Source organism: Mangrovicoccus sp. HB161399, assembly GCF_013184745.1.
GTDB lineage: Bacteria > Pseudomonadota > Alphaproteobacteria > Rhodobacterales > Rhodobacteraceae > Mangrovicoccus.
This window is the reverse complement of record NZ_JAATVU010000001.1, coordinates 166,891-222,587: the sequence shown is the minus strand read 5'-3', so window position 1 is coordinate 222,587 and position 55,697 is coordinate 166,891. Positions and strand designations below refer to the sequence as shown.

Sequence of the window (55,697 nt, the reverse complement as noted above, 5' to 3'; positions counted from 1 at the left end):
CGAAGGCCTCGACTGGGCGGAAGCGTCGCCTGACGGGATGCAGATCGTGCTGGGCGGCACCGCCCCGGACGAGGCGGCGCGGTTCCGCGCGCTGACCGTCGCCGGGCGCACCGCGAATCCGGCGCATGTGCGCGACCACATGGAGGTCGCCGAGCCCGAGGACATGCCCGAGCTGACCTACGAGGTGGAGATCCTCAGGAACGGCGACAGCGTGCTGCTGCACGGGCTGATCCCGGTGGGGCTCGACCGCAGCGACGATCTGGTCGGCAGCATCCGCGCGCTGATGCCCGGCGCCGAGATCTCGGACATCGTCACCGAGTCGCTGGCGGCCACGCCCGACGGTTGGACTGGCGCCGCCGCGGCCGGGCTGAAGGCGCTGACCGCGCTGCCCAACGTGCGGGTGGAGATCACGCCCGGCACCGTGACCGTGGACGGCGTCGCGCCCGAGGGCCCCGAGGGCGCGGGCTGGGCGGCGCGCTTCGTCTCCGGCCTGCCCGAGGGCATTGAGGCCAAGGTCAACCTGCGCCAGCCGCGCGAACGGCTGAGCCCGTTCCTGCTGCGGGTTTCCGATGACGGCTCTGGCGTGGTGCTGGAAAGCTGCGCCGCCGAATCCGGGCCCGATCTCGACCGCATCGTCGCGGCGGTGGCCGCGGTCGACGGACGGGACACCGGCAGCTGCCGGGTCGCGCTCGGCGCGCCGGACCGCAACTGGCCCGCGGCGGCAGAGGCGGCGATTTCCGCGCTCGACGGCCTGGGCGAGGGGGCGATCACGATTGCCGACCGCACCGTCACCGTGCTGCCCGGCGCCGCGATCTCGCCCGAGGCGCTCTCGGCAGCGGGCGATGCGCTGCGCCAGGCGCTGCCCGCGGGCTACCGTCTGTCGCTGATGCCGGTCCCGGTCGAGGGCGATGACGGCGAGCTGCCGCGGCTGAGCCTCAGCCGCAGCGCCGACGGCCCGGTCACCCTGCGCGGCCCGCTGTCCTCGGCCCGCGACGAGGCGGTTCTGGCCAGCCTCGCCGCCGCGCGCTTCGGCGCCGACAGCCTGACCCGCGTGATCAGCCTGGGCGACGACCTTCCGCAGGGCTGGGACCTGCGCGCGCTGGCCGCGACCGAGGCGCTGTCGGCGCTGAGCGAGGGCCGGGTGGAAATGACCCCCGAGGCGATCACGGTGACCGGCAGTTCCGCGCAGGAGGACGCCGTGCAGGCGATCACTGCCGAACTGCGCCGCACGCTGGGCCAGGAGGCGGTGTTCTCCGTCGACGTGGCCTATGCGCCGCCGCCGCCCGAGCAAGAGGCCGGGCCGTCGCCCAAGGCCTGCGTCGAGGCGGTGAACGGCATCCTGCTGGACGACCGCATCGATTTCGACCCGGGCTCGGTGGAGCTGGGCAAGGCAGGCCTGGAGACTGTCGACCGCATCGCCGAGGTGCTGCGCGGCTGCCCGGACGTGCCGATGGAAATCGGCGGCCATACCGACAGCCAGGGCCGCGAGGAAATGAACCAGCTGCTCAGCCAGGCGCGCGCCGAGGCGGTGCTGCAGGCGCTGGCCGGGCGCCGGGTGCTGACTTCGCAGCTGACCGCGAAGGGCTATGGCGAGAGCCAGCCGATCGCCGACAACGGCACCGAGGCGGGCCGCGAGGCGAACCGCCGCATCGCCTTCCGGCTGGTGGCGCCCGAGGAGCGGCAGGCAGAAGCAGAGGCATCCGAGGAGGCCGGGACCGATGGATCGAACTGAGACCCTTATCGCCATCATGGTGCTGCTGTTCGGCGCCTTCCTGCTGGGGTTCCTTACCCATTGGGTGGTGACGCGGCTGTCGCATGTCTCGGATGCCGAGCTGGGCCAGCTCGATTCGATGGCCGAAGAGCTGCACCGCGCCGAGGAACAGCGCGACGAGGCGCTGGCCCGGCAGCACCGGCTGGAGCACGAGCTGCGCTCGGGCACGGGCGAGCTGCGCTCGGACCTGGCGCGGATGGGCGAGGCGCTGCTGGAGGCGCGGGCCGAGGCGGACGAGCTGCGCGCCTATATCGAGGCGCAGAACATGCGCGGCGCCTGAGCGCCGGGGCTTCCTTCGCGGGGGGCGATTTCTTAACCTCTTTTCTGCCATGACTTGGCACGGCAGCCTCCCGCCGGGGCTGCGGTGAAGGGAGGACCGATGCCGAAGCTCGACCGATTCCTGCAGGCCCAGGAGCGCGACTATCCCGATGCGATGCAGGAGCTCCTGAGGGGGCACAAGGAAACCCACTGGATCTGGTACATCTTCCCGCAGCTGCGCGGGAACGGGCATTCCGAGAAGTCGATGTATTACGGGATCAAGGATCTGCAGGAGGCGCGGGACTACCTGCACAACCCCACGCTGGAGCTGCGCCTGCTGGCAGCGATGGACGCGATGATGTTCCACAAGGACCGCCCGGCGGCGGAGATCCTCGGCTCCACCGACGCGGCGAAGCTGCGCTCATGCGCGACGCTCTTCCATCTCGCCCGCCCCGAGGAGGCGATGTTCAAGGCGGTGCTGAAGACCTTCTTCAAGGGCGTGCCCTGTCCGCTGACGGTCAAGGCGGTCGACCAGTTCTCCTGAGCCGCGGCTATTTCTTCCCGATCTTCGGCTCGGTCCCCGCGATGATCCGCTCGATGTTGGGGCGGTGGCGGATGAAGACCAGAAGCGCCAGCACGATGCACAGCAGCGCCATGTCCGGCCGTCCCAGCGCCCAGGCCCAGACCGGCGAGAGCGCAGCGGCCGTCAGCGCCGAGAGCGACGAGATGCGCAGCAGCGCCGCGGTGGCCAGCCAGGTGGCGCAGGCGGCGAGGCCCACCGGCCAGGCCACGGCCAGCAGCGTGCCGAGGAAGGTCGCGACGCCCTTGCCGCCCTTGAATTTCAGGTAGACCGGGAAGCAATGGCCGAGAAAGGCCGCCGCGCCCGCGATCTGCGCGGCATCCTCGCCCCAGATCGCCCGCGCGATCAGCGCCGCCGCCGCCGCCTTGCCCGCGTCGAGCACCAGCGTCAGGAAGGCGGCGGGCTTGCTGCCTGTGCGCAGCACGTTGGTCGCGCCGATATTGCCCGAGCCGATCTTGCGCAGGTCGCCCAGTCCGAAGAGGCGCGCCATGACGATGCCGAAGGGCACCGAGCCCAGCAGGTAGCCGCAGAGCGCCGCCAGCTCCAGCCAAGGCAGCGGCGTGGTCAGCGGCGGCGTCATCGCGCGTAGACCCGCTTGCCGCCGACCCAGGTGCCCAGCACCCGGCCCTGCATCCGCTCTCCGTCGAAGGGCGTGTTCTTGGACTTCGAGTGCAGGGTCTCGCGGTCGAGCACGTAGGGCGCGTCCGGATCGAACAGCACCAGGTCGGCCGGTGCGCCGGCCGAGAGCCGCCCGCCGGGCAGGCCGAGCCGCCGCGCCGGGTTCAGCGACAGCGCCGCGAAGAGCTGCGGCAGGCCGAGATGGCCGCCGTGATAGAGCCGCAGCGAGGCAGGCAGCAGGGTTTCCAGCCCGACCGCGCCGGAGGCGGCAGCCTCGAAGGCCAGGCGCTTGCTTTCCTCGTCCTGCGGCGTGTGCATCGAGCAGATCACGTCGATCTGCCCGGCGGCGACAGCCTCGACCATCGCCATCCGGTCCTCTTCCGCCCGGAGCGGCGGCTTGACCTTGAAGAAGGTGCGGTAGCCCGAGACGTCGAACTCGTTCAGCGTCAGGTGGTGGATCGAGATGCCCGCGGTGATGTCGAGCCCGGCCTCGCGGCCGCGGGCCAGCGCCGGCAGCGCCGCGCGGGTGGTGATCTGGTCGATGTGATAGGCGGCGCGGGTCATCTCGACCAGCGCCAGGTCGCGTTCCAGCCCCATCCGCTCGGCCATCGGCGAGACAGCCGGGATGCCGTAGAGCGAGGCGAACTTGCCCGAGGTCGCCGCGGCGCCCTTGCTGAGGACCGGTTCCTGCACATGGCCCATGACCAGCGCGCCGAGGCTTTTCGCGTAGGTCAGCGCGCGGGAGAAGACCTTGGTGTCGGCGACGACGTGGTCGCCGTCGGAGAAGGCCACCGCGCCGGCATCGGCGAGGAAGCCGATCTCGGTCATCTCGCGGCCCTCGCGGCCCTTGGTCAGCGCCGCCATCGGCGCGATCCTGACCGGCGAGACCATGCGTGCCCGGCTCAGCGCGAAGCTCAGCACCTCGGGCGTGTCGATCGCGGGGGTGGTGTCGGCGCGGGTGACCATGGTGGTGACGCCGCCCGCCGCCGCGGCGAGGCCGGCGGAGCGGAAGCTTTCCTTGTGGCGCTCGCCCGGCTCGCCGACCTTGACGCCGAAATCGACGATGCCGGGGGCGAGGCAGGCGCCGCCGCAATCGAGGCGCCCGGCCTCGGGGAAGGCGCCGTCGTGCAGCGCGCCGGGAACGAGCTCGGCAATGGCGCCGTCCCGGATCAGCAGCGCGCCGGGCCCGTCATGGCCGGTCGCCGGATCGATCAGGCGGGCATTGTGCAGAAGCGTCGGGCGGGGGGTGTCTGTCTGGGTCACGGGGCTCGGTCGCTCGGGTCTCGGGGATGGCGGGTGCCGCGCCCCCTGATCGGGCACCGGGCGGCCCGCGTCAAGGTCCGGCGTCCATCTCGGCGCCATCGCGCAGCTGCGCGCGCTGCACCTGCCGGGCGAGATCGTAGACCTTGCGCGCCTCGGCGATGCGGCGGAACCCGGCGGTGCGCCGCCCCGAGACCAGCACCGAGCCGGGCGGTCCCTCTTCGTAGATCAGCCCGGTCTCGGGCAGGATCGGCCAGTCGCGCAGCCGCTTGCGCCCGAAGGCGTCTGTCGCCACCAGCATCCGCTGGCTGGTCAGCGTGTACCAGCTGCGCGACCGTTCGTAGGCGTCGAGCAGCATGTCGCCCACTGCCGCCCGCGCGCCCACCGCGACGAAGGCCAGCCCGAAGACCGCCGGGACCAGCCCCATCAGGTCGCCTTCGGAGAGCTGCACCAGCCCCAGGCCGCAGACCGACATGCCGACCGTGGCGAAGACCGCGCCGACCAGCAGCTTGGCAGGCTTCACCCCGCGCAGCTCGATCCGCCCGTCGGGCTGGCCCTGCCAGAGGATGCGCTCGCCGGGATTGAGCAGTCCCGACCAGGGATCGTGTTCCATTGCCGTCTCCATCTCCGCACCCTGACGGGATAGGCAAGCATCGGCCCGGCGCAAAGCGGGGAATTGACGCGATTGCCGCGCAACGCGGCGCGGCGGCGGAAAAAAGTGAGGCGACCGGCGACGGAATGTATGGAATCATCCGTTAGCTTTGGTACGGCGCACACCGCGGCGCCGCGGGCAAAATTTGGCGGGCCGGCATGCGGCCCGGTGCAGCACAGGGTGACGGATGGGTTTTCTGCGCAGGATCATGGTCGGGCTGGTGCTGATGGCGCTGTCGCTCGGGGCGCTGTCGCTGGCGGTCTACAAGGTCGTGGGCGCGGTCCGGGCCGCGATGACCGACGAGGCGCCGGTGCGCCCGCCGCGCGAGGTGGTGCGCAGCGTCAATGTCGTGCCCTATGCCACCGGCGAGCATCGGCCGGTGCTGACCACCTACGGCCAGATCCAGTCGCGCCGCACGCTGGAGATCCGCGCGACCGCGGGCGGCACGGCGGTGGAACTGGCGCCGGAATTCGAGGAAGGCGGCCGCGTCTCGGAAGGCCAGCTGCTGGTGAAGATCGACCCGGCTCCCGCGCAGGCGGAGCTGGATGTCGCGCGGGCGGATCTGGCCGAGGCGGAGGCCGACCTGCGCGATGCGGAGCGCAGCCTCGACCTGGCGAAGGAGGATCTCGCCGCCGCCGAGGAGCAGTACCAGCTGCGCCAGAAGGCGCAGGTGCGCCAGCAGGATCTGGTGGGCCGCGGCGTCGGCTCCGCCGCGCTGGTCGAGGAGGCGGCGCTGAGCGCGTCCTCGGCGCGCCAGGCCGAGGTTTCCGCGCGCCAGGCGCTGGCCACGGCCGAGGCGCGGATCGACACCGCGCGCAGCGTGCGCACGCGGGCGGAGATCGCCGTGTCCGAAGCGGCGCGGACCCTGTCCGAGACCGAGATCCGGGCGCGTTTCGCCGGCACGCTGAGCGGCGTGACGCTGGTCGAGGGCGGGCTGGTCAGCAGCAACGAGATGCTGGCCGAGCTGGTCGATCCCGACACGCTGGAGGTGGCCTTCCGGCTGTCGACGGCGCAGCATGCGCGGCTGCTCGATGCCGACGGGCGGCTGATCGGCCTGCCGGTCAGCGCGGTGCTCGACGTGGCAGGGCTGGAACTGTCGGTGCCGGGCGTGATCGACCGCGAGGCGGCGGTGGTGGGCGACGGCCAGACCGGGCGGCTGGTCTATGCCCGGCTCGAGCGCGCCTCCGGGCTGCGCCCCGGCGATTTCGTCACCGTCAAGGTCGAGGAGCCGCTGCTGCAGGACGTGGCCGAGCTGCCCTCGACGGCGCTGGGTCCCAACGGCACGGTGCTGGCGCTGGGGGCGGAGGACCGGCTCGAGGAGGTGCCGGTGGAACTGCTGCGGCGGCAGGAGGACACCGTTCTGGTGCGCGCGGCGCTGGAGGGCCGCATGGTCGTTTCCGAGCGCACGCCGCTGCTCGGCGCCGGGCTGAAGGTCCGCGCCGCCGCGCCGGAGCCGGAGGCCGGTGCCGCGGCGGTGCCGGAGGCCGGTGCCGCGGCGGTGCCCGAGATGCTGGTGCTCGACCCCGAGCGCCGCGCGCGGCTGGTGGCCTTCGTCGAGGGCAGCACCACCATGCCGGGCGAGATGAAGTCCCGCATCCTCACCCAGCTGGAGGCCGACACGGTCCCCGCCCAGGTCGTGGAGCGGCTGGAAAGCCGCATGGGCAGCTGAGGTCGCGCTGATGGGGGGGATCCTGGGCTATTTCACCCGCCACGCCACTGCCGCCAACCTGGTGCTGGTGCTGATGGTGGTCTTCGGGCTGGCGGCGCTGCCGCAGATGCGGGCGCAGTACTTCCCCGATGTCGTGGTCGACGAGATCGATGTGGACATCGCCTGGGACGGAGCCGGGCCCGAGGATGTCGACCGCGCGGTGATCGAGCCGGTGCTGCCGGCGCTGATGGCGGTGGAGGGGCTGGCCACGGCGTCGAGCCGCGCCTCCGAGGGCAAGGCGAAGATCGAGCTGGAATTCGAGCCCGGCTGGGACATGGAGCGCGCGGTCGCCGACGTGAAGGCGGCGGTGGACGGTGTGACGACCCTGCCCGAGGATTCCGATCCGCCGGAGGTGACGCGCAGCGTCTGGCGCGACCGGGTAACCGACGTGGTGATCTCGGGGCCGGTCGGGGTCGACCAGCTGGCGCGCTTCGCCGACGAATTCACCCAGCGGCTGTTTTCCGAGGGAGTCACCCGCACCACGATCCGCGGCGTGGCCGCGCCGCAGACGGTGGTGGAGGTGCGCACGCTGGACCTGATGCGCCACGACATCACCATGGCGGAGCTGGCCCGCGTCATCGAGGTCGCCGCGGACACCACGCCCGCGGGCGACGTCACCGGTGCGAATGCCCGCGTCCGCACCGGCACGGAACGGCGTGCCGCCGACCAGGTGGCGGGCGTTCCGATCAAGATCCTCGACGACGGCTCGGCCCTGACCGTGGGCGACGTCGCCACCGTGCGGCAGGAGGGACCCGACCGCGCCCGCAGCTATTTCGTGGACGGCAATCCGGCGATCTCGATCCGCGTCGACCGCTCGCCCCAGGGCGATGCGATCGCCATCCAGCGCCAGGTCGAGGCGGCGGCGGAGGCGATGAAGACCGGGCTGCCGCCGGAGATGAGGATCGACCTGATCCGCACCCGCGCCGAGCAGATCACCCAGCGGCTGGAGATCCTGGTCTCGAACGGTCTGCAGGGCCTGGCGCTGGTGCTGATCCTGCTCTTCCTCTTCCTCAACGCGCGCACTGCGCTCTGGGTGGCGGCGGGCATTCCGGTGTCCATGCTGACCGCGCTGGGGCTGATGTGGGCGGGCGGGCTGACGCTCAACATGATGTCGCTCTTCGGGCTGATCATCACGCTGGGCATCGTCGTCGATGACGCGATCGTCGTGGGGGAGCATGCCGACTACCGCTACCGCCATCTGGGCGAGGGGCCCTACGGATCGGCCGAGCGCGCGGCCCGGCGAATGTTCCTGCCGGTGCTCTCGGCCACGCTGACCACCGTCATCGCGTTCTTCGGCCTGACGGCCATCGGCGGCCGCTTCGGCGAGATGATCAGCGACATTCCCTTCACCGTGATCGCCGTGCTGCTGGCCTCCCTGGCCGAATGCTTCCTGATCCTGCCGAGCCACATGGCGCATGCGCTTGCCGCCGGGGACGGCGGGCTCATTCCCTGGTACGACCGGCCGTCGCATTGGGTGAACAAGGGCTTCGGCCGGCTGCGCGACGGCGCCTTCCGCCGCTTCGTCGCGCTGGTGCTGCGCGGGCGCTACGTCGTGGTCTCGGCGGCGCTGCTGCTCCTGGCGACGCAGATCGTGCCGCTGATCTCCGGCGAGCTGCGCTGGCGGTTCTTCTCGCCGCCCGAGCAGGCCTCGGTCGACGGCAATTTCGCGATGATGCCGCTGGCCACGCGCGGCGACAGCTTCGCCCAGATGCGCGAGCTCGAACGCGCCGTCGCCAAGGTCGGCGCCGATCTGCAGGCGGAATACGGCGTGAACCCGGTGACCTATGTCGTGACCGAGGTGGGCGGGAATACCGGCCGCGGGCTGGAGGGCACCGAGAACACCGATGCCGACCTGCTGGGCTCGATCGCCATCGAGCTCGTGGACCGCGACGCGCGGCCCTTCGATGCCTCGCTGTTCGTGTCGCGGCTGCAGGCGGAGGCGCGGCAGCTGCCGCTCGCCGAGACGCTCAGCTTCCGCTCCTGGCGCTACGGCTCGGGCTCCGACAACCTGGACGTCCAGCTCTACGGCGCCGACCTGCGGCAGCTGAAGATCGCCGCGGAGGCGCTGAAGGCGCGGCTGGCGCAATATCCCGAGATCAGCTCGATCCAGGACAACCTGCCTTTCGACAAGGACCAGTACGTGCTGGATCTGACCTCCAAGGGCCGGGCGCTGGGCTTCACCACCGAGGAGCTGGGCCAGGTGCTGCGCAACCGCCTGAACGGGATCGAGGCCGCGACCTATCCGGCGGGGCTGCGCACCGGCACCATCCGGGTCGAGCTTCCCGAAGGCGAGCGGGCCGCGGATTTCCTCGATTCGATGATGCTGAAGGCAGGTTCCGGGCAGTACGTGCCGCTGACGGATCTGGTGACGGTGACGCGCGAGGGCGGCTTCGGCACGATCCGGCGCGAGGACGGGCTGGCGGTGCTGTCGGTGACCGGCAACCTCTCGGATGACGACCCGGCGCGCGCCTCGGTGATCGAGGCGGAGCTGCGCGACGAGCTGCTCCCGGCCTTTGCCGAGACCGCCCAGGTGAACTACCGCTTCGCCGGGATGGCGGCGGACGAGGCGCGCTTCCTCGCCGATGCCGAGACCGGTTTCATCCTGTGCCTGCTGGGCATCTACCTGGTGCTGGCCTGGATCTTCGCAAGCTGGACGCGGCCGCTGGTGATCATGGCGATCATCCCCTTCGGGCTGGTCGGCGCCTTCTGGGGCCACCGGATCTGGGACATGTCGGTGTCGATGTTCTCGGTGATCGGGCTGATCGGCATGACCGGGATCATCATCAACGATTCCATCGTGCTGATCTCCTCGATCGACGAGCGCGCGCGCTCGCGCGGGCTGGTTCCGGCGATCCTCGACGGCACGGCGGAGCGGCTGCGCCCGGTGCTGCTGACCACGCTGACCACGGTGCTGGGTCTGGCGCCGCTGATGTACGAAAGCTCGCGCGCCGCCGAGTTCCTGAAGCCCACGGTGATCACGCTGGTCTACGGGCTCGGCTTCGGCATGGTGCTGGTGCTGCTGCTGGTGCCCGCGCTGCTGGCGATCGGGCTCGACCTGCGCCAGGCGCTGGCCAGCCAGCGCCGTGCGCTCGACCGCCGCTCCGGACCCGGCCGTGCGGTGGCCGCGCTCTATGCCGTTCTGGCGGCGGGCTGGTTCTGGGCGACGCTGGGCAGCCGGATGATCTCCGGCGCCTCGCCGGCGATGGCGCATCTGGGGCTCGGCCAGGGGCTCGGCGCGACCTACCTGGTCTTCGCCGCGGGCGCCGCGGCGGTCGGGCTGGCGGTGCTCGCGGGGGCGGCGGCGGTGCTTGCCCTGGCCCGGCGCCGCCCGGCCTGAGCCTGCAGGCTGGGCAGGCACGGCCGGGCGCGGCGCGCGCTTGGGCAGCGGGCACCGGCCTTAATCACTTCTTCGTGTGGCCGTGCAAGCCTGTTGGTGGGGTAAGCTCGGCGTCGGATCATCGATCTGCCGTAGGAAGGAAGGAGCCATGCCGATGCGTCTGACCTCGATGTTGCGGAGCCTCGGCCTGCTGGCCGCGCTGGGGCTCGCCGCCCCGGCAAGCGCGCAGGACGTGGAACTGGAGCTGGTGCTGCTCGCCGATGCTTCCGGGTCCATCGACCGTTCCGAAACCCAGTTCCAGCGCGAGGGCTATGCCGCCGCGATGACCTCCGACGCGGTGCTCGACGCGATCTCCAAGACCGCCTACGGGGTGATCGCGGTGACCTACGTCGAATGGGCCAGCGCCGGGGAGGAGGACGTGGTCGTGCCCTGGATGCTGGTCGACGGCCCGGAAAGCGCGGCGAGCTTCGCCGAGGCGCTTCTGGCGCCGCCGCGCCGCGCCTTCGGGCGCAACGCCATCGGCTCGGCGCTGCTGACCGGGATGGCCCTGATCCAGAACAACGAATACGAGGGCTGGCGCAAGGTGATCGACTTCTCGGGCGACAGCGCCAACAGCTGGAACGGCCCGCCGGTCGATGCCGCCCGCGCCGAGGTGCTGGCCGCGGGCATCACCATCAACGGGCTGGCGATCCTCTGCCGCAGCTGCAACGGCCGTCCGGCCAGCAGCGACCTGGAGCGCCAGTACCGCGAGCGGATCATCGGTGGCCCGGGCGCCTTCGTCGTGACTGCCGAAAGCCGCGACACCTTCGCCATGGCGGTGCGCCGAAAGCTGATCCTGGAGATCGGCGGGATCCATGGCGGGACGACCTTTGCCGGGGACATTCCCCGCTAGCGGGCGGAGGCTCCCGGCCGCGCGCGCGCCGCCAGCCGCCGCCTGCGGCGGCCGGGCCCTGCGCAGGCGGATGTGCGTCCATGGCGCTGACAATCTGCCGGTTGCCATCGGCGCGGAGGCAGGGAGAGGCACTGACAGTTGCGGCGCCCGATGTCCGCGGAGACGGGTTGCGCGCGGGCAGTTAGTCTCCGGCCCTTCCTGCCCGGTTGCCGGGACCGCGTTTCTCCGCGCGGGGCGGAAACTCCGGATGGCGGTCCTGCGGATTGCGGTGTCCCCGGTTGCCCGGGCGGAGGAGCGGCAGCTGCCCGACACCGACTTTCCGTCGTCCGAGGCGTTCCGGAGGTCTTGCACACGACCTTCCCGGTCGGCCCGGAGCGGGCTGCGGTCCTTCTGCCAGTCCTTCGTTCGGCATGCAGCCCGTCCTCCGCTGCCAAGGTCCCATTCCGGGCACCTGGCGGGCTGCCAGCTGTCTCGTTTCGCGGGATCGCGGGGACACGCCCCGGTGCCGCTCCGCTTGCCATGGCCGTCATCTGCCGCCCCGTGCTGCTGCGCGAGGCGCCGGAGATGCGGGACCCGCTGCCATATGCTGCCAGGGTGACTGCAACGGTCTTTCGGAAGCCGGAGCATCGGGGAGGGCCGGAGGAGCTGCCCGGGCCCGGGAGCGAATTGGGGTGACTGACGCGGGGCGGCCCGCTCGGAGCCGGTCATGGCAAAGGCGCGCGAGGTCTTCTGGGCGTGGAGCGGCGTCTGGTGCGATGCTCCGGCGCGCCGCGGACCGGGCCGGTTGGGGCAGGTTCCGTCCGGTGGAGCGCGGCGTCCGGCCAGCGGTCTGCTCTCCCGGAAAGGGACTCGATCGCGGCAGCCCCTGTGTCCCGGCGGCCGGGCGGGGGCGGCGATCCATGCTCCGGGAAGGCGCCGCTCCGTCCGCCCTGCCGGGGCGGCCGGGATGGCATGGCCGGGACCTTTGCCGGCCATGCCCGAGGTTCAGCCAGCAGCGGCCGGTTCCGATCCGCCGGGCAATCGCCTGCCGCAATGGGGCCAGGTGCCGCCGCAGTCCGGCGCGGCGGTGAGTCGGCCGGCGGTGCCCCGGAGGGGGCGGCTTGCATGCCGCGCTGCGGCAGGCGAGAAGGGCGGCAGGCCGGGGGATGTTCCGGTCCCAGCCGAAGGACCGCCCATGCCCAATCTCCAATATGTCCTCGTCATGCTCGCCGCGGGGATCGGCGTGCCGGTGCTGGCGGCGCTGAATGCCCAGCTGGGGCAGCGGCTGGGGTCGCCGGCCGCCGCCTGCGCCGTGCTGTTCGTGGTGGGCTTCGCCGTTGCCGCCGCCGTGACGCTGGCAACTGGGCCGGGCGCGCTGCGCCGCCTCGCCGCGCAGCCGCCCTACCTGTTTCTCGGCGGCACGCTGGTCGCCTTCTACATCCTGTCGGTGACCTATATTGCCCCGGCCTTCGGGCTGGGCAACGCGATCCTCTGCGTGCTGTTCGGCCAGATCCTCTCGGCGGCGCTGATCGACCATTTCGGCCTGTTCGGTGCGGTGCCGAAGCCGCTGGGGCTGCAGCGCGCGGGCGGGCTGGCGGTGATGGCCGCCGGGCTGGTTCTGGCGCTCAGGGCCTGAGGTCAGACCAGCCGCGGCGCCTCGGTGACGCGGCCCTGGTCGAGCCGGATCACCCGGTCCATCCGCGCCGCCAGCTCCGGGTTGTGGGTGGCGATCAGTGCCGCGCTGTCGCTGTCGCGCACCACGCGCATCATCACCTCGAAGACCTGGTCGGCGGTCTCGGGATCGAGATTGCCGGTCGGCTCGTCGGCCAGGAGCAGGCTCGGCCGGTTGGCCAGCGCGCGCGCCAGCGCGACGCGCTGCTGCTCGCCGCCCGAAAGCTGCGAGGGGCGGTGGTCCTTGCGGTGGGACAGCCCGACCTCGGCCAGCAGCGCCCCGGCGCGGATCAGCGCGTCGCCGCGCGAGCGGCTCTCGGCCATCTGCGGCAGGGCGACGTTCTCGGCCGCGGTGAATTCAGGCAGCAGGTGGTGGAACTGGTAGACGAAGCCGATCTCTGAGCGCCGCGCGGCGGTGCGCTGCCGTTCGCTGCGGCCGTTCATGGCGACCCAGCCGAGCCAGACCTCGCCCGCATCGGGCCGGTCGAGCAGCCCGGCAATGTGCAGCAGCGTCGATTTTCCTGCCCCGGACGGCGCCATCAGGGCCACCATCTCGCCCGCATTCACGGTCAGCGAGGCCTCGTTCAGAACCTGCACCTCGCGCGGCGTGCCGGGGGCGTAGATGCGGGAGACGTTCTCGAGCTTGAGGACCTGGTCATTCATAGCGCAGCGCATCCACCGGGTTCATCCGCGCCGCGCGGCGGGCGGGAAAGATCGTGACGACGAAGGACATGCCCAGCGACAGCGCCACGGCCGAGAGCACGTCCCCGGCCTGCAGCTTGGCGGGCAGGTAGTAGATGCCGCGGATCGACGGGTCCCAGACGCCGCCGCCGGACAGCGCGTTCACCGCGGCGAAGATCGGGTCGATGTAGATCGCGAAGAGGCAGCCGAGCGCCACCCCCGCCAGCGTGCCGGCGATGCCGGTGAAGGCGCCGCAGAGGAAGAAGATCCGCAGGATGGCGCCCTCGGTCAGCCCGAGCGTGCGCAGGATGCCGATGTCGCGGCCCTTGTTCTTCACCAGCATGATCAGCCCCGAGACGATGTTCATCGTGGCGATCAGCACCAGCACCGAGAGGATCACGAACATCACGTTGTCCTCGACGGTCAGGGCGCGCAGGAAGGCGCCGGAGGCCTCGCGCCAGGTGTAGAGCACCTCGTTCTCGCCGAGCTGGTCCCAGAGGTCCGGCAGGATGCGGTCGATGTTCTCGGGATCGGCGACCATGACCTCGATCCGGTCGGCCACGCCCTCGCGGTTGAAATAGCCCTGCGCCTCGGCGAAGGGCATGTAGACCCGCACCTGGTCGATGTCGTAGCGCCCGGCCGAGAAGATGTAGGCGACGTCGAAGGTGCCGACGCGCGGCGAGGTGCCGAAGGGGGTCCTGGCGCCCTCGGGCGAGATCAGCTTGATCCGGTCGCCCACCGTCGCGCCGAGGCTGCGCGCGACGCCCGAGCCGATGGCGATGCCCTGGTCGAACTTGTCCAGGTCGCCATAGCCGGTCCCGGGGTCGATGATGCGCGGCAGGCTGTCGAGATCGTGGCGGGCGATGCCGGTGACCTGGACGCCGGCGTTGCGGCCCTCGAAGCTGGCGATCACCTGTCCGGTCACCACCGGCGCGGCCGAGACCACGCCGGGCACGCCGCGCAGCTTCTCCGAGATCGCGCCGTAATCCTTCAGCGTGTCGTCGCCCTTGCCGTTCTCGTCGTACTCGGTGACGCCGTAGACGGTGACATGCGGGTTGGCGCCCAGGATCGTGTCGACGAATTCGGCGCGGAAGCCCGCGCGCACGGCCAGGGTGGCGATCAGGGCGAAGACCGCCAGGGTGATGCCGACCAGGCTGATCCAGGTCATCACGCTGACCCCGCCCTCGGCACGTTTGGCGCGCAGGTAGCGCCATGCGATCATCCGCTCATGGGCGGAAAACGGGACTGTCATGCTGTGTCGGGGCTCCGGCGGTTCACGGGCGGAACCTGTGTCATGGACTGCGGGAGGTCAAGCCGCGGGGGCGAGGTGCCGCGGGGCACCGGCGGCGCTCAGCCGGCCGGGCAGCCCATGGTCTCGGCGGCGCCGTTGCGGCCCAGCACGGTGATCCGCAGCTTGGAGCGGTCGAGCGCGAAGGGCGCGGCCTCCGGCGGCACGAGGTCGGCGGTGGCGGTCAGGCTGTTGCCCCGGCGGGAGACTTCCGGCTCGGAAACCCAGATCTCGCCGCTGTCGCCCAGTTCCATCACCGCGATCTCCGCGCCGCCCTGCGGCGGCAGCGCCAGCGAGGCGGTGACCCGCAGCCCGTCCTTGATCGGCGCGACCTTGCAGCTGGCCGAGGAAATGCGGCTGCGGTCCGGCTGTTCGGCCATCGCGCGGCGGATCGCATCGGGGGCGGCGAGGTTGCTGTCGAAATAGGCCTGGTTCACGGCGACGCAGATGTCGCGGCAGAGCCCCAGCTCGGCCGTGCCCGCGACGGTCACGGGCTTGGACGCATCGGCCGGGAACAGCTCCACCGGCAGCACGATCTCGCCGGAATAGCCCAGCGTGCGCTGGCCGAAGGTCTCGAAGATCTCGGGTCGGGGCCAGTGCAGCCGCACCGCCTTGAGGTTCTTCGACGCGCTCCAGTCGAAGCGCGGCGGCACGCCGACATCGCCGGGGCTGCGCCAGTAGGTCTTCCAGCCGTCGGCCACCTGGATGCGCAGCCCTGCCATCACCGTGCCGTCGGGCGTGACCCAGCCGTCGACCACGTCGACATGGACGAGGTCGTTGTGGTCCGCCGCGGCGGGAAGGGCAGCAGCGAGCGAGGCGCAGAACGCAAGGCAGAATCGGGCAAGGGCAGCTTTCATGGGAGGCCTGATTAACAGAATCCGCACCATAGCGAACTCACATTCCGGTTAGGGTTGTGTCACCTGTGGCGCCGTCGCACTTGATGAAACGGCCAAGCGCTGCCACTTTGGATGCATGGATGATCCCGAAGACTTCGATCTCAGCGGCAAGGTGCTTATCGCCATGCCCGGCATGGGCGATCCCCGTTTCGAGAAAACGGTGATCTTCCTCTGCGCCCATTCCCCGGACGGGGCGATGGGACTGATCTTCAACAAGCCCGCGTCCGACGTGAGCTTCTCCGAGCTGCTGGAGCGGCTGGAGATCACGCCGGTGGCGGGAGCGGCGTCCCCGGCGATCTTCGTCGGCGGACCGGTGGAACATGCGCGCGGCTTCGTGCTGCATACCGCCGATTATTCGGCGGAGAACACGACGCTGAAGGTGGACGACCATTTCGGCATGACCGCGACGGTCGACGTGCTGGAGGACATCGCCCGCGGTTTCGGTCCGAACTCGGCGCTGCTGGCGCTCGGCTATTCGGGCTGGGGGCCGGGGCAGCTGGAGGACGAGATCGCCGAGAACGGCTGGCTGGTCTGCGACGCGGATGACGCGCTGGTCTTCGGCACCGATCCCGAAAGCAAGTGGCAGGCGGCCCTGTCGCGCCTGGGCGTCGATCCCTTCACGCTGTCTGCGGATGCGGGCCACGCGTGACGCCGATCGACATGACCTTGACGGCCGCGCGGGTGCTGACCCCCGCCGGGCCGGAAGAGACGCCGCTCGCCATCGCGGGCGGCGTTGTCGTCGACGCGCCGGCGGGGCGCGAGGTGGCGCTGTCGGGCTGCACGGTGCTTCCGGGGATCGTCGACCTGCATGGCGACGGGTTCGAGCGGCATCTGGCGCCGCGGCGCGGCCTGGTGTCCGACCTGGCCCGCGGTCTCTCGGCGCTGGATGCCGAGCTGGCGGCGAGCGGGATCACGACGGCAGTGCTGGCGCAGTTCTGGTCCTGGGAAGGCGGCATGCGCAGCCCGGATTTCGCGCGGAAGCTGGCGGCGTCGCTGGCAGAGGCACGGCCGCATCTCCTGACCGACATGGTGATCCAGCTGCGGCTGGAAACGCATCTCGTCGGCCAGTTCGCCGAGGTGGCGGAGTTCGTCGAGCGCCACGGCATCGGCTATGTCGTCTACAACGACCACCTGCCGCACGAGGCGCTGAGGAAGGGTCGCAACCCGCCGAGGCTGACCGGCCAGGCGCTGAAGAGCGGGCGCAGCCCCGAGGCGCATCTTGCGCTCATCCGCGAGCTGGCGGCGCGCGGCCCGGAGGTGCCGGGCGCGCTGGCCGAGCTGTCGCAGCGCTTCGCCGCGATGGGCGTGCAGCTTGGCAGCCATGACGATCCGGACCCGGAGCGGCGCGCCATGATGCGGGGCCTGGGCGTGCGGATTTCCGAATTCCCCGAGACGATGGAGGCGGCCCGCGCTGCGCGGGACGCAGGCGATGCGGTGATCCTCGGCGCGCCGAACGTCGTGCGCGGCGGCTCCCATGCCGGCAAGATGGATGCCCGCGCGGCGGTGGCCGAGGGTTTCTGCGACGCGCTGGTCTCGGACTACCACTACCCGGCGCCTGCCGCCGCTGCGGCGGCGCTCGATCCGGCGGGCGGCGGGGCAGGGGCATGGGACCTGCTGTCGGCGGGACCGGCGCGGATCATGGGCTGGACCGACCGCGGCATCCTCGCGCCGGGGCAGCGGGCCGACCTGGCGATTCTGGGCCCCTCCGGCCAGATCGAGGCCGCCATCGCGGCCGGGCGCATCGCCTTTGCCCGCGGCGCCGTGGCCCAGGCGCTTTTCGGCTGAGATCCCCGGGCCGGTTCCGGCTTTTACTTGCCGATTGCGCCGCATTGCCCGCCTGAAATTCGGGCGGGGGCGGAATTCCGTGGCGTTGCCTTGCCGAAAAGCGCTTGCATCGCATTTTCAACGTATATCGGATGCAGGGATGCTTCGGCGGGCCGGAAGAGCCCGCCAGGCTGACAGGGATTATCAGGGAGATACCCATGACGCTCAACACGGTGCTGCGCCTGACCGCCGCCACGCTTGTCCTCGGTGCGGGCCTGCCGGCCTTTGCCGCCGATCCGCAGGAGGGCGAGACGCTGGCCGAAAGCCAGACCTTCACCTACCGCCTGCTCGACGAGGTGCCGACGCTCGACCCCCAGCTGAACGAGGACGTCTCGGGCTCGAACGTGCAGCGCGACCTGTTCGAGGGGCTGATGAACCAGGATGCCCAGGGCAACCTGGTGCCCGGGGTGGCCACGGGCTACACCGCGACCGACGGGAACAAGACCTATGTCTTCACCCTGCGCGAGGAGGCGAAATGGTCGAACGGCGATCCGGTGACGGCACAGGACTTCGTCTATGCCTGGCGCCGCGCGATCGACCCGGCGACCGCCTCGCCCTATGCCTGGTTCGTCGAGATGACGACGATGACCAACGCCTCGAAGATCCTGGCGGGCGAGCTGCCGCCCGAGGAGCTGGGCGTCGAAGCGGTGGACGACCACACGCTGAAGGTCACGCTGGAGGAGTCGATCCCGTATTTCGCGGCGATGACCACGACCTCGACGCTGTTCCCTGCGCCGCAGGCGACCATCGAGAAATTCGGCAGCGAATGGACCCGTCCGGGCAACATGGTCTCGAATGGCGCCTATGTGCTCAGCGAGCACGTTCCGAACGAGTACCACAAGCGGATCAAGAACGATCAGTACTGGGATGCCGGCAACGTCCACATCACCGAAGTGACCGGCCTGGTGATCAATGACGTGAACCAGGCGCTGACCCGCTACCTCGCGGGCGAGCTGGACATGATCGAGCCGCTTCCCGCAGGCCAGTTCCCGGAGCTGAAGGAGAAGTATCCGGACCAGGCGACCTCCGTGCCGCGGCTCTGCAACTACTACTACACCTTCAACATGACCGACAGCGCCAACCCCGCGCTGAAGGACGTGCGGGTGCGCGAGGCGATGAGCTATGCCATCGACCGCGACGTGATCGTCAATGCCGTGCTCAAGGGCGGGCAGTCCCCGGCCTACATCTTCACGCCGCCCTTCACCGCCGGCTTCGAGGCGGAGGAACCCGCCTACCAGGCGATGACCCAGAAGGAGCGCGACGCCGAGGCGGTCCGGCTGATCGAGGAGGCGGGCTACGGCAAGGACCACCCGCTGACGCTGCGGCTGATCTACAACACGGACGAGAACCACAAGAAGATCGCCACGGTCATGGCGCAGATGTGGAAGCAGAAGCTCGGCATCGACGTGACCATGCAGAATTTCGAGTGGAAGACCTTCCTCGAGATCCGCAAGCAGCAGGATTTCGACGTCGCCCGCGGCGCCTGGTGCGGCGACTACAACGAGGCCTCGACCTTCCTTCAGCTGATGGTGTCGGACAACTCGCAGAATGACGGCCGCTTCGCCAATGACGAGGTGGACGCGCTGATGATGGAGTCGAAGACCATGGCGGATCCGAACCCGAACTACGCCAAGGTCGAGGAAATCCTCGAGCAAGAGGTGCCGGTGATCCCGGTCTACCACTATGCCAACGTGTTCATGCTGAACGCGGCCATCAAGGGCTGGCCCTACGAGAACGTGGAGAACAACTGGTACTCCAAGGACTTCTACAAGGTCGCCGAATAAACGCCACGGGCCCCGCCCTGCGGGGCCCCAGCTCCGGAAAGCTCCATGATTTCCTACATTCTCAGGCGGCTGCTCGTCGCCGTTCCGACGATTCTTGTCCTGATCGTCCTGTCCTTCCTGATGATGCACTATGCGCCCGGCGGTCCCTGGACCTCGGAACGCGCCTTCCCGCAGGCGGTGATCGACGCGCTGAATGCCAAGTACGGGCTCGACAAGCCGCTGGTCAGCCAGATCGCCAGCTACACCTGGAACATCGTCGCGCATTTCGATTTCGGCCCCTCGCTCTACTACAAGGACCGCTCGGTTGCCGACCTGATCGCCCAGGGCTTTCCCGTGACGCTGACCTACGGGTTCTGGTCCTTCGTGGTCGCCGTGGCGGTCGGCGGCTCGCTCGGGGTCGCGGCGGCGGTCTGGCACAACAGCTGGCTCGACTACCTCGCCGTGGGCATCTCCATCGGCGCGCAGGTGCTGCCGAACTTCGTGATGGCGCCGATCCTGGTGCTGGTCTTCACGCTCTGGCTCGGCTGGCTGCCGGGCGGCGGCTGGCAGGGCGGGGCGTTTCCCTATGTCGTCATGCCGGTGATCGCGCTGTCGACCAGCTTCATGGCCTCGATCGCGCGGATCACCCGCAGTTCCATGCTGGAGGTGCTGAACGCGGGCTTCATCCGCACCGCGCGGGCCAAGGGCCTGCCGATGCGGCGGATCGTGCTGCGCCATGCGCTGAAGCCCGCGCTGCTGCCGGTGATCTCCTATCTCGGCCCGGCCTTCGTCGGCATGATCACCGGCTCCGTGGTGATCGACATCTATTTCTCCACCGGCGGGATCGGCCAGTATTTCGTCAATTCGGCGCTGAACCGCGACTACTTCGTCATCATGGGCGTGACGATCCTGACCGGTGCGCTGACCGTCCTGTTCAACCTCGTGGTCGACATCCTCTACGCGTGGATCGACCCGAAGATCCGCTATTGAGGAGGCAGCCATGGCAGTCCTGATCGGACGCGCGCGGGCGCGCTCCATGCCGGCGGGGCGGTCGCTCTGGAGCGACGCGCGCCACCGCTTCTTCAAGAACCGCGCCGCGGTGGCGAGCCTCGTCATCCTCGCGCTCGTGGCCGGTTTCGCCGCTTTTGGCGGGCTGGTCGCGCAATGGTCGAACGAGGATATCGACTGGGCGGTGCTGGGCGACGTGGCGACGATGGGCCGGCCCTCGCTGTCATCGGGCCACTGGTTCGGCACCGACGAGCTCGGCCGCGACCTCTTTGCCCGGGTGGTGCAGGGGACGCAGGTCAGCCTGATGGTCGGCATCGTCGGCGCGCTCATCTCGGTGATCGTCGGCACCGTCTACGGCGCCATCGCGGGATATTTCGGCGGGCGGCTCGACAGCGCCATGATGCGCATCGTCGATATCCTGATGTCGATCCCCTACATGTTCGTGCTGATCCTGCTGCTGGTCATCTTCGGCCGCTCGGTCTTCATGCTGTTCGTCGGCATCGGGCTGATCAGCTGGCTCGACATGGCGCGGATCGCCCGCGGCCAGACCCTGACGATCAAGCACCGCGAATATGTCGAGGCGGCGCTGGCCATCGGCGTCGGTCCCTTCACGATCATCCGCCGCCACATCATCCCGAACCTGCTGGGCGTCGTCATCGTCTATGCGACGCTGCTGGTGCCGAACATGATCATCTACGAAAGCTTCATCAGCTTCCTCGGCTTGGGCGTGCAGGAGCCGCTGACCAGCTGGGGCGCGCTGATCTCGGACGGGGCCTCCACCATGCAATACGGCACGCTCTGGCAGCTTGCCTTCCCGCTCTTCTTCTTCGTCGTGACGCTCTTCGCCTTCTTCTTCATCGGCGACGGGCTGCGCGACGCCCTCGATCCCAAGGACCGCTGAATGCTGCTTTCCGTGAAAGACCTGCGGGTGCGCTTCGACACCCAGGACGGCGCGGTCTCGGCCGTCAACGGCGTCAGCTTCGGCCTTGCCGAGGGCGAGACGCTGGCCATCGTCGGCGAGAGCGGTTCGGGGAAGAGCCAGACCGCCTTCGCCTGTCTCGGCCTCCTGGCGCGGAACGGCCGCGCGGGCGGGTCGGTGACATGGGACGGGCGCGAGATCCTGAACATCCCCGAGCGCGAGCTGAACCGCATCCGCGCGCGCGAGATCGCGGTGATCTTCCAGGACCCGATGACCTCGCTCAACCCCTACATGACCGTGGGCGCGCAGATGGCCGAGGTGCTGCAGCTGCATCAGGGCGCCTCGAAGCGCGCGGCGCTGGCAGAGGCGGCGCGGATGCTCGACGCGGTGCGCATCCCCGAGGCCAGGGCGCGGCTGTCGCAGTACCCGCACGAAATGTCGGGCGGCATGCGGCAGCGGGTGATGATCGCCATGGCGCTGCTCTGCCGTCCGCGGCTGCTGATCGCCGACGAACCGACCACGGCGCTGGACGTCACCGTGCAGGCGCAGATCATGGCGCTGCTGGCCGATATCCGCGCCGAATTCGGCACCGCGCTGATCCTGATCACCCATGACCTCGGCATCGTCGCGGGCGCGGCCGAGCGGATGCTGGTCATGTATGGCGGCCAGGTGATGGAGCAGGGCACCACCGAAGCCGTCTTCGCCCGGCCGCTGCATCCCTATACCGAAGGACTTCTGGCCGCCGTGCCGCGGCTCGACCGGGTGGAGGCGGAGCTGCGCGCCATTCCGGGCGATCCGCCCAACATGGCCGATCTCGGTCCGGGCTGTCCCTTCGCGCCGCGCTGCGCCCGGGCCATGGACATCTGCCGCAGCACGATGCCGCCGCTGGAAGGGCGGGACCGGCTGCGCGCCTGCCACCTGTCCGAGGAGGTCTTCGCATGACCGGGTCTCTGCTGCGCGTCCGCGACCTCTCGGTCGCCTTTCCCGTCAAGGGCGGCGGGCTCTTCCCGTGGCGCGGCAAGCGGATGCTGCGCGCGGTGCAGGGGGCGGGGTTCGACCTTGCCGCCGGAAAGACGCTGGGCATCGTCGGCGAAAGCGGCTCGGGCAAGTCGACGCTGGCCCGCGCGATCCTCGGGCTGGTGCCGCGCGCCGGGGGCGAGGTGCTGTGGGACGGCAAGCCCCTGGGCGAGGAGCAGCGCCCCGAGGTCCAGATGATCTTCCAGGATCCGCTGGCAGCGCTGAATCCGCGCATGACGGTGGGCGAGATCATTGCCGAGCCGCTGCTGACCCACCGGCCGGAGATGCGCAAGGCCGAGCGCACCGAGAAGGTGGTCGCGCTGATGGAGCGCGTCGGGCTGCGGGCCGAGCTGCGCAACCGCTATCCGCACGAGTTCTCCGGCGGGCAATGCCAGAGGATCGGCATCGCCCGGGCGCTGATCTCGGGGCCGCGGCTGGTGCTCTGCGACGAGCCGGTCTCGGCTCTGGATGTCTCGGTGCAGGCTCAGGTGGTGAACCTGCTCAAGGAGCTGCAGGCCGAGATGGGGCTGTCGCTGATCTTCATCGCCCATGACCTGTCGGTCGTGCGGCACATCTCGGACGAGATCATGGTGATGTATCTGGGCCGGGTGATGGAGCGCGCGCCCGCCGCCGCGCTGGTGGAACGCCCGATGCATCCCTACACGCGGGCGCTGATCGCTTCGGCGCCGATCCCCGATCCGGTGGTGGAGAAGGCGCGGCCCCGCGCGGTGCTGGAGGGCGAGCTGCCCTCGCCGATGTCGCCGCCCTCGGGCTGCGTGTTCCGGACCCGCTGTCCGCTGGCGCAGCCGTCCTGTGCCGGGGACGTGCCGGCGCTGGAGCGGATCGGGCCGGACCGGCGGCTGGCCTGTCCGGTGGTGGAGCGGCAGGCGGAGGCTCCGCCTGCCTTCGGCGTCACGGGCGGTTGAACGCCGCCCGCATCGCGGTCACGTCGCCCTGCAGCACGCCGTGATGGCTGCCGGGCTCGGTTTCGACGGTGACGTCGGCGCCGAGCCCGGCCAGCACTCCGGCCGAGCGGCGGACCCGCGCCATCGGTATATGCGGGTCCGCCTCGTGGTTCGAGATCCGGACGGGCAGGCCGGTCAGGTCGCTTCCGTAGTCGAACAGCTTGTCCGCATTGCCGTAGAGCTCCGGCAGGGGCGGGCCGCCGGCATCGGCCGTGCCGACCAGCCCGCCCGAGCAGGCGAAGACCCCGGCGAAGCCGCCGCCGCGGCGGGCGGCGTATTCCAGCGCGAGGCAGGCCCCCTGGCTGAACCCGGCGATGCCGATCCGCTCCTTCGGCAGTCCGCCCTCCGTCAGCGCGGCAACCGCGGCATCGACCGCGTCCAGCGCCGCGGGAAGGCAGGGCCCGATATTCGCCTGCGGCGCCAGGAAAGACGTGGGCCACCAGGAATTGCCTTCGGCTTCGGGCGCGGCGAGGGCGAGGCCAGGCAGGCCCAGCCCTTCGCCGAGGGGCAGGATCGAGGCGGCCGAGGCCCAGCGGCCATGGATCAGCACCAGCCCGTGCGACGCACGGGCCGGGCTTGCGCCGCCGAAGGTGAGCGGCTTCATGCGCCCACCCGGATCTCGGGCAGGATGCGCTCGATCTGCGCGCGGCGGCCTTCGTATTGCGGCGGCAGCTTCAGGCCCTTGCCGAGATCGGCCAGCGTCTCGTCGCGGGTGAAGCCGGGCGGGTCGGTGGCGATCTCGAACAGCACGCCGCCCGGGGACCGGAAGTAGATCGCGTTGAAATACTGCCGGTCGATCACGGGCGTCACCTGCATGCCCGCCGCCAGCAGGCGGTCGCGCCATTCCAGCTGGTCGGCATCGTCATGGGCGCGGAAGGCGACATGGTGGATCGTGCCCTTGCCCTGCCGGGCGATGTGGTCGGGCGTCTTGCGCAGCAGGTCGACATGGGGCGCGTCGCCCTCCGTCGCCAGCCGCAGCCGTTCCGTGCCGTCCGCAGATTCATGCCCGGCTTCCCCGTAGCCCATCACGTCGACCAGCAGGTCGCGCGTCGGGCCGATGTCGTCGAGCCAGAGCGTGACGCCGTGGAACAGCCCCGGATGGTCCGGCGCCGCGGCATCCTCGGCCACTTCCACCGGCGCCCCGTCGGGGTCGCGCAGGGTGATGACGCGGGAACCGAAGCGTTCCACCGGCCCGTCGAAATCGATGGCGTGCTCGGCCCAATGGACCATCCAGTCGTCGAAGGCCTTCGGGTTCAGCTTGTAGGCATAGGCCGAGGCCATCCCCGGCCCGGCATGGCCCGGACCCGCATCCGCGAAGGGGAAGAAGGTCAGGATCGAGCCGGGATCGGCAGTCTCCGTCCCGTAATAGAGGTGGTAGGTATCGGGCGCGTCGAAATTCACCGTCTTCTTCACCAGCCGCTGGTCCATGACCTTGGTGAAGAAGTCGACATTCTCCTGCGGTGCGCCGGAGATCGCGGTGACATGGTGCAGGCCCTTGATCCGGTCTTCCATCGGGTCCTCCTGTGCTTGGGTTGACGCTCACATAAGGGCGGGGAGGGCTCAAGTCCTCCCGCAGGGGCGCACAGGCGCCCTGCCGGAACCCGCGGAATGCCGCGGTTCCCCGCATCCGCGGGCCATGCCGCGCCGGACCGGCGGTCTGACGCAAGGTTGCGATGGACAGGAAATGGAAACGATCTTACCCAGCGGCATCGACTCAATTCCCTTAACAAGTTCCCCATTGTGCACGGCTTCGCGACGTGCCGGGGCAAGAGAACCTCCCGTGACCCTGCTTTCCCACCGCCTCGCTCTCGCCGCCGCGCTTGCCGCCGGCATTCCTGCCATCGCATCGGCCGCCTCGCTGGATGCGCTGGGCCTCCTGCAATCCTTCAACGTCATCGCGCTGGACGATGCCGACATGTCCGCCGTGAACCACGTCGAGGGCACCGTCTATGTCGGCGGCGACCTGACCTCCGGCACCTTCATCGCCAACCAGGACAACCTGCCCGAAGCCGCCGCGGGCAGCGTCACCGGCGGGCTGATCGTCGGCGGCGATCTCAATGCGCATGTCAATTCCGGCGGCAACGGCGCCATCCAGGTCGGCGGCAGCCTCAACGGCAGCTCCGACGTCCCGGTCAACACCGGCGTGACCGGCATCCCGGTCTCCGAGATGGCGGACACCTTCACGTCGCTCGCCGCCGGCCTGTCGCAGCTCTCCGGCACGGACGGCGCGGCGTTCGACACGACGATGAACTTCAAGTCCTTCTCCTCGGGGGCGGGAACGGACGGGATCGCGGTGCTGAATCTCGGCTATGACGACGCGCTGGCGATGTTCACCGGCGCGGGCCAGATCAGCTTCGACATCGACGCCTCGGTGACCGCCTTCATCATCAACGTGGCCGGCGCGGATTTCGGCTCGGACTGGTCGACCACCGTCTGGGCGCAGGTCAACAGCAACGTCTCCAACGTGCTGTTCAACTTCTACGAGGCCGACACCCTGACCTTCGGCTCGACCTGGAACGCCTCGGTGCTGGCGCCCGGCGCGCTGCTTGCCTCGGCGCCGGGCGGGATGAACGGAACGGTCGTGGCCGAGGATCTGGTCCTCAAGGGCGAGATCCGGACCTATGGCGACAGCTACGTCTATGCCGGCACTCTGCCGGAGCCGGCCGCTGCAGCCGTGCCGCTGCCGGCAGCGCTGCCGCTGTCGCTGGCGGGACTCTGCGCCCTCGGCCTGGTCGCCCGGCGCCGCCGCTCCGCCTGAGGCGGGACCGATCCGTCCGGCATTGCGACGGCCGGGCCGCGGGGCCCGGCCGTTTTCCGTCCAAACCTCTCCGAGCGGCACTTGCGCCCTGAGCAGCCTTGACTATAACGCAGGCGATTTGCCCACTCCTGAGTCAGAGGCCGAAAACCCATGCCCAAACGCACCGACATCTCCTCCATCCTGATCATCGGTGCCGGACCCATCGTCATCGGGCAGGCCTGCGAGTTCGACTATTCCGGTGCACAGGCCTGCAAGGCGCTGCGCGAGGAAGGTTACCGGGTCATCCTGGTCAACTCGAACCCGGCCACCATCATGACCGATCCGGGCCTGGCCGACGCCACCTATATCGAGCCGATCACCCCCGAAGTCGTCGCCAAGATCATCGAGAAGGAACGTCCCGACGCGCTCCTGCCGACCATGGGCGGGCAGACCGGGCTCAACACCTCGCTCAAGCTCGAGGAAATGGGCGTCCTGGAAAAGTTCGGCGTCGAGATGATCGGCGCCAAGCGCGACGCCATCGAGATGGCAGAGGACCGCGCGCTGTTCCGCGAGGCGATGGACCGGATCGGGCTGGAAAATCCCAAGGCGGACATCGTCACCGCGCCGAAGCGCGAGGACGGAACCCGCGACATCGCGGCCGGCCTGAAGATCGCGATGGACTCGCTGGAGCATATCGGCCTGCCGGCGATCATCCGCCCCGCCTTCACGCTGGGCGGCACCGGCGGCGGCGTCGCCTATAACCGCGACGACTACGAATACTACTGCCGCACCGGCATGGAGGCCTCGCCGGTCGGCCAGATCCTCGTCGACGAAAGCCTGCTGGGCTGGAAGGAATACGAGATGGAGGTCGTCCGCGACAAGGCGGACAACGCGATCATCGTGTGCTCGATCGAGAACGTCGACCCGATGGGCGTCCATACCGGCGACTCGATCACCGTCGCCCCGGCGCTGACCCTGACCGACAAGGAATACCAGGTCATGCGCGCCGCCTCGATTGCGGTGCTGCGCGAGATCGGCGTGGAAACCGGCGGCTCCAACGTGCAATGGGCGGTGAACCCCGAGGACGGCCGCATGGTCGTCATCGAGATGAACCCGCGGGTGTCGCGCTCCTCGGCGCTGGCCTCGAAGGCCACCGGCTTCCCGATCGCGAAGATCGCGGCGAAGCTGGCCGTCGGCTACACGCTCGACGAGCTCGACAACGACATCACCAAGGTCACGCCCGCCTCCTTCGAGCCGACCATCGACTATGTCGTCACCAAGATCCCGCGCTTTGCCTTCGAGAAGTTCCCCGGCTCGAAGCCCGAGCTGACCACCGCGATGAAGTCCGTGGGCGAGGCGATGGCCATCGGCCGGACCTTCCACGAATCCGTGCAGAAGGCGCTGGCGTCGCTCGAAACCGGCCTGACCGGCTTCGACGAGATCGAGATCCCCGGCGCGCCCGACAAGGTCGCCGTGACCAAGGCGCTGACCGCCAAGACCCCCGACCGGATGCGCGTCATCGCCCAGGCGATGCGCCACGGCCTTTCGGATGACGAGATCCAGGCGGTCACCGCTTTCGATCCGTGGTTCCTGGCCCGCATCCGCGAGATCGTCGACACCGAGGACCAGGTCCGCCGCGACGGCCTGCCGGTCACCGAGGAAGGCCTGCGCCACCTCAAGATGATGGGCTTCACCGATGCCCGCCTCGCCAAGCTGACGGGCCGCGACGAGGACAACATCCGCCGCGCGCGCCTCAACCTCGGCGTCACCGCCGTGTTCAAGCGCATCGACACCTGCGCCGCCGAATTCGAGGCGCAGACGCCCTACATGTACTCCACCTACGAATACCCGGTGATGGGCGAGGTGGAATGCGAGGCGCGGCCCTCCGAGCGCAAGAAGGTCGTCATCCTCGGCGGCGGTCCGAACCGGATCGGCCAGGGGATCGAGTTCGACTACTGCTGCTGCCATGCCTGCTTCTCGCTGTCCGGACAGGGCTACGAGACGATCATGATCAACTGCAACCCCGAGACCGTCTCGACCGACTACGACACCTCGGACCGTCTGTATTTCGAGCCGCTGACCTTCGAGCACGTCATGGAGATCCTGGCGACCGAGCAGAAGGCCGGCACGCTGCACGGCGTTATCGTCCAGTTCGGCGGGCAGACGCCGCTGAAGCTGGCCAACGCGCTGGAGGCCGCGGGCATCCCGATCCTCGGCACCACGCCGGATGCGATCGACCTTGCCGAGGACCGCGAGCGGTTCCAGGCGCTGGTCAACCGTCTCGGCCTGAAGCAGCCGAACAACGCCATCGCCTCCACGGACGCGCAGGCGATTGCCGCGGCGCTGAAGATCGGCTTCCCGCTGGTGATCCGCCCGTCCTACGTGCTGGGCGGCCGCGCCATGGAAATCGTCCGCGACCAGGCGCAGCTGGAGCGCTACATCGCCGAGGCGGTGGTCGTCTCCGGCGACAGCCCGGTGCTGCTCGACAGCTACCTCTCGGGCGCGCAGGAGGTCGATGTCGACGCGATTTCCGACGGCACCGACGTGCATATCGCCGGGATCATGCAGCATATCGAGGAAGCCGGCGTCCATTCGGGCGACAGCGCCTGCTCGCTGCCGCCGCATTCGCTGAGCCCCGAGATCATCGCCGTGATGGAGGAGCAGGCCCGCGCGCTGGCGCTGGCGCTGAACGTCCGCGGCCTGATGAACATCCAGTTCGCGATCAAGGACAACGAGGTCTACCTGATCGAGGTGAACCCGCGCGCCTCGCGCACCGTGCCCTTCGTCGCCAAGGCCGTGACCTCGCCGATCGCTGCGATCGCCGCACGCGTGATGGCGGGCGAGGACCTGAAGAGCTTCGAGGGCGTCGAGGGCGGTCTGGCCAGCTACCAGACCGGCCGCTTCGCGGTGAAGGAGGCGGTGATGCCCTTCGCGCGCTTCCCTGGCGTCGACACGCTGCTCGGCCCGGAAATGCGCTCCACCGGCGAGGTGATGGGCTCGGACGAGGACTTCCCGATGGCGTATCTGAAGGCGCTGCTGGGGGCGGGCACGACGCTGCCGTCTTCGGGGACGGTGTTCCTGTCGATCAAGAACGACGACAAGACCCCGGTCCTGGCGGAGACCGCGCAGGTCCTGACCGAGATCGGCTTCAAGATCGTCGCCACCCGCGGCACGGCTGCCTTCCTGTCGGAGCATGGCGTGGAGTCCGAGGTGGTGAACAAGGTCTACGAAGGCCGCCCGAACATCGTGGACGTGCTGAAGGACGGCGGCATCGCGATCCTGATGAACACGACCGAGGGCAACCAGTCGATCGAGGACAGCCGCGAGATGCGCAACGTCGCCCTGATGAACCGCATTCCGTATTTCACCACGCTTGCGGCATCCCACGCCGCGGCATTGGCGATGAAGTCGCGGCTGAGCCACGATGTCGGGGTGAAAGCACTGCAGGAAGCCTGATTCGAAGGGGAATTGGCGCCCATGCATTAAGCTGGGCGCCAATTCTCCGTGCAGCTTCGGCGATTCAAAATTGGCGGCGGCCCATTTCGGGTTTGCTGCCATTTTCATGTATTGGGAACTAATTATTCAGCGCAAACTTTGTTTTGAGAATCTGCTTGAAATCAATTGAAAAAACAATTGCGGCATGTTTCCGAAGAAACCTTTCAAGAGAGCTTACACGATTGTAAATATCCCGGCATTTGACAGGGATTGGGCAGCTACCTACCCTATTCATATTACGAGTGGAGTGCCGGGAAATGAAATGTCCCCATTGCGAAACGCGAACCAACATTCTTAAATCCCGTCAGGGTATATTTAAGAATTTGTATCTTTGTTTGGATTGCAATCGCCAGTTTAACCGGAAGACTTTCATCGGCTCTTTTTTTTCGATCGTCATCGCCATTCTTTCCCTGGGCCAGGCCGGAAAGCTGGCGAGGAAGGCAAGAGCGCGCTGACTGGACATCCGTCCCGCGCCGCGGCAGCTGTCCTGCGGCGGCACGGGACATGTGCTATCCGGCCTGGCGCAAGTCCGCCGACCGCTCTTCCTCGGGCGCATGCAGATAGTCCCGTGTCAGCGGCACGGCTCTCTGGTCCTTTGCCAGCTGGAACTGGAACACCGCCTGGCGCCCGTGGCGGAAGGTCATCTCGCATGCGACGAGATAGAAGCGCCACATCCGGAAGAAGGTCTCGCCGAACATCTCTTCGATCTCCGCCCGGTGCGCCTGCACCCGAAGGTCCCAGTGGCGCAGGGTTTCGGCATAGTGCAGCCGCAGGATCTCGATATCGCATGCATAGAGGCCGGAATGCTCGATATGCGGCACCGTTTCCGACAGCGACGGCACGTGCCCGCCGGGGAAGATCCGCTTGCTGATCCAGGGCGAAACCGGCACCGGCTCGCCGGTGCGGCCGATCGTGTGGATCAGCGCCACGCCGTCCGGGGCCAGCTTGTCGAACACCTGCGCGAAATACTCGCCGTATTGCGGGATGCCGACATGCTCGAACATGCCGACGGAGACGATGCGGTCGAACGTCTCGTCCACCTGGCGGTAGTCGCGCAGCACGATCTTCACCCGGTCCTCGAGGCCTGCCGCCCTGACGCGTTCGCAGGCCAGCCGGTGCTGGTCCTCCGACAGCGTCACGCCTGTCACGCGGGCGCCGAATTCCTGCGCCAGCGTGATCGCCATGCCGCCCCAGCCGCAGCCGATGTCCAGAACCGACATGCCCGGCTCCAGCCGCAGTTTCCGCGCGATGTGGCGCTTCTTCTGCAGCTGCGCCTGTTCCAGCGTGTCGGCGGCATGCTCGAAGTAAGCGCAGGAATACTGCATGTCCTTGTCGAGGAAGAGCCGGTAGAAATCGTTCGACAGGTCGTAATGGTGCGCGACATTCGATTTCGCGCGGGTGATCGAGGTGATCTGGCCGAGGCGGCTCATCAGCTTCTCGGGGCGCAGCGCATGGGGCCGGCGGCCGTTGCCGTTCATGTTCTTCAGCGCCAGCGCCAGGAGACCGCCGATATCGTCGTTCTCCACCGTCAGGCTGCCTTCGGTATAGCTGTCGCCGAGGGCCATCTCGGGGTCGGTCACGAATTGCCGGAGCCGCCTGGGATCGCTGAGCGTCGCGCGGACGGGTGCCACGTCCTTCTGTCCGTAATGGATGGTGCTGCCGCAGGGGAGGGTCACTTCGAGAGCGCCTTCGACAACAAGGCTGCGCAATAGCCGGTCAAAGAGTTTCTGCCACATCGTCACATTCACTTTTACCTGGTGGTCTCAAAGCGAGACAGGGCCTCAGGGACAATGAATGCTGGGTCGGTGCGGCCTGTCTCGAAATGGTTAACGGCAAAAGGTTAACGCGGGTTCCGGCCGATGGGAGTCACAACGGCGTGAAATAAGGCATGTGCCGGATTTCTACCACATCGTGGCGGCGGCACGCTCCGGCCAGGAGCGGTCGTAGCCGTCGCCGCCGGTTTCGCCCGCGCTCATTGCCGCGAGGATCTGCCCCGGCGTGGGCAATGCGGGGCGGTCCTGCGGGACCTCCCAGAGGCGCGAGCGGATCAGCGCCCGGGCGCATTGGAAATAGACCTCTTCCACCCGGATCACCGCGACGGTGCGGGGCTGCTTCCCGGCGGTCTCGAAATCCGCGCGCAGCCCGGCATCGGCGGTCAGCCGCGCCCGGCCGTTGATGCGGATGACGTTTGTCTCGCCCGGGACCATCAGCATCAGGGACACCCGGCCGTCGCGCAGGATGTTGCGCAGGCTGTCGATCCGGTCGTTGCCGCGCCAGTCGGGCAGGGCGAGCGTCCGGTCGTCCAGGATCCGCACCACCGGTCCTTGGTCGCCGCGCGGCGAGCCGTCGGTGCCCTCCGGTCCGACCGTGGTCAGGACGCAGAAGCGCGACGCCTCCAGCCAGGGAAGGTATTCCGGCGTGATCCGGTCGGCGACCTTCACCGTCGACGGCGCCTGCGGCGTTCCGTAATGGGCGTGCAGCTCGTCCTCGGTCTCGATCCAGTCCATCAGCTGTCCCTCCTGAAGCCGGCCTCGGCCATCAGCGCGTCGCTGGCCGTCTCGATCTCGCCGCGCAGGCGGTCCATGAAGGCATGCAGGTCCATTCCCGGCGCGATCGGATCGAGGAACTCGACGACGGCGAGGCCCGGCTTGCGGTAGATGCCGGTGCGCGGCCAGAAGACGCCGACATTGGTCGCGGCGGGCACGCAGGTCTGGCCGAGCTGCTTGTAGAGCGCGGCGGAGCCCACCTTGTAGGGCAGGTCCGTCCCCGGCGCGACCCGGGTGCCCTGCGGATAGATGATCAGCTGCCCCGGTCCGGCGCCGTGGGACGACACGTCCTTCAGCATCTTCGCCACGGCGGCGCCGCGCTTGCCGCGGTCGACCGGGACGCAGCCGATCCGGACGGCGAACCAGCCCAGCACGGGCGCGCGGAGGAGTTCGCGCTTCATGATGAAGCGCGGCTTCGGCAGGACCGAGCACAGCAGGATGATGTCGAAGAAGCTCTGGTGCTTGGAAGCGATCAGAACTTCGCCCTGCGGCACCGGCCCGCGTATTTCCGAGCGCAGTCCGACCATCCAGCGGGCGCTCCAGCGCACCCAGTTGCAATAGGTGTGGATGCCCTTGGAGGCGCCGCGACGGTCGATGGCGGCCCAGGGTGCGAAGAAGAGGCCCAGAAGGGCCATGACGAGGTACATCTGGCCGACGAAGAGAAGCGAGCGCAGCCAGCGCCAGGCATGGGCCATCAGGGGCGTCCTTTCAGCATCCGGAGCGCGCTCCGGCGGGTGGTGATCCAGGCCACGAGCGCGGCAAAGAGCGGGACCGGCACGAGGAGTGCCCAAGCCAGGCCTCCGGGGCGCAGCGCGGGCAGTCCGGCGGTGCCGGCTGCCGGGAAAGTGGCAAGGATCGCGGCGGCAAGCAAGCTGCCGCCGGCCGCGCCGAGGAAGGCGCGCAGGGTGATGCGCCGCACGAAAGCGCGGGCGATCCAGGTGTCGCGGGCGCCGACCAGCCGCAGCACGTCGATCACCTGCGCATTGGCCGACAGCGCGGCACGGGCGGCCAGCGCGGTGACGGCGGCCAGCGTGGCAGCGATCAGCGCCAGCGCCGCCAGCGTGACGCCGGTCATCCTTCCCTGCGCCCTTGCCAGCGGCGCGCGCCAGCGGTCGTGGTCGTCGAGCCGCGCGGCGGGGACTTCGCCTGCCAGCCGCAGATCCAGCGCGCGGGCGTCGAAGCCGCCGCCTTCGGTCGCGACCTCGATCAGCCGCGGCAGCGGCAGGCTGTCGAGCGGCAGGTCCTTGCCGAACCACGGTTCCAGCAGCGCCTGCTGCTCCAGATCCGGGATCACCCGGGCCGAGGCGATGCCGGGAGTGGTGCGCAGAACCTCCAGCGCGGTTTCGGTATCGGCGTCGCGCGCCTCGCCCAAGGAGGTTATGCGCACCGTGGCAGTGTCTGCCAGGTCGGTGCGCCAGCTGTCGCCCAGCCGGAACAGCATCGCGGCCAGCGCGATTGCGAAGACCGCGAGGAAGGCCATGGCGGCGGTGCCGAGGCCGACGAGCCGTCCGGTGCTGCCTGCGGGCGGAACCACCCGGCCTGCGCCGGGATCGCCGCGGAGAAAGTCGAGGATGGTCACAATGCGGCTCCCGCCTGGGTCAGCTGCCCGTCCTTCAGCCGCAGCACGCGGGCATTGACCAGCGGCTTGGCCGCGCGGATCAGCGCGAGGTCATGGGTGGCCATCAGCACCGGAGTGCCCAGACGGTTGAGCTCGATCAGCAGCGTCAGCAGCTTCAGCGACATCTCCCAGTCCAGATTGCCGGTCGGCTCGTCGGCCAGCACCAGCTCGGGCGCGGTCAGCAGCGCGCGGGCAAGCGCCGCCCGCTGGCGTTCCCCGCCCGAAAGGGTCGGCGGCAGCGCGGCCCTGTGCCCCGCCAGCCCCACCCAGGTCATCAGGTCGTCGGCCTGGGCGCGCAGCTCGGCATCGAGCCGGCCGCGCACCGTGAAGGGCAGCAGCACGTTCTCCTCGAGCGGCAGATGGTCCAGGAACTGCGTGTCCTGGTAGACGATGCCCATGCGCCGCCGCGCGCTGGCGCGGGCGTCGCTGGTCATTTCCGAGAGCGGACGGCCAAACAGCCGCACCTCCCCCTTCGCCGGGGCCATCGCCCCCGCGCATAGCCTGAGTAGCGTTGTCTTGCCTGCGCCGGAAGGTCCTGTAAGGAAAAAGAAATCTCCGGGCTGCAAGGAGAGGGTGACATCGCTGAGCACCACGCGCCCGCCGAAAGCCACCGTCACCTGTGAGAGGTCGATCACTCGTACTGCCCCTTTGGTTGCGGCCCCCTTCTTGCCTCAGAGGCCGGGGCATGGCAACGGGCAACGCTTGGCGCTCCGGCGCGAAATTGCTAGAGGTGAGGGGATGTCGGAAGGAGTGCACGCAAAGGTGATCCGGATCGTCTGCCCATCCTGCCAGGCGGCCTACGAGGTGCCGCAGGCAGCGATCTCGGCCGGAGGGCGGGATGTCCAGTGTTCGGCCTGCGGGCACAACTGGTTCCAGCTCTGGCTGCCCGGTCCGGCTGCGCCCGAGTCTCCTGCCGCGGCATCCGGGACGGCGGACAAGTCGGCTGCCCCGCGGGCCTCTGAGCGCCCCCCCGAGGCAGCCGGCGCCGAGACCGGATGGGGATTCGCCGAAGGCCCGCAGGCGCCGCTGGAAGGCGGCCCGCCGCTGCCCTCGGTGCTGGCTGGGCGCGCCCGCCGCGCCGTGCCGCCGCGCCCGCCCGCTGCCGGAATGCAGCCGCCTGCCGCGCCGCCGCTGGAAGAGGAGCCGGAGCTCGATCTGCCGTTTCCGCCGCGCCGGAAACTCGATCCCGGCGTGCTGGCGGTGCTGAAGGAAGAGGCCGAGACCGAGGCGCGGGCACGCCGCCGCGATGCGGGCATGCCGCTGGAAAGCCAGGACGAGCTGCCGCTGGCGCCGCGTCCGCGGCGCAGCCCCGGCGAGGTGCGCGACCGTCTGGCGCGGCTGCAGCAGGCCGAGCGCAGCAGCGGCGAGTCCGCGATGCGCTGGCGTCCGAGCGGCGAAAATCCCGGCAACGAGCCCGATCCCGAGGCGGAGGCGCCGCTGGATCCGCCGCAGGGCGGATTCCGGCCGATGCCGCCGCTGTCGGACAACGAACCCGCGCCGGATCTGAGCAGCCTGCTGTCGGACCGGGCGGGCATGGCGCCGTCCCCGCCGCCGGAGCGGCCGGCCCAGGTGCCGGTGCCGCGGGAAATCCGCAGCGGCCTGCCGGTGGCGGCGCGGTCGCGCGCGCTCGCCCAGGTCGAGGCGGCGGAGGTCCGGCGCGGCTTCCGCATCGGTTTCCTCACGCCGGTGGCGGCGGCGCTGATCCTGCTGGCCGCCTATCTGGCGGCGCCCGCGCTGTCGCGGCACCTGCCGGTCGCGGCGCCCGCGCTGGAGCGGGTCATTGCCGGCGGCGATGCGGTGCAGGAACGGCTGGCCCGCGGCATTCTGGGGATGTTCGGCCAGGACGGGCGCGCGGATGGCTCCTGACCGGGCCTCACCAGGCGATGTCGATCAGCCGGCCGTCGCTGTGTCGGCAGAGTCCGGTTCCGCCCGAGGGGGTGTAGCGCGTGCCGTCGGCGTAGTGCAGAAGGCAGTCCAGGCTGGAGCCGCGGTCGCCCCGCATGATCGCCCCGGCCTCGCCCGCAGCGCCGGAATCCATGCCGAGGAAAAAGCTGGAGAGCAGCCCGTCCAATGCGGCAGGGTCCGCGGCGGCGCCGGCCGGTTCGGTCCGCCCGCCGAAGCGCTCGCCATCGATCACGGCGGCCAGCCGGTCGGACTCGGGGCCCTGCACGTAGGAGAACTGCACCGGCGCCTCGGTGCCGCGCGTCACGCCCTGCATCGTGCCGCTGCATCCGGCCAGCAGCAGTGCCGCGGCCGCGATCCGCCGTCCCATGCCCGATCTCCTCTCTTCCGGGGCAAACCGGCGGCAGGATAGGGCGATCCGGCGGAATTCCCGCCGGAATAGTGCCTAAAATGCGAGCTAACGCCGGGCGTCAGCCGCGGTCGCGCCCCGGGGCGAAGTGGCTGGGGATGAAGGAGCTGGGCTCGGGCAGGGCGATGCGGCCCATGTCGAGGAACTTCTTGCGCCGCTCGGCGACCAGCGCCTTGCGGTCGAGGCCCGACAGCTCGCCCAGCATCGCCTCGATGGCCTTGCCGACATTGTCCATCGCCACGCCGGGATCGCGCTGCGCGCCGCCCAGCGGTTCCGGGATCACCTTGTCGACCACGCCGAGCTGCAGCAGATCCTGCGCGGTCAGGCGCAGCGCCTCGGCGGCTTCGCGCATCTTGCCGGCGTCCTTCCACAGGATGGAGGCGCAGCCCTCGGGAGAGATCACCGAATAGACGGAGTGTTCCAGCATCGCGACGCGGTTGCCCGCGGCAATGCCCACCGCGCCGCCCGAGCCGCCTTCGCCGATCACGACCGAGACCAGCGGCACGCCGATGCCGAGGCATTTCTCCGTCGCCCGCGCGATTGCCTCGGACTGGCCGCGTTCCTCGGCGCCCTTGCCGGGATAGGCGCCGGGCGTGTCGACGAGCGTGATCACCGGCAGGCCGAAGCGGTCGGCCATGTCCATCAGGCGCACCGCCTTGCGGTAGCCCTCGGGGCGGGCCATGCCGAAATTGCGGTCGAGGCGGCTGGCGGTGTCATGGCCCTTCTCGTGGCCCAGCACCACGACGGGGCGGTCGTTGAACCGCGCCAGGCCGCCCATCACGGCGGCGTCGTCGGAAAAGCCGCGGTCGCCTGCCAGCGGCGTGAACTCGGTGAAGAGCGCGGAGATGTAGTCCTTGCAATGCGGCCGGTTCGGATGGCGCGCGACCTGGCATTTCCGCCAGGGCGACAGGTCCTTGTAGAGCGACACCAGAAGCGCGCGGGCCTTCTGGTCGAGCGCCTCGGCCTCGCGCTCCACCTCGATCTCCTCGGAGCCCCGCGCCAGCGCGCGCAGCTCCTCCGCCTTGCCTTCGATCTCGGCCAGGGGTTTTTCGAAATCGAGATAGCTCTGCATCCGTGGGCTCCGTCTGTTCCGGTGGGCTATATGGAGCCGGATGCAGGGAAACGCAACTGCGCCGGCGTCCGCTGGGCGGAGCGGGAATTGTGCAGTTGCAGCATTTCCGGGCAGGCGGCCGCTGCGGCGCGCGCAGCTAGCGTGCCATGCCGGGCGGGCGTCTGGCACATGGCGCAGCGAAAACCTAGCGTTTCTGTCGGGAGCGCGCCCAACCGACCGGAGACCCAGCATGTACGACGTGACGATCCAAGATCTTCCGCCCAAGCGCCTTGCCGCGCTCCGCCACCGCGGGGACTACGCCCTCATCGGCAGCACCTTCGATCGGGTGCGCCGGATCTTCGATGCGCGCGGTCTCTGGGCGCCGGGCCAGGCACTGGTGGCAGTCTATCATGACGACCCCGGCCAGGTGCCGGTCTCCGAGCTGTCGGGCCATGCCGGCGTGTCGGTCGGGGAGAAGGCGCTGATCCACGAGCTGTTCGACACGGTCGTGCTGAAGCCGGGCCGCCATGCCGTACTGCGCCTGGAGGGATCCTACGAGGCGCTGCCGGGCGCCGTCGACTGGCTGCGCGCTGACTGGCCGGGCTTGGCGGGCGAGGCGCCCGATCCGGATGCGCCGCTGCACGAGGTCTATGTCCGGCCGTCCGACGATCCGGAGGGCGCTCTGACAGAAATCCACATGAAGCTGTCGGGATAGGCTGCCGCGTCAGCGGCGGCGGCGCCCCGCGCGCAGCAGCGGGAGCGCCCCGGCCGCGCCGATCAGCAGCGGCAGGGCGGCCGGCAGCGGGGCCGTCCGGAAGCGGAAATCTCCGAAGGCGATTCCGCTTTCGGCGCTCTCGTCGTCGAAATGCAGCCGGTCGATCGCGCCGAGATCCGACAGGTCGATGGTCTTCTGCCGCTCCACCACCGCCTGGCCCAGCAACCGCCCGTCCAGGAAGGCGGTGACGGTGACCGAGTCGCCGGGCTGGACATGGAAGGCGGAGAAGACCAGGGCCTCCACCGGGGCGGCGAAGGAGATGGACCAGTCGGCATTGCAGCGGCCGGTCTCGGAGGTGGCGCAGGCTACGCCCAAGCCATCGCGCTCGCCGTATTCACCCGGCGGCCCGATGAAGATCTGGCGGTCTTCGGAGTTCAGCGAGGCGTTCGACAGCCGGATGGTCGTGAAGCCGGTCAGCCGGGTCAGGCCGGGTTCGGTGAAGTCGAGGGTTGCAACCTGGGGCTGCGGGCCGGCCGCGCCTGCAAGCGCAAGAACCGCAGCGGCAAGGAAGCCATTGCTCATGTAGGACCCCCGGCAGAGAGATGATTCTAGACAACCCAAAGAGATTATCTGAAATGCATGTATCTGCAATCACTTCCCGCATTACGTGTGCAGCGGGGCGGATTTGCGCCTGTCTTCCGGGCTCGGGAAAACGCGGGCCGCGCGCAGCCTCCCAACATCGCGCGGCCCCGGGCACCGGTCTCAGCTGCTTGCGATCAGCTCGGACTGGGCCACGATGACTTCGGCCTGCTTGATCGACGCGATGTCGACCAGGCGGCCCTTGTAGACGGTCGCGCCGAGGCCTTCGGCCTTGGCCTTCTCCATGGCGGCGAGGATCTCGCGCGCTTCGGCCACGGCTTCCTCGGACGGAGTGAAGACCTCGTTGGCGATGGCGATCTGCTTGGGGTGGATCGCCCATTTTCCGACCATTCCCAGCGTCGCCGAACGGCGCGCCTGCGCGCGGTAGCCCTCGTCATCGGAGAAATCGCCGAACGGACCGTCGACCGGCAGAACGCCATGCGTGCGGCAGGCGGCGACGATGGCGGCCTGCGCCCAGTGCCACGGATCCGACCAGTATTTCGCGCCTTCGCGGATCATGTAGTAGTTTTCCTGCGTCCCGCCGATGCCGGTGGTCTGCATCCCCATCGAGGCCGCGAAATCGGCGGCGCCGAGGCTCATCGCCTCCATCCGCGGGCTGGCCGCGGCGATTTCCTCGACATGGGCGATGCCTGCCGCGGATTCGATGATCACCTCGAACTTGATCGGCTTGGTGCGGCCCTTGGCGCGCTCGATGGCGGTGACCAGCGCGTCGACGGCATAGATGTCGCCTGCGCAGCCGACCTTCGGGATCATGATCTGGTCGATCCGGTCGGAAGCCTGCTCCAGCAGGTCGACCACGTCGCGGTACCAGTAGGGCGTGTCGAGCCCGTTGATGCGCACGGCCAGGGTCTTCTTGCCCCAGTCGATGTCGCCGATCGCCTGGATGATGTTCCTGCGCGCTTCCGGCTTGTCGTCGGGCGCGACCGAGTCCTCGAGATCGAGGTTGATGACATCCGCCGCAGAACTTGCCATCTTCTCGAAAATGGCCGGGCGGGAGCCCGGGCCGAAGAGCTGGCAGCGGTTGGGACGGGCAGGGGCCGCGGGCTGGATGCGGAAACTCATACGGGCCTCGTGGTCATTTTGTTTCAAAACTGATCCAGCTTTGGTTATATCCTTGCGCCTTCATCTGCAAGCGGGAATTTCGCATATGCGGCGCAAGGTGTCGCAGCTGCAGCGCAAGATGCCGGGAAGTCCCGGAAAAACGGCAGATTTGCCTGCGGATACGTCCACATCGGCGGTTTCATCATGCCAGTGCAGGGTTCATGTTGAAAGACAGGAGCGGCGGCGCATGATCGCCGCGAATATGAATGACGGAGTGAATGATGATCCAGCACCCCTATCTGCTGTTCCTCGGCGATGCCCCCGATCCGCTGGCTGCGAAGGTGGCCCAGGGGATCCGCGACTGGCGGCCGGATTTCGCTGTGGGCCAGCTGCGCCTGCCGGGCTGCAATGCCGACATGAAGATCCCCGACATGACCCTGGACGAGGCCAGGGCCGCCGGGGCCAAGACCCTGGTGATCGGCGTGGCGAACCGCGGCGGCGTCATTTCCGACAGCTGGATGTCGATCCTGGTCGAGGCGCTGGAGAAGGGCTTCGACCTCGCCTCGGGCCTGCACACGCTGCTGCGCGACCAGCAGCCCCTGGTCGATGCGGCCGCCCGCGCCGGGACCCGGCTCTATGACGTGCGCCTGCCCGACCGGCCCTATCCGATCGCAAACGGCGTGAAGCGTCCGGGCAAGCGCTGCCTTGCCGTCGGAACCGACTGCTCGGTCGGCAAGATGTACACCGCGCTGGCCATGGAAAAGGAAATGACCGCGCGCGGCATGAACGCGACCTTCCGGGCCACCGGCCAGACCGGCATCCTGATCACCGGCGGCGGCGTGCCGCTCGACGCGGTGGTCGCCGATTTCATGGCGGGCTCCATCGAGGCGCTGACGCCGGACAACGATCCGGATCACTGGGACCTGATCGAGGGGCAGGGCAGCCTGTTCCACGTCTCCTATTCCGGCGTGACCATGGCGCTGGTGCATGGCGGCCAGCCCGACGCGCTGGTGCTGTGCCACGAGCCGACCCGCCCGCACATGCGCGGTCTTCCGGACTACCAGCTGCCCTCGCTGGAGGCGCTGCGCGACGTCGCACTGCAGCTGGCGCAGGTGGCGAATCCGGCCTGCAAGGTCGTGGGCATCTCGGTCAACACCTCGGGCATGATCCCGGAGGAAGGCGACGCCTACCTGGCTGAGCTGGAGGAGAAGATGGGCCTGCCCGCCGTCGACCCGTTCCGCCAGGGCGCGGCCCGTCTGGTCGACGCGCTCGACGGCATCTGAGCGCCGTCCCGCCCCGGGTCCGGCCCGGGGCCCCGCAAGAACATCAGGAAGCGCCGGGCCGGGCCCGGCGCGCGTCAGTGCGAGAGGACATGCGATGACGCTCAAGATCGAGGTGCAGGCCGAAAGCTTCCGCCTGGCCCAGGCCTTCCGCATCTCGCGGGGGGCGAAGACCGAGGCGCAGGTGATCACCGTCACCCTGACCGGGGATGGCATTGCCGGGCGCGGCGAATGCGTGCCCTATCCGCGCTACGGCGAGTCGCAGGAGAGCGTCACCGACCTGATCCGCTCGCTGCCCGCGGACGTCACCCGCGAGACGCTGCAGGATCTGCTGCCCGCGGGTGCGGCGCGCAATGCCGTGGACTGCGCCTTCTGGGATCTGGAGGCAAAGCGGGCCGGCGTCCGAGCCTGGGATCTTGCGGGCCTTCCCGCGCCGGGGCCGGTCATCACCGCCTACACGCTGGGGCTCGACGAGCCGGAGGCGATGCAGGCCAACGCCGCGAAGAACGCCTTCCGTCCGCTGCTGAAGATCAAGCTCGGCACTCCCGACGACATGCCCCGGCTGGAGGCCGTCCGCGCGGGCGCGCCCAAATCCGAAATCATCGTCGACGCGAACGAGGGCTGGACGGCCGAGGTCTATGCCGATCTCGCCCCGCATCTCGCCCGGCTCGGCGTCACCCTGGTGGAACAGCCGCTGCCCGCCGCCGATGACGAAGCGCTGATCGGGCTCGACCGGCCGGTGCCGGTCTGCGCCGACGAGAGCGCGCATGACCGGGCTTCGCTGCACCATCTCAAGGGCAAGTACGACGTCATCAACATCAAGCTCGACAAGACTGGCGGGCTGACCGAGGCGCTGAAGCTGAAGCAGGCGGCGATGGCCGAAGGCTATGGCATCATGGTCGGCTGCATGGTGGGCTCGTCGCTTGCCATGGCGCCCGGGGTGATGCTGGCCCAGGGTGCGCGCGTGACCGATCTTGACGCGCCGCTCCTGCTGGCCGAAGACCGCGACACGCCGATCCTGTACGATCAGGACGGCATCCATCCGCCAGAGCCCGGTCTCTGGGGCTGACCGAGAGGACCCATCCATGACCCGCATCGTGTACCTGAACGGAGATTTCCTGCCCGCGGAAGAGGCGAAGATCTCCATCTTCGACCGTGCCTTCCTGATGGGCGACGGCGTCTACGAGGTGACCTCGGTCCTCGGCGGCAAGCTGATCGATTTCGACGGCCATGTGCGCCGGCTGGAGCGCTCGCTGGGCGAGCTCGGCATCGAGATGCCGATGTCCGCCGAAGAGCTGCTGGGCGTCCACAAGGAGCTGGTGGAGAGGAACGCCATCGTCGAGGGCGGCGTCTACCTGCAGATCACCCGCGGCGTCGCCGACCGCGACTTCCTGATGCCCGAGGGGCTGGCCCCGACGGTCGTGCTCTTCGGCATGCACATGAGCCTGGTGGACTCGCCCAAGGCCGAAACCGGCCTGTCGGTCGGCGTCACCGACGACCAGCGCTGGGCGCGGCGCGACATCAAGACGGTGCAGCTGCTCTATCCGTCGATGGCCAAGACCGCGGCCAAGAAGGCCGGGTTCGACGATGCCTGGCTGGTCGAGGACGGCTTCGTGACCGAGGGCACCTCGAACAACGCCTATATCGTGACCAAGGACGGCCGCATCGTCACCCGCCAGCTGTCGAACGACATCCTGCACGGGATCACCCGCGCGGCCGTTCTGAAGATGGCGAAGGAAGCGCAGATGCAGGTCGAGGAGCGCCCCTTCACCATCGAGGAGGCCAAGGATGCGGCGGAGGCCTTCATCACCTCGGCCACGACCTTCGTGATGCCGGTGGTCAAGGTCGACGGCGTCGAGCTGGGCGACGGCAAGCCGGGCCCGGTCGCGAAGCGCCTGCGCGAAATCTACATCGAGGAAAGCGCGAAGCTCGCCTCCTGATCCTGTCCCGCCCCGCCGGGCGGACCGGCAGCCATGGTTGCGGCGGGGATGCGTTCCCCGCCGCTTTTCATTTGCGGCCCCGCGCCCCGGGGCCGCGGAGCGGGACGATGTCGCGCAGGGGAGTGACGGCTTGACCGGATGCGGGCTGCAGGCAGCGGCAGCGCACCGGTCCTCCCCGGTCCGGAAGCCGTGCCCGTTCATGGCAATCATTCAGCGTACATGCCGTCCCGCGGGGCGCCGCGGCCCCGTGGAACTGTCACCTAAGGCGCAGCACCCCGGAGCCGCATGACCGGTCGGCAAGGCCCGCTAGGAACTCCTTCATGGCAATTCGGCGAGTGTCCTTGAGTCCGGACGCTGACGCTCCGGCCCGCGCCATGCTGTCCGGCTGTGGCCGTGGTGCGTTCCTGACCGGCGTTGCATCTTCCGTAGGTGCAAGGAGCGCCGTTCGGCCATTGCCTAAGCTTCAGCTTTCCGCGTGAAGAAGGGGCGCCATGCATGCGGTTCCAGGCGCAGTCCGTTCGGTCATGGCGGAAGCCGGCTGGAAACGGAGAAGAGGGCCGGGAGCCCCCGGTCTGGGATGCGGACGGGACCTGCAAAGGTGTCAAGGAGCGTCGGTCCCCGCACGGGGCGGGACATCCTCAGCGGCCTGCATCCGGGCGAGTGGACGGAACGCAGCCAGTTGCCGGGTGGTCCGGCGCCCGGCTTCGCGAGCCTTGCCCGCGATCTCGCCTGTTTCCCGCATGCCAGCGGCTGCTGTCCGACAGTCATTTCCACTAACGCGGGGCGGCGGCTGGGCAGGACGCGGCGAAGCCGAAGCTGGGTCATGAGAGAACCGGTCAAGCCCGCCGCCAGTGCGTCCCCGGTCCCAGCTTTCTGCCGCCGGTCGGCATGGCGCCGCCCGGGCGGCTGCAGCAGGAGGGAACAGGCCGGCGCCGTCCCGCGCGGGCTGTCCGGCATGGTCCCGGACGCCCGGGCAGCCAGGGACAGACCAAATTCCAAGCCCTGCTGCAGGGACATTCCCGGAGGCGCCCAAAGCCCGGAGAAGCGATGTCGCCTGTCCTGCTGGCCTTGCCGCCGGCCCCGAGGAAGCAGGCGGGGCCTGGGTCCGCCGGTCGCCCGCGTCAGGCTGCGCGGCCGATGCTGCCTGATTGCCCGGCGGCGCCGGTGCGGAACTGCGCGGCGATCGCCTTGAGCTCTTCGGCGGTCTTGCTCAGGGCAAAGCTCGCCGCGGTGGTTTCCTCCGTCATGGCCGCGTTCTGCTGCATCCCGGTTTCCAGCTGCACCGTTGCGGAGTTGATCTCCTTGATGCCGAGCGCCTGCTCCTGGGCGGAAGCGGAGATGTCGGAAACGTTGCCCGCGATTTCGGCCACCGCCGCGATGATCTCCCGCAGCGCCTGGCCGCTATGGTCGACCAGCTTCACGCCGCGCTGGATCTGCTCGGTGGAGCTGGAGATGAGGTCGTTGATCTCGCGCGCCGCCTCGGAGGACCGCTGCGCCAGGCCGCGGACCTCGGAGGCAACCACGGCGAAGCCCCGACCGGCCTCGCCCGCGCGGGCGGCCTCCACCCCGGCATTGAGCGCAAGCAGGTTGGTCTGGAAGGCGATGTCGTCGATCACGTCGATGATCTTGGAGATCTTGCGCGAGGAATCGTCGATTTCCGACATGGCGGAGACCGCCTGCTGCACGACCTCGCCGCTTTCCTCGGCCTTGGAATTCGCGGCGCGGGACAGGCCGTCGGCGCGGCGCGCCCGGTCGGCGGCGGTTTCCACCGCGGCGGTCAGCTGGTTCAGCGCGGCCGAGGTTTCCTGCAGCGTGGCGGCGGATTGCTCGGTGCGCCGCGACAGGTCGTCGGCCGCGGAGGAGATCTCGCTGCTGGTTCCGCTGATTTCGCCGATCCGGCCCGAGATCTGGATCACCAGCTCTGCGAGCTTGCCGAGCGCGGCGTTGAAATTGCCGCGCAGCTCTTCGTAGGCCTCGGGGAATTCGGCGTCGATCCGGGCCATGAGATCGCCGGAGGCCAAGCTCTTCAGCCCGTCGGCTAGGGCGCGCACGACCTGGTCCTGTTCCTCCTGCTGGCGGCGCTGGACCGCCTCGGCGCCGGCGCGCATCTCCTCGCGCTCGCGAAGTTCGCGGGCCTCCTGCTCGCGCTGCGCTTCCAGCGCCTCGGCCTCGCGCTGTCTCTCCCGTGCCTCCCGCTCGCGGTCCTCGCGCTCGCGGCGCAGGGTTTCCTCGCGCTGCTCGGCCTCGCGGGCGCGCTCTTCCTCCTGCATCCGCTGGCGGTCGAGGAAATTCTGGCGGAACACCTGCAGCGCGCTTGCGAGACTGGCGATCTCGCCGCCATGGCCGGCATAGGAGGGGACCGGTGCGGTGTCGCCCGCGGCCAGCCGTCCGGTGGCGCCGATCAGGCGGCCGAGGGGGCGCACCAGCAGGAACCAGAGCCCGGCAGGGGCCGCGGCGAGGATCACGCCGCAGGCGGCGGCCACCACCCACATACGCGCCCGGGCGGAGTCGGCCGCGGCGTTCAGCGAGGTGCTCGCCGCCTCGATCCGGTCGACGCTGCGCCCGCCCATGCCGCGGGCGAGCGCGGTGACTTCGGCCACGGCCGCGGCCGCGGTGGCCGAGGCGGTCTCGGCCTTGCCGCGGGAGTCGACCACAGCGGCGCGCAGGGCGAGGATCCCGGTATCGGGGGACGTTTCCGCGCCAATATCGCGGACGATGCCCGCGAGCTCGGCGTCCGAGGCGAAATTCGCGGCGCCCTGTTCGATCACCGCGAAGAGTTCCGCGGCCTGCTGCGCGGCCTGCGCCACGCCGGCCAGGTCGTCCGCCGAGGCGCCCGACAGCGTGGCCGACAGGAAGGCGGCGACTGCGCGCTCCATCGTGACGGCCATGTCCATCCGCTCCACCGCGTCGCGCTGGCCCGGGTCGGCCAGCGGATCGCGGGCGCGTTCCAGCTCCGTTGCCCAGATGTCCTGCAGCCGGGCGGTCGCCGCCGCGGCGGAGGCCATCAGCGCATCGCTCTGCTCCAGAGTCAGGTTGTCCTTCTCCAACTCGGTGCGGCGGGCGTCGGCGAGGTCGTCGAAGGCGGCGCCCATCGTGGCGATGTCCTCGACGAAGCCGGGGCGCAGATCCTCGCGCACGTCCTTGGCGTAGCCGTCGAAGGTTTCCAGCAGGCCGCCCAGCTTGTCCGATAGCCCGGAAATGTCGTCGCTGCTGCCCGCGATCAGCAGCTGCGACATGCTCTCGCTGATCTCAGATACCGCCTGGGTCATGCTGGAACTGCGCCGCAGCGCGGGCACTTCGCGGTTCTCGAATGCCGTGAGATCCGCGCTGAAGGCACCGAATACGTTGAGCGATATGGCCACGGCCGAGACGGCCAGGGCAGCCATGAGCACGATGATCCCGCCGACCTTGACGCCGACGCTTCCTGCCATGCGGCGCAACTGTGCGAGCATGCGAGTTCCTTTCCTGGGGCCGCGGGCGGCGGCTGGCAGCGCCCGTTCGGGGCCTGTCAATGGACCGTCAGCGTTTCCGGCCTGTTAAACCCTGCCTTCGAACTGCATCAAATTGTAGGCAACCGGCCTGCACCGGGCCCGTCCGCCTGCCGTGCTTGCATCTCGCCCCCCCTTTGGGTAGCGGGGGGCGGAGCTTGAAGGATGAGGCGGCCATGAGCGAGTTGCGCGGGAAATATCTGGAGCTGATCGCCGGAGCGGCGGACGAGGACACGCTCGAGGCGCTGCGGGTGCAGGCGGTCGGCAAGAAGGGCGAGATCAGCCTGAAGATGCGCGAGCTGGGCAAGATGAGCCCGGAAGAGCGCCAGGTGGCGGGCCCCGCGCTGAACGCGCTGAAGGACGAGATCAACTCGGCCCTCGCGGCCAAGAAGGCGGCGCTGGCGGATTCCGCGCTGGAAGAGCGCCTGCGCGCCGAATGGCTCGACGTTACGCTGCCCGGCCGCCCGGCCGCGCGCCGCGGCGGCACCGTGCACCCGATCAGCCAGGTGACCGAGGAAGTGACCGCGATCCTGGCCGACATGGGCTTCGTCGTCGCCGAAGGGCCGCAGATCGAGGACGACTGGTACAATTTCGACGCGCTGAACATCCCCGGCCACCATCCGTCGCGCCAGGAGATGGACACGTTCTACATGCACCGTGCCGAGGGCGACGCGCGCCCGCCGCATGTGCTGCGCACCCATACCTCGCCGGTGCAGATCCGCGCGATGCAGAAGACCGGCGCGCCGATCCGGGTGATCGCGCCGGGCCGCGTCTACCGCGCCGACTACGACCAGACCCACACGCCGATGTTCCACCAGGTCGAGGGCCTCGCCATCGACAAGGACATCTCCATGGCCAACCTGAAATGGGTGCTGGAGGAATTCTTCTCGGCCTATTTCGGCACCAAGGTCAAAACCCGCTTCCGCGCCTCGCACTTCCCCTTCACCGAGCCTTCCGCCGAAGTCGACATCCAGTGCAGCTGGGAAGACGGCATGGTGAAGGTCGGCGAGGGCGACGGCTGGCTCGAAGTGCTGGGCTCGGGCATGGTGCATCCGCATGTGCTGCGCTCCGGCGGGATCGATCCGGATGTGTGGCAGGGCTTTGCCTTCGGCATGGGGATCGACCGGATCGCGATGCTGAAATACGGCATCCCGGACCTGCGCGCCTTCTTCGATAGCGACCTGCGCTGGCTGCGCCATTACGGCTTTGCCTCCCTGGATGTCCCGACTCTGCATGGCGGCCTCAGCCGTTGAGGCTGTTCGAGCGGGATCACCGGCAGGGCGGCGCCGAAAAGCGCCGCCTCTACGCCGCCTTCGAAATCGCCTATACGGCGGTCGATTTCACGGCGGCGCTGCTGTTCATCCTCGGCTCGGTCTGCTTCTTCTACGACAGCCTGATGACCGCCGGGACCTGGATGTTCCTGGTCGGGTCCTTCTGTTTCGCGCTGAAACCCACGATCCGGCTCTGGCGGGAATTGCGACTCGCCCGGATGGGCGATACGGAGCGGCTCGCCGAGCGGGCCGAGGACTAGGCCGGTCTCCGGCGGAGGAGAAAAGGTTCTCTGTTTGTTCGAATTTTAAGAAATTCTGAACGGACGGGGCATAGAAAACCCGACCCAGGAGGGCAGTGGGCATGAGCAACGTAAAGGCAGTCAACCTCGCGGAGAAGCTGGTGCCTTTTTCGGACGAGCAGCAGGTGGGCGAGTTCAACGGACGCCCGCTGCGGCGCGTGACGCTGCCTGCCGGTGCCTGCTGCGACACCTCTGCGGGGGCGGTTGATTTCTTCCATGTCATCAAGGGCGCGCTGGAAATCGAGCTGCCCGAGGAGCTGGTCGAGCTGACCCGCGGCGAGATGTATGTCGTGCCCGCCGGGACCGGCTGCCGCGCCGCCGCGCTGGAAGAGACCGAGGTCATGCTGATCGACCGGAGTGCCGGACCGGCGCATCTGCACTGAGCGCCCGGTGGCGCGCGCGATCATGATCCAGGGGGCGGGCTCCAACGTGGGCAAGTCCATGCTGGTCGCGGGCCTGGCCCGCGCCTTCCGTGCCCGCGGGCTGTCCGTGCGCCCCTTCAAGCCGCAGAACATGTCGAACAACGCCGCCGTCACCGTCGATGGGGGCGAGATCGGCCGCGCCCAGGCGCTGCAGGCGCTGGCCTGCGGGGCCGAGCCGCACACCGACATGAACCCGGTGCTGCTGAAGCCCGAGACCGAGACCGGCGCGCAGGTCGTCGTCCATGGCCGCAGGGTCGCGACCGTGAAGGCGCGGGACTACGCCAAGCTCAAGCCCTCGCTGATGGCGCCGGTGCTGGAGAGCTTCGAGCGGCTGAAATCGCAGGCGGATCTGGTGATCGTCGAAGGCGCGGGCTCGCCTGCCGAGGTGAACCTCCGGGCGGGCGACATCGCCAACATGGGCTTCGCGCGGGCGGCGGACGTGCCGGTGGTGCTGGTCGGCGACATCGACCGCGGCGGGGTGATCGCCCAGCTGGTCGGCACGCAGGCCGTTCTGGACCCGGAGGACGCGGCGATGATCCGCGCCTTTGCCGTCAACAAGTTCCGCGGCGACGTTCGGCTCTTCGACGGCGGCGTGTCGCTGATCGAGGCGCGCACCGGCTGGCCGTCCCTGGGCGTGCTGCCGTGGTTCGGCGAGGCGCACCGCCTTCCGGCCGAGGACGCGCTCGACATCGCCGCCGGGCCGAAGGGCGGCAAGGTGAAGATCGCCTGCCTCTGCCTGTCGCGCATCGCCAATTTCGACGATCTCGATCCGCTCTCGGCCGAGCCCGAGGTCGAGGTGGCCATGGTCCGTCCCGGCGCGCCGATCCCCGGCGACTGCGCCGCGGTGATCCTTCCGGGCACGAAATCGACCCGCGGGGACCTGGATTTCCTGCGCGCGCAGGGCTGGGACATCGACCTCGCGGCGCATGTGCGCCGCGGCGGCCGCGTGCTGGGGATCTGCGGCGGCTACCAGATGCTGGGGCAGGAGATCCGCGATCCCGGCGGCCTGGAAGGCCCGCCGGGCGAGATGCCGGGGCTGGGGCTGCTGGATGTCGTGACCGAGATGCATCCGGAAAAGCGGCTGACCCGCGTTGCGGCGCGCCACGCCGCGAGCGGCCGTGACCTGCAGGGCTACGAGATCCATATCGGCGCGACCGAAGGTGCGGACCGGGCGCGGCCCTTCGCCTCCGTCGATGGCACGCCGGAGGGCGCGATGTCACCGGATGGCCGGATCGAGGGGACGTATCTGCACGGGCTTTTCGCCGATGACGGGTTCCGCGCGGCCTGGCTGGCCGGTCTGGGTGCCGCGCCTTCGGGGCTCGGCTATGCGGCCGGGGTGGAGGACGTGCTCGACCGCCTCGCCGCGCATATCGAGGCGCATATGGACCTCGACCGGCTGCTGTCGCTGGCCGGCTAGGGCTTCCAGTTCAGGAAGTTGGCGATCATCCGCAGCCCGGGCGCCTGGCTCTTCTCCGGGTGGAACTGCAGGCCGATGACGTTGTCCTTCGCCACGATGGCCGTCACTTCGCCGCCGTAGTCCACATGCGCCAGCCGTTCCGCCGGGTTGCCGACATGGAACTGGTAGGAATGGACGAAATAGGCGTGGTCGCCGGTCTTCACGCCGTCCAGAACCGGATGCGTGCCATCGATCACCAGGTCGTTCCAGCCCATGTGCGGCACCTTAAGCGCCGGGTCCGAGGGGGTGATCTTCACCACCTCGCCGCCGATCCAGCCGAGCCCGCGGGTGTCCTCGTATTCCCGTCCCCAGGTCGCCAGCATCTGCATGCCGACGCAGATCCCCAGGAAGGGCACTCCGCGCGACTGCACGGCCTCGACCATCGCCTCGTAGACCTGCGCATAGCTCTGCAGACCGTGCAGGCAGGAGGGGAACGCGCCGTCGCCGGGCAGGACCAGCCGGTCGGCGCGCGCCACGTCCTCGGGCTTCGAGGAGACGATCACCTCTCCCGCGCCGCTTTCCCGCGCCATGCGCTGGAACGCCTTCTCGGCCGAGTGCAGGTTGCCGGACTCGTAGTCGATCAGCACCGTGACCATCAGAGCATGCCCTTGGTGGACGGGATCGCGTCGGATTTGCGCGGATCGGTCTCCAGCGCGTCGCGCAGCGCGCGCGCCACGGCCTTGAAGGCGGCCTCGGCGATATGGTGGCTGTTGACCCCGTGCAGGCAGTCGACATGCAGCGTGATCCCGCCATGGGTGGCGATCGCCTGGAAGAACTCGCGCACCAGCTCGGTGTCGAAGGTGCCGATCTTCTGGGTCGGGAAATCCACGTTCCAAACGAGGAAGGGGCGGCCCGACAGGTCCAGCGCGGCGCGCACCAGCGCGTCGTCCATCGGCAGCAGGCAGGAGCCGTAGCGCAGGATGCCCTTCTTGTCGCCGACGGCCTTCGACAGCGCCTGGCCGATGGCGATGCCGCAATCCTCCACCGTGTGGTGGTCGTCGATATGCAGGTCGCCTGTCGCGCGCAGCGTCAGGTCCATCAGGCTGTGACGCGCGAGCTGGTCGAGCATGTGGTCGAAGAAGCCGACCCCGGTCTTCACGTCGTAGGTCCCGGTGCCGTCGAGATCGACGGTCAGGGTGATGTCGGTTTCCGCGGTCTTGCGGGTGATCGTGGCTTGGCGCATCGGAACGTCCTCCTGCGCGCCCCGTCTAGCGGCAAGGGCCGGCGAGGAAAAGACCCTGTGACACGGCTGCATCATCGCGTCCGCGGGAGAGGGCGTCATGGATCTGTGACCGAATCCGGGCTACGGTTTTCCCGAAACAGACTTTCAGGAAATCCGAAAATGCCCGAAGATCTCGCCCCGCCGATTGCCGCAACTCCGGTCCTTGCCCCGAATGTCTATGACGCGGAGCCGATCCCGGAGGCGGCGCGGCGGGAGGTCGAGCGCCTGCTCGCCTCGGGCGACCTGTTCCGCTACACCGCCGCCGCCGATGCGCCGGTCGCGCTGCTTGAGCGCGAATTCGCGGAGATGATGGGAACGAAATACGCCCTCGCCGTGGCGTCCTGCTCGGCGGCGCTGTTCCTGTCGATGAAGGCGCTGGGGCTGCCCAAGGGCGCCAAGGTGCTGATCCCGGCCTTCACCTTCGCGGCCGTTCCTTCTGCCGTCGTCCACGCGGAGTGCGAGCCGGTCCTGGTCGAGGTCGGGGCGAACTACCGGATCGACATGGCGGATTTCGCGGAGAAGTTCACCGGTGACATCGCCTGCGTGCTGATCTCGCACATGCGCGGCCATACCTCCGACATGGACGCGATCCTGGAGCTGGCCGAAGCCAAGGGCGTGCCGGTGATTGAGGACGCGGCGCATTCGCTGGGCACGCTCTGGCACGGGAAGAAGATCGGCACGCTGGGCAAGGTGGGCTGCTTCTCCTTCCAGTCCTACAAGCTGCTGAATGCGGGCGAGGGCGGCATGCTGGTCACCGACGACCCGGGCATCATCGCGCGCGCCGTCATCATGTCGGGCGCCTACGAGCACAACTGGGCCAAGCACGGGCTGGTCGCCGAGATCGTGTCCGAATGGCAGAACAAGCTTCCGCTCTACAACACGCGGCTGTCGAACCTTTCCGCGGCGATCATCCGCCCGCAGCTGGGCGAGCTGCCGCGTCGGGTGCGCGACGGGCTGCGCAACCACGACTACGTGGCGGAGCGGCTGAACCGGTCGCCGTGGCTCGACGTGCCGCCCTGCCTGGAGCCCGAGACCCGCGCGCCGGATTCGCTGCAATTCACGCTCAAGGGCATGGACGGGGAGCAGGCGCGGGCCTTCATGGCGGCCGCCAAGGCGCGGGGCGTGTCGGTTCAGGTCTTCGGGCTTTCGGAGGACAATGCGCGGGCGTTCTGGAACTGGAAGTTCCTCGGCGATCTGCCGGACCTGCCGAAGACCCGCGCGATGCTGATGTCGGCCTGCGACACGCGGCTGCCGGCACGGCTGACCCTGCCGGAACTTGACGTGATCTCGGATGCGCTGGTTGCGGCGGCGCAGGAGGTGATGGGCTGAGCGCGGGCGGCAGCCGCCCCTCACCCTGGCCCTCTCCCCGGCGGGGAGAGGGAAGGCGCCGGATCAGGCGCCGAGCGCCGACCGGTAGAAATCGCCGATCCAGCCGGCAGCCCGGGCACTGTCCACGGGCGTTTCCGCCGATTTTTCCGCGGTCTCGACCTGGCCCGGCGCGAAGATGCCGGTGCCGCGGCGCAGATCGACGAGGCCCAGAAGGCATTCGTTGGTCATCTCGGGATGGGTCTGCAGCGTCAGGATGCGCTCGCCGATGCGCATCGCGCCCACGGGCACGTCCTCGCCGGTCGCGATCACCCGCGCGCCCTCGGGCAGCTCGACCACCTGGTCGCCATGCCAGGCATTCAGAGCGAGCGGGCCCAGCCCCTCGACCTCGTAGCTCTGGCGCCCGATCTTGATGCCGCCGGGATGCCTCGCGACCTTGCCGCCGAAGGCCTGGGCGATGATCTGGTGCCCGAAGCAGATGCCGACCAGCGGCTTGTCCGCCGCGCGGATCTCGCGCAGGAAGGCCTCCAGCCGCGGGATGAAGGCGTGGTCCTCGTAGGCGCCGAGCGGCGAGCCGGTCACCAGCCAGCCGTCGCAGTCGTCCGGGCTGTCCGGGAATTCGCCGTCGACCACGGCCCAGACCGGCATCTCGAAGCCCTGCGGCCCGAGGAAGTTGCGGAACCATTCGGTATAGGTGCCGTGGGCGGTCTCGATGCTTTCGGCCACATGGCCGCATTTCAGGATCCCGATGCGCGGGCGGGGGGCAGTCATGGAAACTCTCCGGAACTCAGACGGCGTCCATCAGGGTCATCACCGTTTCGGCGGCCGAGAGCTTTGCCATCTGGTGCTGTTCCTGACGCTTCACCGCCGACATAGTCTCGATCAGGTCCGGAGGGAAGATCCGCGCCATGCGCGGCGAGCCGGAAAACCGCTCGATCGCGCCGTCCCAGTCCATCGGGAACTGCAGCACGCGCTGGCCGTAGGCGGAGCCGATCACCGGCTCGGGCGGGGCGAGCCCGTCCTCGATCCCGGCAATGCCGCCGCCGAGGATCGCGGCCATCACGAGGTAGGGATTGGTGTCCGCCCCGGCGGCGCGGTGCTCGATCCGCCGCTCGGCCGGGTCGCCCGCCGGGATGCGGATCGCGCAGGAGCGGTTCTCGTAGCCCCAGCTGGCGGAGGTCGGCGCCAGGCTGTCGGGGGCGAAGCGGGCATAGCTGCCCTCGTGCGGCGCGAAAAGCAGCGTCGCGCCGGGCAGGCAGGAAAGCCCCCCGGCCACTGCCTGGCGCATGATCGCGGACCCGGCCTGGAGCCCGTTGTCGAAGACGTTCCCCTGCGGCCCGTCCGCCCAGTAGGAGATGTGCAGGCCGTTGCCGGGCTGCTCCTCGAAGGGCTTGGCCAGGAAGCAGGCGGCCATGTCGTGGGCGCGCGCTGTGCCGCGGATCAGCGCCTTCAGCAGCCACAGGTCGTCGGCGGCGCGCATCGCGGGGACCGGGCCGAGGCTGAGCCGGAACTGCGCCAGGCCCGCGCCGGAGACGGTCTCGTCGAGCTGGAGGCCCATGGCCTCGGCGCCGAAATAGACGTCGTCGAAGAAGGCGGCGAAGGCGTCGAGCTGGGCGACGCTGCCCGCTTGCGAGGCGCGCAGCGGGCGGCCGGAATCCGGGGCGTTGGCGGGGGCCAGCGCGGCGCCGGTATCGTCGACCAGCATCACCTCGATCGAGGGGGCGGCCTTCACCTTCCAGCCCCGCTTGTGCCAGCGGCCGATCACCTTCGACAGCGCATGGCGCGGGCAGGTGGGCGAGGGGCGGCCGTCATCGGTGAACATCCACATCGGCATCAGCGTGGCGGCCTGCACGAGCCAGGGCATCGGCACCGGGCCGCGCTCGGTCACCCGCAGCTGGCCGTCGCCATCGGCGGGGCCGGCCAGCGCGGCATGGCCCAGCACGTCGAGCGACAGGGTGGACAGCGGCATCCTGAGCCCGGTGAATTCGATCCTGGCGGCGGCCGAGCCGGGCAGGCGCTTGCCGCGCATCTGGCCGTTGAGGTCGGCGCAGGCGGCGCGGAGGGAGGCGGTCTCGATCTCCATCTCAGCGCACCAGCTGCAGGCGGAAGCGCAGGCGCTGGCGCTGCGACGGGGCGAGGTGGCGGTTCAGGCGGCGGTTGACCAGCCCGAAGCCGGTGATGACGCAGAGGGTCACGATCACGAAATACCCCGCAACGATGGGATAGGGGATGAAGGGGTTGAAGGTCTTGTCGGCGAAGTAGTTGGCGTAGTAGAGCGCGTCGCCCTGCTGCTGCCAGGCCGGGAAGCCGGAGAAGAAGACCAGCGTCGTGGCGTGGAAGAGGAAGATCGCCTCGTTCGTGTAGGCGGGCCAGCCCAGGCGCAGCATGGTCGGGAAGGTCACCCGGCGGAATTTCTGCCAAGTGGACATGCCGTAGGCATCGGCGGCCTCGAGGTCGCCCTTGGGGATGGAGCGCAGCGCGCCCGAGAAGATCTCGGCGGCATAGGCTGAGGTGTTGAGGAACAGCACGATCAGCGCCCCGGCCCAGGCCTTGGTCAGCCAGCGCGTGTCGGCGGTGAGTTCCACGATCCCGAGGTTGATCGGAATGCCGTCGCGGGGCAGGAGCACGAAGGCCTGGTAGGCTATGAAGAACTGGATGAAGAGCGGCGAGCCGCGGAATACGAAGATGAACCACTCGGCAGGCTTGCGCGCCGCAAGGTGGTCCGAATTCTTGCCCATGGCCAGCGCGACCGCGAACCAGAAGCCGAAGAACAGTGCCAGGAGCCCGAAATAGACGTTCCAGATCAGCCCCGAGCCGATCAGCACGAACTGGTCGCACAGGGTGAAGTCCGTCCGGGGCAGCAGCCGCTCGCCGAGGCCGATGGCGCGCAGGCCATAGGCCTGGATGGTGTCCAAGCAGCTCATGCCGCGGCCTTTCTCAGCTTCTCGCCCGCCGCCGTCGCCTGTCCGTGGCTCAGCCGCCGTGACAGCCGGGCGAAGACGCGCTCGGACACCGACGTCAGCAGCAGGTAGAACACGAGCAGCGCCAGGAAGTACCAGATCCGCCAGTCCGGATGCGGGTAGGCGAAGGTCGAGGTCTTCGAGCCGCCGAGCTCTCGCGCCCAGTAGACGATGTCCTCGACGCCCAGGAGGAACAGCAGCGGCGTGGCCTTGACGAGGATCTGCCACAGGTTCGACAGGCCGGGCAGGGCATAGACCCACATCTGCGGCACCATGATCCTCCAGAAGGCCTGGCCATGGGTCATGCCGTAGGCTTCGGCGGTCTCCATCTGCGCCCGCGGCACCGCCTTCATCGCGCCCGACAGCACGTTGGCCGCGAAGGCGCCGAAGACGATTGCGAAGGCCAGCACGGCCAGCGCGAAGCCGTAGCTTTCATGGATCCATTGCGGAGCGGAGCTCTGCGGCAGCTTGGCGGCGGCGCAGACCACGAAATCGTTGCCCTGCCGCACCGGCTGGTCCCAGTCCGGGCACAGCGCCCTGTGGCGCAGCCATTCGAACAGCTGGTCCAGCGCGATCGGCACGAACAGGAAGAAGATGATGTCCGGAATGCCCCTGACCATCGAGGTATAGGCGAGGCCGAGCCAGCGCAGCGGCGCGAAGCGGGCGCGCGCGGCCATGGCGCCGGCGAAGCCGAAGGCCAGGGCTGCGGGCGCGGTGACGGCCAGCAGCAGCAGGACCGTGCCGAAGGACCAGTAGAAGGCGAACTGCTTGC

Annotated in this window: 51 protein-coding genes (2 of these 51 only partly in view); 26 read left to right on the top strand and 25 right to left on the bottom strand. The window is 69.3% G+C overall.

Annotated features, from left to right (window positions below):
- From HCC78_RS01050 to HCC78_RS01040, 3 genes are all read left to right on the top strand, one after another.
- A protein-coding gene (locus HCC78_RS01050) for an OmpA family protein (RefSeq protein WP_172326869.1) crosses the window boundary here: on the top strand, positions 1-1,732 show its 3' portion. 131 nt of this gene lie to the left of the window's left edge; only the last 1,732 of its 1,863 coding nucleotides appear in the window; its start codon lies off the left edge, out of view; it ends in the stop codon at positions 1,730-1,732.
- Positions 1,719-2,051, top strand: coding sequence for a hypothetical protein (locus HCC78_RS01045; RefSeq protein WP_172326868.1), 333 nt, complete (start codon positions 1,719-1,721; stop codon positions 2,049-2,051). The genes HCC78_RS01050 and HCC78_RS01045 overlap by 14 nt, the downstream gene beginning before the upstream one ends.
- 99 nt (positions 2,052-2,150) lie before the next feature.
- A complete protein-coding gene (locus tag HCC78_RS01040; protein WP_172326867.1) occupies positions 2,151-2,573 on the top strand; it encodes a DUF1810 family protein in 423 nt (140 codons plus the stop codon).
- Positions 2,574-2,580: 7 nt separating this feature from the next.
- Here the strand turns inward: HCC78_RS01040 and plsY are convergent, their stop codons facing one another.
- From plsY to HCC78_RS01025, 3 genes are all read right to left on the bottom strand, one after another.
- A complete protein-coding gene (plsY, locus tag HCC78_RS01035) occupies positions 2,581-3,189 on the bottom strand; it encodes a glycerol-3-phosphate 1-O-acyltransferase PlsY (RefSeq protein WP_172326866.1) in 609 nt (202 codons plus the stop codon).
- Complete coding sequence (gene pyrC, locus HCC78_RS01030; protein ID WP_371743754.1) at positions 3,186-4,490, bottom strand: dihydroorotase; 1,305 nt, start codon at positions 4,488-4,490, stop codon at positions 3,186-3,188. Before pyrC ends, plsY begins: the two co-directional genes overlap by 4 nt.
- A 70-nt stretch (positions 4,491-4,560) precedes the next feature.
- Positions 4,561-5,100, bottom strand: a complete 540-nt coding sequence (locus HCC78_RS01025; protein ID WP_172326864.1) for a hypothetical protein — start codon at positions 5,098-5,100, stop codon at positions 4,561-4,563.
- A gap of 226 nt (positions 5,101-5,326) precedes the next feature.
- Here HCC78_RS01025 and HCC78_RS01020 point away from each other — a divergent pair, with 226 nt between their 5' ends.
- From HCC78_RS01020 to HCC78_RS01005, 4 genes are all read left to right on the top strand, one after another.
- Positions 5,327-6,808: an efflux RND transporter periplasmic adaptor subunit gene (locus tag HCC78_RS01020; protein WP_172326863.1), complete on the top strand. Its 1,482-nt coding sequence runs from the start codon at positions 5,327-5,329 to the stop codon at positions 6,806-6,808.
- 10 nt (positions 6,809-6,818) lie between these two features.
- A complete protein-coding gene (locus tag HCC78_RS01015; RefSeq protein ID WP_172326862.1) occupies positions 6,819-10,184 on the top strand; it encodes an efflux RND transporter permease subunit in 3,366 nt (1,121 codons plus the stop codon).
- A 148-nt stretch (positions 10,185-10,332) separates the two neighbouring features.
- Positions 10,333-11,076: a DUF1194 domain-containing protein gene (locus HCC78_RS01010; RefSeq protein WP_253948977.1), complete on the top strand. Its 744-nt coding sequence runs from the start codon at positions 10,333-10,335 to the stop codon at positions 11,074-11,076.
- A gap of 1,174 nt (positions 11,077-12,250) precedes the next feature.
- On the top strand, positions 12,251-12,691 hold the full coding sequence (locus HCC78_RS01005; RefSeq protein WP_172326861.1) for a DMT family transporter: 441 nt from the start codon (positions 12,251-12,253) through the stop codon (positions 12,689-12,691).
- Between the two features lie 2 nt (positions 12,692-12,693).
- Here the strand turns inward: HCC78_RS01005 and HCC78_RS01000 are convergent, their stop codons facing one another.
- From HCC78_RS01000 to HCC78_RS00990, 3 genes are all read right to left on the bottom strand, one after another.
- A complete protein-coding gene (locus HCC78_RS01000; protein WP_172326860.1) occupies positions 12,694-13,389 on the bottom strand; it encodes an ABC transporter ATP-binding protein in 696 nt (231 codons plus the stop codon).
- Positions 13,382-14,659: a lipoprotein-releasing ABC transporter permease subunit gene (locus HCC78_RS00995; RefSeq protein ID WP_172326859.1), complete on the bottom strand. Its 1,278-nt coding sequence runs from the start codon at positions 14,657-14,659 to the stop codon at positions 13,382-13,384. Before HCC78_RS00995 ends, HCC78_RS01000 begins: the two co-directional genes overlap by 8 nt.
- A 98-nt stretch (positions 14,660-14,757) precedes the next feature.
- Positions 14,758-15,552, bottom strand: coding sequence for a protein-disulfide reductase DsbD domain-containing protein (locus HCC78_RS00990; RefSeq protein ID WP_172326858.1), 795 nt, complete (start codon positions 15,550-15,552; stop codon positions 14,758-14,760).
- A gap of 115 nt (positions 15,553-15,667) precedes the next feature.
- Between HCC78_RS00990 and HCC78_RS00985 the strand changes: the two genes are divergently transcribed.
- From HCC78_RS00985 to HCC78_RS00955, 7 genes are all read left to right on the top strand, one after another.
- Positions 15,668-16,240, top strand: coding sequence for a YqgE/AlgH family protein (locus HCC78_RS00985; protein WP_172326857.1), 573 nt, complete (start codon positions 15,668-15,670; stop codon positions 16,238-16,240).
- Positions 16,237-17,376, top strand: a complete 1,140-nt coding sequence (locus tag HCC78_RS00980) for an alpha-D-ribose 1-methylphosphonate 5-triphosphate diphosphatase (RefSeq protein ID WP_371743753.1) — start codon at positions 16,237-16,239, stop codon at positions 17,374-17,376. The genes HCC78_RS00985 and HCC78_RS00980 overlap by 4 nt, the downstream gene beginning before the upstream one ends.
- Before the next feature lie 197 nt (positions 17,377-17,573).
- A complete protein-coding gene (locus tag HCC78_RS00975) occupies positions 17,574-19,199 on the top strand; it encodes a peptide ABC transporter substrate-binding protein (protein WP_172326856.1) in 1,626 nt (541 codons plus the stop codon).
- A gap of 45 nt (positions 19,200-19,244) precedes the next feature.
- On the top strand, positions 19,245-20,168 hold the full coding sequence (gene oppB / locus HCC78_RS00970; protein WP_172326855.1) for an oligopeptide ABC transporter permease OppB: 924 nt from the start codon (positions 19,245-19,247) through the stop codon (positions 20,166-20,168).
- A 10-nt stretch (positions 20,169-20,178) separates the two neighbouring features.
- Positions 20,179-21,087, top strand: coding sequence for an ABC transporter permease subunit (locus HCC78_RS00965; RefSeq protein WP_172326854.1), 909 nt, complete (start codon positions 20,179-20,181; stop codon positions 21,085-21,087).
- Positions 21,088-22,047: an oligopeptide/dipeptide ABC transporter ATP-binding protein gene (locus HCC78_RS00960; protein WP_172326853.1), complete on the top strand. Its 960-nt coding sequence runs from the start codon at positions 21,088-21,090 to the stop codon at positions 22,045-22,047.
- Positions 22,044-23,048: an ABC transporter ATP-binding protein gene (locus tag HCC78_RS00955; RefSeq protein ID WP_172326852.1), complete on the top strand. Its 1,005-nt coding sequence runs from the start codon at positions 22,044-22,046 to the stop codon at positions 23,046-23,048. Before HCC78_RS00960 ends, HCC78_RS00955 begins: the two co-directional genes overlap by 4 nt.
- Here HCC78_RS00955 and HCC78_RS00950 read toward each other — a convergent pair.
- Entirely contained in the window at positions 23,035-23,691 is a 657-nt protein-coding gene (locus HCC78_RS00950; RefSeq protein ID WP_172326851.1) for an alpha/beta hydrolase, read from the bottom strand. The genes HCC78_RS00955 and HCC78_RS00950 overlap by 14 nt on opposite strands.
- On the bottom strand, positions 23,688-24,599 hold the full coding sequence (locus tag HCC78_RS00945) for a ring-cleaving dioxygenase (RefSeq protein ID WP_172326850.1): 912 nt from the start codon (positions 24,597-24,599) through the stop codon (positions 23,688-23,690). Before HCC78_RS00945 ends, HCC78_RS00950 begins: the two co-directional genes overlap by 4 nt.
- A 268-nt stretch (positions 24,600-24,867) precedes the next feature.
- On the opposite strand from HCC78_RS00945, the gene HCC78_RS00940 reads away from it, so the two are divergent.
- Both HCC78_RS00940 and carB read left to right on the top strand, forming a co-directional pair.
- Positions 24,868-25,845 (top strand): collagen-binding domain-containing protein, encoded by a 978-nt coding sequence (locus HCC78_RS00940; RefSeq protein WP_172326849.1) that lies wholly within the window; start codon positions 24,868-24,870, stop codon positions 25,843-25,845.
- 150 nt (positions 25,846-25,995) lie between these two features.
- Positions 25,996-29,280: a carbamoyl-phosphate synthase large subunit gene (carB, locus tag HCC78_RS00935; protein WP_172326848.1), complete on the top strand. Its 3,285-nt coding sequence runs from the start codon at positions 25,996-25,998 to the stop codon at positions 29,278-29,280.
- A gap of 275 nt (positions 29,281-29,555) precedes the next feature.
- Here carB and HCC78_RS00930 read toward each other — a convergent pair whose 3' ends face one another.
- The 6 genes from HCC78_RS00930 to HCC78_RS00905 all read right to left on the bottom strand — a co-directional run bounded on the left by HCC78_RS00930 (position 29,556) and on the right by HCC78_RS00905 (position 34,118).
- Positions 29,556-29,825, bottom strand: a complete 270-nt coding sequence (locus HCC78_RS00930) for a hypothetical protein (RefSeq protein ID WP_172326847.1) — start codon at positions 29,823-29,825, stop codon at positions 29,556-29,558.
- Positions 29,826-29,828: 3 nt separating this feature from the next.
- A complete protein-coding gene (locus tag HCC78_RS00925; protein WP_371743752.1) occupies positions 29,829-30,995 on the bottom strand; it encodes a class I SAM-dependent methyltransferase in 1,167 nt (388 codons plus the stop codon).
- Positions 30,996-31,220: 225 nt separating this feature from the next.
- Entirely contained in the window at positions 31,221-31,826 is a 606-nt protein-coding gene (locus tag HCC78_RS00920; protein ID WP_172326845.1) for a pyridoxamine 5'-phosphate oxidase family protein, read from the bottom strand.
- Positions 31,826-32,560 (bottom strand): 1-acyl-sn-glycerol-3-phosphate acyltransferase, encoded by a 735-nt coding sequence (locus HCC78_RS00915; RefSeq protein ID WP_172326844.1) that lies wholly within the window; start codon positions 32,558-32,560, stop codon positions 31,826-31,828. The genes HCC78_RS00920 and HCC78_RS00915 overlap by 1 nt, the downstream gene beginning before the upstream one ends.
- A complete protein-coding gene (locus HCC78_RS00910) occupies positions 32,560-33,444 on the bottom strand; it encodes a cell division protein FtsX (RefSeq protein WP_371743751.1) in 885 nt (294 codons plus the stop codon). The genes HCC78_RS00915 and HCC78_RS00910 overlap by 1 nt, the downstream gene beginning before the upstream one ends.
- Positions 33,441-34,118, bottom strand: a complete 678-nt coding sequence (locus HCC78_RS00905; RefSeq protein ID WP_172326843.1) for an ATP-binding cassette domain-containing protein — start codon at positions 34,116-34,118, stop codon at positions 33,441-33,443. The genes HCC78_RS00910 and HCC78_RS00905 overlap by 4 nt, the downstream gene beginning before the upstream one ends.
- Before the next feature lie 103 nt (positions 34,119-34,221).
- Between HCC78_RS00905 and HCC78_RS00900 the strand changes: the two genes are divergently transcribed.
- The gene (locus HCC78_RS00900) at positions 34,222-35,349 is read left to right on the top strand and encodes a zinc-ribbon domain-containing protein (RefSeq protein ID WP_216670980.1); all 1,128 of its coding nucleotides are present in this window, start codon (positions 34,222-34,224) and stop codon (positions 35,347-35,349) included.
- Positions 35,350-35,356: 7 nt separating this feature from the next.
- Here the strand turns inward: HCC78_RS00900 and HCC78_RS00895 are convergent, their stop codons facing one another.
- Together HCC78_RS00895 and HCC78_RS00890 are read right to left on the bottom strand one after the other, a co-directional pair.
- Complete coding sequence (locus HCC78_RS00895; RefSeq protein WP_172326842.1) at positions 35,357-35,755, bottom strand: hypothetical protein; 399 nt, start codon at positions 35,753-35,755, stop codon at positions 35,357-35,359.
- 100 nt (positions 35,756-35,855) lie between these two features.
- Positions 35,856-36,866 carry an acetyl-CoA carboxylase carboxyltransferase subunit alpha gene (locus tag HCC78_RS00890; protein WP_172326841.1) on the bottom strand — a complete coding sequence of 337 codons (1,011 nt, stop codon included), beginning with the start codon at positions 36,864-36,866 and terminating at the stop codon, positions 35,856-35,858.
- Positions 36,867-37,095: 229 nt separating this feature from the next.
- Between HCC78_RS00890 and HCC78_RS00885 the strand changes: the two genes are divergently transcribed.
- Positions 37,096-37,560, top strand: a complete 465-nt coding sequence (locus HCC78_RS00885) for a GyrI-like domain-containing protein (RefSeq protein WP_172326840.1) — start codon at positions 37,096-37,098, stop codon at positions 37,558-37,560.
- A gap of 9 nt (positions 37,561-37,569) precedes the next feature.
- On the opposite strand, the gene HCC78_RS00880 is transcribed toward HCC78_RS00885, so the two are convergent.
- Together HCC78_RS00880 and HCC78_RS00875 are read right to left on the bottom strand one after the other, a co-directional pair.
- Positions 37,570-38,142 carry a hypothetical protein gene (locus HCC78_RS00880; RefSeq protein ID WP_172326839.1) on the bottom strand — a complete coding sequence of 191 codons (573 nt, stop codon included), beginning with the start codon at positions 38,140-38,142 and terminating at the stop codon, positions 37,570-37,572.
- Between the two features lie 180 nt (positions 38,143-38,322).
- A complete protein-coding gene (locus HCC78_RS00875) occupies positions 38,323-39,282 on the bottom strand; it encodes an L-malyl-CoA/beta-methylmalyl-CoA lyase (RefSeq protein ID WP_172326838.1) in 960 nt (319 codons plus the stop codon).
- Positions 39,283-39,542: 260 nt separating this feature from the next.
- Here HCC78_RS00875 and dgcN point away from each other — a divergent pair, with 260 nt between their 5' ends.
- From dgcN to HCC78_RS00860, 3 genes are all read left to right on the top strand, one after another.
- A complete protein-coding gene (dgcN, locus tag HCC78_RS00870; RefSeq protein ID WP_172326939.1) occupies positions 39,543-40,544 on the top strand; it encodes an N-acetyltransferase DgcN in 1,002 nt (333 codons plus the stop codon).
- A gap of 94 nt (positions 40,545-40,638) precedes the next feature.
- Positions 40,639-41,610, top strand: a complete 972-nt coding sequence (dgcA, locus tag HCC78_RS00865) for an N-acetyl-D-Glu racemase DgcA (protein WP_172326837.1) — start codon at positions 40,639-40,641, stop codon at positions 41,608-41,610.
- A gap of 16 nt (positions 41,611-41,626) precedes the next feature.
- Positions 41,627-42,481 (top strand): D-amino-acid transaminase, encoded by an 855-nt coding sequence (locus HCC78_RS00860; RefSeq protein WP_172326836.1) that lies wholly within the window; start codon positions 41,627-41,629, stop codon positions 42,479-42,481.
- A 1,121-nt stretch (positions 42,482-43,602) separates the two neighbouring features.
- Here HCC78_RS00860 and HCC78_RS00855 read toward each other — a convergent pair.
- Positions 43,603-45,933, bottom strand: coding sequence for a methyl-accepting chemotaxis protein (locus tag HCC78_RS00855; protein WP_172326835.1), 2,331 nt, complete (start codon positions 45,931-45,933; stop codon positions 43,603-43,605).
- Between the two features lie 212 nt (positions 45,934-46,145).
- On the opposite strand from HCC78_RS00855, the gene pheS reads away from it, so the two are divergent.
- The 4 genes from pheS to HCC78_RS00835 all read left to right on the top strand — a co-directional run bounded on the left by pheS (position 46,146) and on the right by HCC78_RS00835 (position 49,378).
- Complete coding sequence (gene pheS, locus HCC78_RS00850; RefSeq protein ID WP_172326834.1) at positions 46,146-47,222, top strand: phenylalanine--tRNA ligase subunit alpha; 1,077 nt, start codon at positions 46,146-46,148, stop codon at positions 47,220-47,222.
- Positions 47,219-47,500, top strand: coding sequence for a YrhK family protein (locus HCC78_RS00845; RefSeq protein ID WP_172326833.1), 282 nt, complete (start codon positions 47,219-47,221; stop codon positions 47,498-47,500). The genes pheS and HCC78_RS00845 overlap by 4 nt, the downstream gene beginning before the upstream one ends.
- Positions 47,501-47,601: 101 nt before the next feature.
- Positions 47,602-47,922, top strand: a complete 321-nt coding sequence (locus HCC78_RS00840; RefSeq protein WP_172326832.1) for a hypothetical protein — start codon at positions 47,602-47,604, stop codon at positions 47,920-47,922.
- Positions 47,923-47,944: 22 nt separating this feature from the next.
- Positions 47,945-49,378, top strand: coding sequence for a cobyric acid synthase (locus tag HCC78_RS00835; protein ID WP_172326938.1), 1,434 nt, complete (start codon positions 47,945-47,947; stop codon positions 49,376-49,378).
- Here the strand turns inward: HCC78_RS00835 and hisH are convergent.
- Positions 49,375-50,013, bottom strand: a complete 639-nt coding sequence (gene hisH / locus HCC78_RS00830; RefSeq protein WP_172326831.1) for an imidazole glycerol phosphate synthase subunit HisH — start codon at positions 50,011-50,013, stop codon at positions 49,375-49,377. The two genes, HCC78_RS00835 and hisH, sit on opposite strands and share 4 nt — an antisense overlap.
- Entirely contained in the window at positions 50,013-50,600 is a 588-nt protein-coding gene (gene hisB / locus HCC78_RS00825) for an imidazoleglycerol-phosphate dehydratase HisB (protein WP_172326830.1), read from the bottom strand. Before hisB ends, hisH begins: the two co-directional genes overlap by 1 nt.
- Before the next feature lie 159 nt (positions 50,601-50,759).
- Between hisB and HCC78_RS00820 the strand changes: the two genes are divergently transcribed.
- On the top strand, positions 50,760-51,968 hold the full coding sequence (locus HCC78_RS00820) for a DegT/DnrJ/EryC1/StrS aminotransferase family protein (protein WP_172326829.1): 1,209 nt from the start codon (positions 50,760-50,762) through the stop codon (positions 51,966-51,968).
- 63 nt (positions 51,969-52,031) lie between these two features.
- Here the strand turns inward: HCC78_RS00820 and HCC78_RS00815 are convergent, their stop codons facing one another.
- The 4 genes in view from HCC78_RS00815 to HCC78_RS00800 are tightly spaced (at most 16 nt apart) and all read right to left on the bottom strand, a layout consistent with a single transcriptional unit that may run on beyond the window.
- Positions 52,032-52,736, bottom strand: a complete 705-nt coding sequence (locus HCC78_RS00815) for a type 1 glutamine amidotransferase (RefSeq protein ID WP_253948976.1) — start codon at positions 52,734-52,736, stop codon at positions 52,032-52,034.
- Positions 52,737-52,752: 16 nt separating this feature from the next.
- On the bottom strand, positions 52,753-54,048 hold the full coding sequence (locus HCC78_RS00810) for a glutamine synthetase family protein (RefSeq protein WP_172326828.1): 1,296 nt from the start codon (positions 54,046-54,048) through the stop codon (positions 52,753-52,755).
- A gap of 1 nt (position 54,049) precedes the next feature.
- Positions 54,050-54,889, bottom strand: coding sequence for an ABC transporter permease (locus HCC78_RS00805; RefSeq protein ID WP_172326827.1), 840 nt, complete (start codon positions 54,887-54,889; stop codon positions 54,050-54,052).
- Positions 54,886-55,697, bottom strand: partial view of an ABC transporter permease gene (locus tag HCC78_RS00800; RefSeq protein WP_172326826.1) — the 3' portion only. Its footprint extends 70 nt past the window's final position; 812 of the gene's 882 nt are visible here — the last part of the coding sequence; its start codon lies beyond the right edge, outside the window; it ends in the stop codon at positions 54,886-54,888. Before HCC78_RS00800 ends, HCC78_RS00805 begins: the two co-directional genes overlap by 4 nt.

Excerpts from the sequence above, each read along its gene's own strand:
- HCC78_RS01045 (WP_172326868.1), top strand. The coding sequence starts at position 1,719 with ATGGATCGAACTGAGACCCTTATCGCCATCATGGTGCTGCTGTTCGGC.
- HCC78_RS01040 (WP_172326867.1), top strand. The coding sequence starts at position 2,151 with ATGCCGAAGCTCGACCGATTCCTGCAGGCCCAGGAGCGCGACTATCCC.
- plsY (WP_172326866.1), bottom strand. The coding sequence starts at position 3,189 with ATGACGCCGCCGCTGACCACGCCGCTGCCTTGGCTGGAGCTGGCGGCG.
- HCC78_RS01025 (WP_172326864.1), bottom strand. The coding sequence starts at position 5,100 with ATGGAACACGATCCCTGGTCGGGACTGCTCAATCCCGGCGAGCGCATC.
- HCC78_RS01020 (WP_172326863.1), top strand. The coding sequence starts at position 5,327 with ATGGGTTTTCTGCGCAGGATCATGGTCGGGCTGGTGCTGATGGCGCTG.
- HCC78_RS01015 (WP_172326862.1), top strand. The coding sequence starts at position 6,819 with ATGGGGGGGATCCTGGGCTATTTCACCCGCCACGCCACTGCCGCCAAC.
- HCC78_RS01010 (WP_253948977.1), top strand. The coding sequence starts at position 10,333 with ATGCCGATGCGTCTGACCTCGATGTTGCGGAGCCTCGGCCTGCTGGCC.
- HCC78_RS01005 (WP_172326861.1), top strand. The coding sequence starts at position 12,251 with ATGCCCAATCTCCAATATGTCCTCGTCATGCTCGCCGCGGGGATCGGC.
- HCC78_RS01000 (WP_172326860.1), bottom strand. The coding sequence starts at position 13,389 with ATGAATGACCAGGTCCTCAAGCTCGAGAACGTCTCCCGCATCTACGCC.
- HCC78_RS00995 (WP_172326859.1), bottom strand. The coding sequence starts at position 14,659 with ATGACAGTCCCGTTTTCCGCCCATGAGCGGATGATCGCATGGCGCTAC.
- HCC78_RS00990 (WP_172326858.1), bottom strand. The coding sequence starts at position 15,552 with ATGAAAGCTGCCCTTGCCCGATTCTGCCTTGCGTTCTGCGCCTCGCTC.
- HCC78_RS00985 (WP_172326857.1), top strand. The coding sequence starts at position 15,668 with ATGGATGATCCCGAAGACTTCGATCTCAGCGGCAAGGTGCTTATCGCC.
- HCC78_RS00975 (WP_172326856.1), top strand. The coding sequence starts at position 17,574 with ATGACGCTCAACACGGTGCTGCGCCTGACCGCCGCCACGCTTGTCCTC.
- oppB (WP_172326855.1), top strand. The coding sequence starts at position 19,245 with ATGATTTCCTACATTCTCAGGCGGCTGCTCGTCGCCGTTCCGACGATT.
- HCC78_RS00965 (WP_172326854.1), top strand. The coding sequence starts at position 20,179 with ATGGCAGTCCTGATCGGACGCGCGCGGGCGCGCTCCATGCCGGCGGGG.
- HCC78_RS00960 (WP_172326853.1), top strand. The coding sequence starts at position 21,088 with ATGCTGCTTTCCGTGAAAGACCTGCGGGTGCGCTTCGACACCCAGGAC.
- HCC78_RS00955 (WP_172326852.1), top strand. The coding sequence starts at position 22,044 with ATGACCGGGTCTCTGCTGCGCGTCCGCGACCTCTCGGTCGCCTTTCCC.
- HCC78_RS00950 (WP_172326851.1), bottom strand. The coding sequence starts at position 23,691 with ATGAAGCCGCTCACCTTCGGCGGCGCAAGCCCGGCCCGTGCGTCGCAC.
- HCC78_RS00945 (WP_172326850.1), bottom strand. The coding sequence starts at position 24,599 with ATGGAAGACCGGATCAAGGGCCTGCACCATGTCACCGCGATCTCCGGC.
- carB (WP_172326848.1), top strand. The coding sequence starts at position 25,996 with ATGCCCAAACGCACCGACATCTCCTCCATCCTGATCATCGGTGCCGGA.
- HCC78_RS00930 (WP_172326847.1), bottom strand. The coding sequence starts at position 29,825 with ATGTCCCGTGCCGCCGCAGGACAGCTGCCGCGGCGCGGGACGGATGTC.
- HCC78_RS00920 (WP_172326845.1), bottom strand. The coding sequence starts at position 31,826 with ATGGACTGGATCGAGACCGAGGACGAGCTGCACGCCCATTACGGAACG.
- HCC78_RS00915 (WP_172326844.1), bottom strand. The coding sequence starts at position 32,560 with ATGGCCCATGCCTGGCGCTGGCTGCGCTCGCTTCTCTTCGTCGGCCAG.
- HCC78_RS00900 (WP_216670980.1), top strand. The coding sequence starts at position 34,222 with ATGTCGGAAGGAGTGCACGCAAAGGTGATCCGGATCGTCTGCCCATCC.
- HCC78_RS00895 (WP_172326842.1), bottom strand. The coding sequence starts at position 35,755 with ATGGGACGGCGGATCGCGGCCGCGGCACTGCTGCTGGCCGGATGCAGC.
- HCC78_RS00890 (WP_172326841.1), bottom strand. The coding sequence starts at position 36,866 with ATGCAGAGCTATCTCGATTTCGAAAAACCCCTGGCCGAGATCGAAGGC.
- HCC78_RS00885 (WP_172326840.1), top strand. The coding sequence starts at position 37,096 with ATGTACGACGTGACGATCCAAGATCTTCCGCCCAAGCGCCTTGCCGCG.
- HCC78_RS00880 (WP_172326839.1), bottom strand. The coding sequence starts at position 38,142 with ATGAGCAATGGCTTCCTTGCCGCTGCGGTTCTTGCGCTTGCAGGCGCG.
- HCC78_RS00875 (WP_172326838.1), bottom strand. The coding sequence starts at position 39,282 with ATGAGTTTCCGCATCCAGCCCGCGGCCCCTGCCCGTCCCAACCGCTGC.
- dgcN (WP_172326939.1), top strand. The coding sequence starts at position 39,543 with ATGATCCAGCACCCCTATCTGCTGTTCCTCGGCGATGCCCCCGATCCG.
- dgcA (WP_172326837.1), top strand. The coding sequence starts at position 40,639 with ATGACGCTCAAGATCGAGGTGCAGGCCGAAAGCTTCCGCCTGGCCCAG.
- HCC78_RS00860 (WP_172326836.1), top strand. The coding sequence starts at position 41,627 with ATGACCCGCATCGTGTACCTGAACGGAGATTTCCTGCCCGCGGAAGAG.
- HCC78_RS00855 (WP_172326835.1), bottom strand. The coding sequence starts at position 45,933 with ATGCTCGCACAGTTGCGCCGCATGGCAGGAAGCGTCGGCGTCAAGGTC.
- pheS (WP_172326834.1), top strand. The coding sequence starts at position 46,146 with ATGAGCGAGTTGCGCGGGAAATATCTGGAGCTGATCGCCGGAGCGGCG.
- HCC78_RS00840 (WP_172326832.1), top strand. The coding sequence starts at position 47,602 with ATGAGCAACGTAAAGGCAGTCAACCTCGCGGAGAAGCTGGTGCCTTTT.
- HCC78_RS00835 (WP_172326938.1), top strand. The coding sequence starts at position 47,945 with ATGATCCAGGGGGCGGGCTCCAACGTGGGCAAGTCCATGCTGGTCGCG.
- hisH (WP_172326831.1), bottom strand. The coding sequence starts at position 50,013 with ATGGTCACGGTGCTGATCGACTACGAGTCCGGCAACCTGCACTCGGCC.
- hisB (WP_172326830.1), bottom strand. The coding sequence starts at position 50,600 with ATGCGCCAAGCCACGATCACCCGCAAGACCGCGGAAACCGACATCACC.
- HCC78_RS00820 (WP_172326829.1), top strand. The coding sequence starts at position 50,760 with ATGCCCGAAGATCTCGCCCCGCCGATTGCCGCAACTCCGGTCCTTGCC.
- HCC78_RS00815 (WP_253948976.1), bottom strand. The coding sequence starts at position 52,736 with ATGACTGCCCCCCGCCCGCGCATCGGGATCCTGAAATGCGGCCATGTG.
- HCC78_RS00810 (WP_172326828.1), bottom strand. The coding sequence starts at position 54,048 with ATGGAGATCGAGACCGCCTCCCTCCGCGCCGCCTGCGCCGACCTCAAC.
- HCC78_RS00805 (WP_172326827.1), bottom strand. The coding sequence starts at position 54,889 with ATGAGCTGCTTGGACACCATCCAGGCCTATGGCCTGCGCGCCATCGGC.